At 63.1% G+C, this 57,671-nt stretch carries 45 protein-coding genes (1 of these 45 running past the window's edge); 12 read left to right on the forward strand and 33 right to left on the reverse strand.

Annotation, left to right across the window (positions count from 1 at the left end; translation table 11 throughout):
- Positions 1–118: 118 nt before the first annotated feature.
- The 9 genes from RTP54_RS28175 to RTP54_RS28215 all read right to left on the reverse strand — a co-directional run bounded on the left by RTP54_RS28175 (position 119) and on the right by RTP54_RS28215 (position 10,023).
- On the reverse strand, positions 119–1,510 hold the full coding sequence (locus tag RTP54_RS28175) for an amidase (protein ID WP_112812291.1): 1,392 nt from the start codon (positions 1,508–1,510) through the stop codon (positions 119–121).
- 11 nt (positions 1,511–1,521) lie between these two features.
- Positions 1,522–2,496 carry an oligopeptide/dipeptide ABC transporter ATP-binding protein gene (locus RTP54_RS28180; RefSeq protein WP_312367175.1) on the reverse strand — a complete coding sequence of 325 codons (975 nt, stop codon included), beginning with the start codon at positions 2,494–2,496 and terminating at the stop codon, positions 1,522–1,524.
- The gene (locus tag RTP54_RS28185) at positions 2,493–3,509 is read right to left on the reverse strand and encodes an ABC transporter ATP-binding protein (RefSeq protein WP_312367177.1); all 1,017 of its coding nucleotides are present in this window, start codon (positions 3,507–3,509) and stop codon (positions 2,493–2,495) included. Before RTP54_RS28185 ends, RTP54_RS28180 begins: the two co-directional genes overlap by 4 nt.
- Positions 3,506–4,366 carry an ABC transporter permease gene (locus RTP54_RS28190; RefSeq protein ID WP_112812288.1) on the reverse strand — a complete coding sequence of 287 codons (861 nt, stop codon included), beginning with the start codon at positions 4,364–4,366 and terminating at the stop codon, positions 3,506–3,508. The genes RTP54_RS28185 and RTP54_RS28190 overlap by 4 nt, the downstream gene beginning before the upstream one ends.
- On the reverse strand, positions 4,366–5,316 hold the full coding sequence (locus RTP54_RS28195; RefSeq protein ID WP_312367180.1) for an ABC transporter permease: 951 nt from the start codon (positions 5,314–5,316) through the stop codon (positions 4,366–4,368). Before RTP54_RS28195 ends, RTP54_RS28190 begins: the two co-directional genes overlap by 1 nt.
- A 147-nt stretch (positions 5,317–5,463) precedes the next feature.
- Positions 5,464–6,939, reverse strand: coding sequence for an ABC transporter substrate-binding protein (locus tag RTP54_RS28200; RefSeq protein WP_409517227.1), 1,476 nt, complete (start codon positions 6,937–6,939; stop codon positions 5,464–5,466).
- Between the two features lie 130 nt (positions 6,940–7,069).
- Complete coding sequence (locus tag RTP54_RS28205) at positions 7,070–7,816, reverse strand: glucose 1-dehydrogenase (RefSeq protein WP_112812286.1); 747 nt, start codon at positions 7,814–7,816, stop codon at positions 7,070–7,072.
- 82 nt (positions 7,817–7,898) lie between these two features.
- Positions 7,899–9,350, reverse strand: coding sequence for an aldehyde dehydrogenase family protein (locus RTP54_RS28210; protein WP_312367183.1), 1,452 nt, complete (start codon positions 9,348–9,350; stop codon positions 7,899–7,901).
- A complete protein-coding gene (locus RTP54_RS28215; protein ID WP_312367185.1) occupies positions 9,340–10,023 on the reverse strand; it encodes a GntR family transcriptional regulator in 684 nt (227 codons plus the stop codon). Before RTP54_RS28215 ends, RTP54_RS28210 begins: the two co-directional genes overlap by 11 nt.
- 250 nt (positions 10,024–10,273) lie before the next feature.
- On the opposite strand from RTP54_RS28215, the gene RTP54_RS28220 reads away from it, so the two are divergent.
- Positions 10,274–10,924 carry a glutathione S-transferase family protein gene (locus RTP54_RS28220; RefSeq protein WP_312367187.1) on the forward strand — a complete coding sequence of 217 codons (651 nt, stop codon included), beginning with the start codon at positions 10,274–10,276 and terminating at the stop codon, positions 10,922–10,924.
- Between the two features lie 69 nt (positions 10,925–10,993).
- Here the strand turns inward: RTP54_RS28220 and RTP54_RS28225 are convergent, their stop codons facing one another.
- Entirely contained in the window at positions 10,994–11,905 is a 912-nt protein-coding gene (locus RTP54_RS28225; protein ID WP_312367189.1) for a DMT family transporter, read from the reverse strand.
- Positions 11,906–12,078: 173 nt separating this feature from the next.
- Between RTP54_RS28225 and RTP54_RS28230 the strand changes: the two genes are divergently transcribed.
- Complete coding sequence (locus tag RTP54_RS28230) at positions 12,079–12,540, forward strand: Lrp/AsnC ligand binding domain-containing protein (protein ID WP_112805841.1); 462 nt, start codon at positions 12,079–12,081, stop codon at positions 12,538–12,540.
- Between the two features lie 37 nt (positions 12,541–12,577).
- Here the strand turns inward: RTP54_RS28230 and RTP54_RS28235 are convergent, their stop codons facing one another.
- Complete coding sequence (locus RTP54_RS28235) at positions 12,578–14,062, reverse strand: UdgX family uracil-DNA binding protein (RefSeq protein WP_312367193.1); 1,485 nt, start codon at positions 14,060–14,062, stop codon at positions 12,578–12,580.
- On the reverse strand, positions 14,062–15,294 hold the full coding sequence (locus RTP54_RS28240) for a putative DNA modification/repair radical SAM protein (protein WP_112815755.1): 1,233 nt from the start codon (positions 15,292–15,294) through the stop codon (positions 14,062–14,064). The genes RTP54_RS28235 and RTP54_RS28240 overlap by 1 nt, the downstream gene beginning before the upstream one ends.
- Positions 15,295–15,472: 178 nt before the next feature.
- On the opposite strand from RTP54_RS28240, the gene RTP54_RS28245 reads away from it, so the two are divergent.
- Positions 15,473–16,003, forward strand: a complete 531-nt coding sequence (locus tag RTP54_RS28245) for a dihydrofolate reductase family protein (protein ID WP_312367197.1) — start codon at positions 15,473–15,475, stop codon at positions 16,001–16,003.
- Positions 16,004–16,057: 54 nt separating this feature from the next.
- Here RTP54_RS28245 and RTP54_RS28250 read toward each other — a convergent pair whose 3' ends face one another.
- Both RTP54_RS28250 and RTP54_RS28255 read right to left on the reverse strand, forming a co-directional pair.
- Complete coding sequence (locus tag RTP54_RS28250; RefSeq protein WP_312367199.1) at positions 16,058–18,508, reverse strand: FAD-dependent oxidoreductase; 2,451 nt, start codon at positions 18,506–18,508, stop codon at positions 16,058–16,060.
- A gap of 83 nt (positions 18,509–18,591) precedes the next feature.
- Positions 18,592–19,374 (reverse strand): DeoR/GlpR family DNA-binding transcription regulator, encoded by a 783-nt coding sequence (locus RTP54_RS28255; RefSeq protein ID WP_312367201.1) that lies wholly within the window; start codon positions 19,372–19,374, stop codon positions 18,592–18,594.
- A 210-nt stretch (positions 19,375–19,584) separates the two neighbouring features.
- Here RTP54_RS28255 and RTP54_RS28260 point away from each other — a divergent pair, with 210 nt between their 5' ends.
- Positions 19,585–20,631: a GlxA family transcriptional regulator gene (locus RTP54_RS28260; RefSeq protein ID WP_162703247.1), complete on the forward strand. Its 1,047-nt coding sequence runs from the start codon at positions 19,585–19,587 to the stop codon at positions 20,629–20,631.
- Between the two features lie 100 nt (positions 20,632–20,731).
- Here the strand turns inward: RTP54_RS28260 and RTP54_RS28265 are convergent, their stop codons facing one another.
- The 7 genes from RTP54_RS28265 to RTP54_RS28295 all read right to left on the reverse strand — a co-directional run bounded on the left by RTP54_RS28265 (position 20,732) and on the right by RTP54_RS28295 (position 31,109).
- Positions 20,732–22,738 carry a putative 2-aminoethylphosphonate ABC transporter permease subunit gene (locus RTP54_RS28265; RefSeq protein WP_312367202.1) on the reverse strand — a complete coding sequence of 669 codons (2,007 nt, stop codon included), beginning with the start codon at positions 22,736–22,738 and terminating at the stop codon, positions 20,732–20,734.
- 2 nt (positions 22,739–22,740) lie between these two features.
- Complete coding sequence (locus RTP54_RS28270; RefSeq protein WP_312367203.1) at positions 22,741–23,916, reverse strand: putative 2-aminoethylphosphonate ABC transporter ATP-binding protein; 1,176 nt, start codon at positions 23,914–23,916, stop codon at positions 22,741–22,743.
- Between the two features lie 83 nt (positions 23,917–23,999).
- The gene (locus tag RTP54_RS28275; protein WP_112815759.1) at positions 24,000–25,022 is read right to left on the reverse strand and encodes a putative 2-aminoethylphosphonate ABC transporter substrate-binding protein; all 1,023 of its coding nucleotides are present in this window, start codon (positions 25,020–25,022) and stop codon (positions 24,000–24,002) included.
- Between the two features lie 369 nt (positions 25,023–25,391).
- Positions 25,392–26,846, reverse strand: a complete 1,455-nt coding sequence (gene phnY / locus RTP54_RS28280; RefSeq protein ID WP_112805827.1) for a phosphonoacetaldehyde dehydrogenase — start codon at positions 26,844–26,846, stop codon at positions 25,392–25,394.
- 10 nt (positions 26,847–26,856) lie between these two features.
- Positions 26,857–28,125, reverse strand: a complete 1,269-nt coding sequence (phnA, locus tag RTP54_RS28285; protein ID WP_312367204.1) for a phosphonoacetate hydrolase — start codon at positions 28,123–28,125, stop codon at positions 26,857–26,859.
- Positions 28,126–28,146: 21 nt separating this feature from the next.
- The gene (locus RTP54_RS28290) at positions 28,147–29,349 is read right to left on the reverse strand and encodes a 2-aminoethylphosphonate--pyruvate transaminase (protein ID WP_312367206.1); all 1,203 of its coding nucleotides are present in this window, start codon (positions 29,347–29,349) and stop codon (positions 28,147–28,149) included.
- Positions 29,350–29,450: 101 nt separating this feature from the next.
- A complete protein-coding gene (locus RTP54_RS28295) occupies positions 29,451–31,109 on the reverse strand; it encodes a Na/Pi cotransporter family protein (protein ID WP_312367208.1) in 1,659 nt (552 codons plus the stop codon).
- Positions 31,110–31,221: 112 nt separating this feature from the next.
- Between RTP54_RS28295 and RTP54_RS28300 the strand changes: the two genes are divergently transcribed.
- The 6 genes from RTP54_RS28300 (at position 31,222) to RTP54_RS28325 (ending at position 39,080) form a co-directional block, all read left to right on the forward strand.
- The gene (locus tag RTP54_RS28300; protein WP_112815762.1) at positions 31,222–32,106 is read left to right on the forward strand and encodes a LysR substrate-binding domain-containing protein; all 885 of its coding nucleotides are present in this window, start codon (positions 31,222–31,224) and stop codon (positions 32,104–32,106) included.
- Between the two features lie 288 nt (positions 32,107–32,394).
- Positions 32,395–33,711, forward strand: a complete 1,317-nt coding sequence (locus tag RTP54_RS28305) for a tlde1 domain-containing protein (RefSeq protein WP_312367210.1) — start codon at positions 32,395–32,397, stop codon at positions 33,709–33,711.
- Positions 33,712–34,343: 632 nt separating this feature from the next.
- Entirely contained in the window at positions 34,344–35,831 is a 1,488-nt protein-coding gene (locus tag RTP54_RS28310) for a nucleobase:cation symporter-2 family protein (RefSeq protein WP_409517228.1), read from the forward strand.
- A gap of 84 nt (positions 35,832–35,915) precedes the next feature.
- A complete protein-coding gene (locus RTP54_RS28315) occupies positions 35,916–36,521 on the forward strand; it encodes a deaminase (RefSeq protein WP_162703243.1) in 606 nt (201 codons plus the stop codon).
- 100 nt (positions 36,522–36,621) lie between these two features.
- On the forward strand, positions 36,622–37,047 hold the full coding sequence (locus RTP54_RS28320) for a hypothetical protein (RefSeq protein WP_312367212.1): 426 nt from the start codon (positions 36,622–36,624) through the stop codon (positions 37,045–37,047).
- A gap of 179 nt (positions 37,048–37,226) precedes the next feature.
- The gene (locus RTP54_RS28325; RefSeq protein ID WP_312367214.1) at positions 37,227–39,080 is read left to right on the forward strand and encodes an ABC transporter ATP-binding protein; all 1,854 of its coding nucleotides are present in this window, start codon (positions 37,227–37,229) and stop codon (positions 39,078–39,080) included.
- Positions 39,081–39,136: 56 nt separating this feature from the next.
- Here RTP54_RS28325 and RTP54_RS28330 read toward each other — a convergent pair whose 3' ends face one another.
- The 7 genes from RTP54_RS28330 to RTP54_RS28360 form a co-directional block, all read right to left on the reverse strand.
- Positions 39,137–40,087, reverse strand: a complete 951-nt coding sequence (locus tag RTP54_RS28330; protein WP_409517229.1) for a fatty acid desaturase — start codon at positions 40,085–40,087, stop codon at positions 39,137–39,139.
- 270 nt (positions 40,088–40,357) lie between these two features.
- Positions 40,358–41,164 carry a PhnD/SsuA/transferrin family substrate-binding protein gene (locus RTP54_RS28335; protein ID WP_312367218.1) on the reverse strand — a complete coding sequence of 269 codons (807 nt, stop codon included), beginning with the start codon at positions 41,162–41,164 and terminating at the stop codon, positions 40,358–40,360.
- Between the two features lie 335 nt (positions 41,165–41,499).
- Positions 41,500–44,130 (reverse strand): TonB-dependent receptor, encoded by a 2,631-nt coding sequence (locus tag RTP54_RS28340; RefSeq protein WP_312367220.1) that lies wholly within the window; start codon positions 44,128–44,130, stop codon positions 41,500–41,502.
- 119 nt (positions 44,131–44,249) lie between these two features.
- Complete coding sequence (locus RTP54_RS28345; RefSeq protein ID WP_312367222.1) at positions 44,250–45,230, reverse strand: FecR family protein; 981 nt, start codon at positions 45,228–45,230, stop codon at positions 44,250–44,252.
- 108 nt (positions 45,231–45,338) lie between these two features.
- Positions 45,339–45,848 (reverse strand): RNA polymerase sigma factor, encoded by a 510-nt coding sequence (locus tag RTP54_RS28350; RefSeq protein WP_312367224.1) that lies wholly within the window; start codon positions 45,846–45,848, stop codon positions 45,339–45,341.
- A gap of 210 nt (positions 45,849–46,058) precedes the next feature.
- Positions 46,059–47,234, reverse strand: coding sequence for a YeeE/YedE family protein (locus RTP54_RS28355; RefSeq protein ID WP_312367226.1), 1,176 nt, complete (start codon positions 47,232–47,234; stop codon positions 46,059–46,061).
- 109 nt (positions 47,235–47,343) lie between these two features.
- Complete coding sequence (locus RTP54_RS28360; RefSeq protein ID WP_312367228.1) at positions 47,344–48,273, reverse strand: sulfurtransferase; 930 nt, start codon at positions 48,271–48,273, stop codon at positions 47,344–47,346.
- A gap of 279 nt (positions 48,274–48,552) precedes the next feature.
- On the opposite strand from RTP54_RS28360, the gene RTP54_RS28365 reads away from it, so the two are divergent.
- Both RTP54_RS28365 and RTP54_RS28370 read left to right on the forward strand, forming a co-directional pair.
- The gene (locus RTP54_RS28365; protein ID WP_112833640.1) at positions 48,553–48,978 is read left to right on the forward strand and encodes a hypothetical protein; all 426 of its coding nucleotides are present in this window, start codon (positions 48,553–48,555) and stop codon (positions 48,976–48,978) included.
- Positions 48,979–49,655: 677 nt separating this feature from the next.
- Complete coding sequence (locus RTP54_RS28370) at positions 49,656–51,974, forward strand: TonB-dependent siderophore receptor (protein ID WP_312367229.1); 2,319 nt, start codon at positions 49,656–49,658, stop codon at positions 51,972–51,974.
- Positions 51,975–52,244: 270 nt separating this feature from the next.
- Here RTP54_RS28370 and RTP54_RS28375 read toward each other — a convergent pair whose 3' ends face one another.
- The 5 genes from RTP54_RS28375 to RTP54_RS28395 all read right to left on the reverse strand — a co-directional run.
- Positions 52,245–52,811 carry a protein-tyrosine-phosphatase gene (locus tag RTP54_RS28375; RefSeq protein WP_312367230.1) on the reverse strand — a complete coding sequence of 189 codons (567 nt, stop codon included), beginning with the start codon at positions 52,809–52,811 and terminating at the stop codon, positions 52,245–52,247.
- A gap of 172 nt (positions 52,812–52,983) precedes the next feature.
- Positions 52,984–53,871, reverse strand: a complete 888-nt coding sequence (locus RTP54_RS28380; RefSeq protein WP_312367232.1) for an inositol monophosphatase — start codon at positions 53,869–53,871, stop codon at positions 52,984–52,986.
- 171 nt (positions 53,872–54,042) lie between these two features.
- Positions 54,043–55,170 (reverse strand): ABC transporter ATP-binding protein, encoded by a 1,128-nt coding sequence (locus RTP54_RS28385; RefSeq protein WP_312367234.1) that lies wholly within the window; start codon positions 55,168–55,170, stop codon positions 54,043–54,045.
- Between the two features lie 31 nt (positions 55,171–55,201).
- Complete coding sequence (locus tag RTP54_RS28390; protein ID WP_112815773.1) at positions 55,202–56,431, reverse strand: ABC transporter substrate-binding protein; 1,230 nt, start codon at positions 56,429–56,431, stop codon at positions 55,202–55,204.
- A 45-nt stretch (positions 56,432–56,476) separates the two neighbouring features.
- Positions 56,477–57,671, reverse strand: partial view of an iron ABC transporter permease gene (locus tag RTP54_RS28395; protein ID WP_312367235.1) — the 3' portion only. It continues 641 nt past the right edge of the window; 1,195 of the gene's 1,836 nt are visible here — the last part of the coding sequence; the start codon falls outside the window, past its right edge; its stop codon occupies positions 56,477–56,479.

Genomic DNA, 57,671 nt, shown 5'->3' on the forward strand with positions numbered 1-57,671 from the left:
AGGCGATGATTTTGCGGACTTCCGCCATGGCTTCCGGGCCGATGCCGTCGCCGGGAAGGATGAAAAGCTTACGAACGGCCATATCGGCACTCCTGTCGTTTTGGTCTTGAGAGGTGTTTCAGGCGGCGATCTTCGGCCAGGGCCGCTGTTGCGGGCGCAGGGTCTCGAAGGATCGAGCGAGGCGCAGCACGCCGATATCGTCGAATGGCTGGCCGATGATCTGAAGTCCGATCGGCAGCCCGGCGGCGGTATAGCCGCAATTGAGCGAGATCGCCGGCTGTCCGCCCATGTTGACGGCGACGGTGAAGGCGATGTGCTCGAACGGTTTTTGCGGGTCGTTGACCGGCGAGGCCCATTCGGCGGGATAGGAGGCTGTCGGCGCCGTCGGCGAGAGGATGAAGTCAAAACCGGTCAGCGCCGCATGGATCGCGTTGCGCATGGCGTCGATCTGGGCAAATCCGGTATAGACCTCGCGGCCGGAGAAATGCTCGGCCGTTTTGATCCAATCGAAGATGTAGGGCAGGATCTGCGCCTGCTGCTCCGGCGACAATTTCGACACGTCTTCCCAGCCACGCGCCCGCCAGAAGCGGTCGAGGCCGTCGATCATCTCGCGGGTGAGGAAGGGGCCGACCGGTTCGACAATCGCGCCGGCATCGGCCAGCAGGCGTGCCGCCTGGCTGACCGCCGCTTCGGTTTCCGCGCTGACATCCTGGCCGAAGCCCGCATCGAGCCACAGGCCAATCTTCAGGCCCCTGACATCGCGGTCGAGGTCGAGCCAGGGGATGTCCGCCTGGGGCAAGGACATCGTGTCGCGCGCGTCCGGCTTCGACAGCACCGACATGTAGAGCGCCGTGTCGGCGACCGTCCGGGTCATCGGCCCGGCGACCCGGCCGATAAACGGCGGATTGATGGGGACACGGCCGGCCGACGGCTTCAGCCCGACGACGCCGCACCAGCCGGCCGGCAGGCGGACGGAGCCGCCGATATCCGTGCCGATATGAAGGGGCCCGTAGCCGGCGGCAGCCGCCGCACCGGCACCGGCGCTCGATCCGCCCGGATTGGTCGAGATGTCCCAGGGGTTGCGGGCAAGCTTGTGGAAGCTCGAAAGGCCTGACGAGAGCATGCCGTAATCCGGCATCGTGGTCTTGGCGAGAAGGATGCCGCCTGCCTCGCGGGTGCGCGCGGCCGGCGGCGCATCGGCGGCGGCGGGCGTGAGTTGTACGGCAGCGCAGCCGAGCGGCACGGCCGTTCCCTTGGTCGCAATGTTTTCCTTGATCGTCACGGGCACGCCGTCGATCGCACCCAGAGGCTCGCCCTTGCCCCAGCGCGCCTCGGACGCTCGCGCTGCCGTGCGCGCCGCGTCCGGATCGTAGGCCCACAGCGCATTCAGTTTCGGCTCCGAGACATCGATGCGGGCGATGACGGCATCGGTCACCTCGACGGGAGAGAGCTTTTTCGAGCGATAGGCCTCGACGAGGTCGACGGCGGAGAGATCGGCGAGTTCGGACATAAGGGAAATTCCTAGGCGAAATGACAGCGGGCTGACCAGGCCGGCGTCACCGGCTTGGCCATGGGCGTTTGGGTCAGACAGATCTCCTGCCTCAGCGGACAGACGGCGGCATAGGCGCAGCCGACGGCGGTGGTGGCCGTGTGAACGGGCGTTTGCGGCGGCGCGTCGGAGCGCACGCGCTTGCGGCGACCGGAAAAGGGTTTCGGCACGGCGGCGACAAGCGCCTGGGTGTAGGGATGGCGCGGATTGTCGAAGACCGCGCCGGTCGGGCCTTCCTCGACGATCCGGCCGAGATGCATGACGGCGACCCGATCGGTAATGGCGCGAACGACGCCGAGATCGTGGCTGATGAACAGATAGGAGAGACCAAGTCTTTCCTGCAGGTCCATCATCAGGTTCAAAACCTGCGCCTGGATCGACACGTCGAGCGCCGAAACCGGCTCGTCGGCAACGATCAGCGCCGGCCGGGTGATCAGCGCGCGGGCAATGGCGATGCGCTGGCGCTGGCCACCCGAGAATTCGTGCGGATACTTGTCGGCCGACGCAATCGGCAGGCCGACGGCCTCCAGGACTTCGGCGATGCGGCGGTTGCGCTCGGGCGTGGCGATGCCGCGTTCCAGCGATACGATCGGCTCGGAAATGATCGTCCTGACCGTGTGGCGCGGATCAAGCGAACCATAGGGGTCCTGGAAGATTGCCTGAAAGCCCTTGCGTGCCTCGCGCAATCCCGCCCGGTCGAGCGCATAGATATTGCTTCCGGCAATATTGACCTCGCCCGACTGCGGTCGCTCAAGGCCCATGACGGCGCGCGCCAGCGTCGATTTTCCGGAGCCGCTTTCACCGACGATCCCCAGGCTCCTGCCCGCCGCAAGTTCGATGCTGACACCGTGCAGCACCCGCAGGCTCGTCTGCTTCGAAAAGATCGACGGACGCGGCATCGGGTATTCGCGCACCAGATCGGTGATCTTCAGAATGACCTCGCTCATGGCGCCACCATCCTTTCGCGGGGGTGAAAGCAGGCAGCACGATGCGGCGCATGTCCCTCAGTGTTGATCAGATCGAGCGGTGGTGCCGCCCGCCGGCAATCGGCTTCAGCGAAGGAACAGCGCTCGGCAAACGAACAGTGGGTCGGACGGGAAAAGGGGTCCGGAACGATGCCAGGGATGGCGTTCAGTCGCGGCCTCCCCTCGCCCTCTCGACGCGGCTGAAGGGCGGCACCATGCGGCGACGCGGCAAAGAGCCCCCTCGCATAGGGATGGGCCATGCGGGCGAAGACATCATCCGTGCGCCCGGTCTCGATGATGCGCCCTGCATACATCACAGCGATGCGGTCGGTCATTTCCGAGACGACGCCGAGATCGTGGGTGATCAGCATCAGCGCAGTGCCCGTGTCCTCGATCAGGTCGTCGATGAGATCGAGGATCTGCGCCTGCACCGTGACATCGAGTGCGGTCGTCGGCTCGTCGGCGATCAGGAGATCCGGCTCGCAGGCGATCGCCATGGCGATCATCACGCGCTGCCTCTGGCCGCCGGAGAGCTGGTGCGGGTAGAGATCAAGGTCGAAGCGCGGCGCCGGCAGACCGACGCGATCGAGCAGCGCCCGCGCCTTGTTTTCCGCATCGGTTTTGCTTTCGCCGAGATGAAGGCGCCGGCCCTCGGCGATCTGGGCGCCGATCGACTTGACCGGGTTGAGCGCGGTCATCGGCTCCTGGAAGATCATCGCGGCGCGCCTGCCGCGATAGCCGCAATACTCGGCCTCGGAAAGGCCCGCCAGATTGCGGCCATCGAACAGAAGCTCGCCGCGCACCCGCATGCGCTCGGGCAACAGGCCCATGACGGCAAGCGCGGTCATCGACTTGCCGCTGCCGCTTTCGCCAACAATGCCCAGGCGTTCGCCGCGATTGAGCTCGAGGTCGACATCGCCGATGATATCGACCCGGCTCGGGCCAGCCGACAGTTCGACCGACATGCCGGTCATTTGAAGCAAGGGTCTGGTCATCGTTGCCGCCTCACGCGGGGATCGAGGATGTCGCGCAGGCCATCGCCGAGAAGGTTGAGGCCGAGCACGGCAAAGGTGATCGCCAGCCCCGGGAAGATCGCAAGCCAGGGCGCCTGGTAGATGAAGGTCTGGGCGTCGTTCAGCATCTTGCCCCAGCTCGGCATCGGCGGCTGCGTGCCGAGGCCGACATAGGAGAGCCCGGCTTCCGCGACGATCGCCAGCGCGAACTGGATCGTCACCTGGACCAGCAGCACATGGTTGATGTTGGGCAGGATGTGCAGAAACGTGATGGCGACGTCGCCGCGACCAGCGCAGCGTGCTGCCTGCACGTATTCGCGTTTCCAAAGGCCCATCGACGCGCCGCGGGTCACGCGGGCAAAGACCGGAATGTTGAAGATGCCGATTGCGATCATCGCATTGGTTGCGCCGGGGCCGAAGATGGCGGTGATGATCACCGCCGTCAAAAGCGCCGGAAAGGCGAAGGCAAGATCGCTCATGCGCATGACCAGGCCATCGACCCAGCCGCCGCGAGCGGCTGCCCACGCGCCGAGCGGCACGCCGATGCCGGCGCCGACCAGCACCGCGACGATTGAAACGGAGATCGAGTTGCGGGCGCCGACCATGATCATCGACAGGATGTCACGGCCGAAATTGTCGGTGCCGAACCAATGGGCAAGGCTCGGCCCCTGCAGCTTGTCGCGGAAGTTCATTGCCGTCGGCGAATAGGGCGTCCAGACATAGGACACCAGCGCCATCGCCACGAGAATGACAGTGACGATTGCACCAAGCATCAGGCTTCGGCTGCCGATGAGCTTGGAAAACAGGCCGGGCTGCGAGACGGTTGCGGACTGGGACATCAGTGGCCTCCCCGCGACAGGCGTGGATCCAGATAGCCGTAGACCAGATCGACGAGGAAGTTGATGGTGATGACGGAGGCGGCAAGCAGCGTCACCAGCGTCTGCACTGTGACGAGATCGCGCTGCGCGATCGCCTGAAACACCAGCCGGCCGATGCCCGGCAGGTTGAAGACGTTCTCGATGATGATCGTGCCGGCAAGCAGGAAGGAAAACTGCAGGCCGATGATGGTGACGACCGGGATCAGCGCGTTCGGCACCGCATGCTTCCAGAGCGCACCAGCGCGCGTCAGTCCCTTGGCGCGGGCGGTGCGGATGAAATCCTCGCCCAGCGTCTCGATGACGGCCGAGCGGGTGACGCGCCCGAGAATGGCGGCAAGCGGCAGGCCGAGCGCAAAGGCGGGAAGGATAAGCGAGCGCAGGCCGTTCCAGACGCCGTCCTGCCAGCCGGAAAAGCCCGAAGCCGGGAACCAGGCAAGCTTCAGGGCGAACAGCAGGATGAAGAGAAGCGCCAGCCAGAAATTCGGGACGGCGACGCCGACCTGGGCGATGCCCATGACGACGGTATCGCCTGCTTTGCCGCGGTTGGCCGCGGCATAGACACCGATGCCGATGGCCACGACGACCGAGATCGCCATGGAAAGCAGAGCCAACGGCAATGTCACCAGAATGCGCGGTCCGAGCAGTTCGCGGATCGGCACCGAATAGGTAAGGCTGGTGCCGAAATCACCGACGACGAAGCCGCCGATCCAGTGGAGATAACGGATCCAGATGGGCTGATCGAGGCCGAGCTGACGGTGCAGCGCCGCGATCGCGTCGGCATCCGCATTCATGCCGAGCATCAGCACTGCCGGGTCCCCGGGCAGGACCTGCATCAGCAGAAAGACGATGACTGAGGCGGCGAGCGTCGTCAGAATGAGCGACACAAGGCGACCGCCAACAAAGGAAATCACATCAACCTCCCGGATTGCGCTGACGTCGACCGACACCGGGTGCGGCGGTCGAGGTCTGATCTGCGCCCGCCCATCGGTGATGGGCGGGTGCTTGAGCGGGACGAGGAGAGCAGCTGACGATCTTCAGCCAGTCCTCTCGAGAAACGATCAGTTTTCCCAATAGGTCTGGGTCTGGTCGTCAGCCGGTACCGGCATGTTCTTCCAGAGGCCCTTCACCTTCTTGTTCCAGACGCCGATCTTCGGGAGGGCGTAAAGGAAGACGTTCGGCTCATCGGCTGCCAGCTTGCGCTGGAGCTTTCCGACGAGGTCGAGCTGCTCGGCCTCGGTCGCGGCAAGCGTGAACGACTTGTAGAGCGCCTTGTATTCGGGGTTCTGGTAGTTGAAGTAGTATTTGTCGCGGGCATAGATATCGAGGTCACGGGCCTCGGCATGCGCGATGATCGTCGCGTCGAAATCCGAATTCTTGAACACCTGGTCGAGCCATTGCGCAAACTCGATCGGAACGAGGTTCACCTTGATACCGGCTTCACTGAGCATGGCCGCGATGATCTCGCCACCGCGACGGGCATAGGCCGGCGGCGGCAGCATGATGGTCATTTCCAGGCCTTCGACGCCTGCCTCCTGCAGCAATTGCTGCGCCTTGGCCGGGTCGTAAGGATAGGTATCGTTGAGATCGACATAGCCGGGCTCGACCGGCGAATAGTGCGAACCGATGGTGCTGCCCAAGCCCGAATAGGTCCCCTCGACGAGTGTCTTGCGGTCGATCGCATGGGCAAGCGCCTGGCGCACCCTGACATCGTCGAAGGGTTTGCGGGCATTGTTGAGCGCGAGAACCACCTTGCCCGAGGTGCTGCCGACCTCGACCTTAAGGTTGGGATCGCTCTCGAACTGGCTGACGAGTTCGGCAGCCTGGAACATCGGGAACGCATCGACATTGCCGGCGAGAACGGCAGCAGCGGCCGCCGAGGGATCGCTGATGAACTTGAAGGTGACTTCGCTGAGCTTGGCCGGCTCGCCCCAATAGTCGGCGTTCTTCTCGAGCACGACCTTGTCGCCCTTTGCCCATTCCTTGAACTTGAACGGACCGGTGCCGACCGGTTTGGTCTTGTTGTCGGCGGCCGATGTCGGCGCGATCATCACCGCGTCGCCCCAGGCCATGTTGAACAGGAAGTTGGAGGCCGGACGCTTGAGCGTCACGACCGCCGTCGCCGGATCCGGGCACTCGGTCTTTTCGATCGGCTCGAACAGGCCCTTCTGCGCGTTGGTGGAATCGGCCGAGACCGCGCGCTCATAGGAGAACTTCACGACCGAGCAGTCGAACGGCGTGCCGTCGTGGAACTTCACGCCCTGGCGTAGCTTGAACGTGTAGCTCTTCTGGTCGTCGGATACCGTCCAGCTTTCGGCCAGGAGCGGCTTGACCGTGCCATCCTCGACCACCCGCACCAGCCCCTCGAAAAGGTTGGCGTAGGTGATGTAGCGGATCGGTGCTGCGGCACCCGCTGTCGGATCGAGGCCTGGCGGCTCCAGCACCTGGCCGACCGTAATCGTATCCTTGGCCGTCGCCGGTGTCAGCGATACGGCAATCATGCACGAGGCGAGCGCCCATTTCGTCAAGTTCATCATCGTTCCCCCGCTTTGCGGTTGGTTGTTTATGGTTCCCACTGCATCTTTCCTTTAATCGTATCCGATTGAAGGAAAGATGCAGTCAATCAAAGGCATACAGCGTCGCGCGTCTCGCAGGGCGCTGTAGGTGTCAGATCGAGCGGCCTCCGTCGACATCGAGCGCGACGCCGGTGATCATCGATGCCTGTGGCGAGGCGACGAAGGCGGCGGCTTCGGCCAGATCCTCGGGCTTCAGCAGGCGCCCCAGCGGAATGGAGTCGCGGAACTTCTGGCGGATTTGCTCGCTGTCTTCACCCATGAAGGTCGCCAGCAGCGGTGTTTCGCCGGCGACCGGATTGAGCGCCACGACGCGAATGTTGAAGGGGGCAAGTTCGATCGCCAGTGCCTTGGTGGCGGAGACCACCCAGCCCTTGGTCGCGTTGTACCAGGCAAGGTTCGGGCGCGGCCTGTTGGCGCCGGTGGACGCGATGTTGACGATCACGCCCGACCTGTTCTCCTTCATGTGCGGCAGCAGCGTGCGCGTCATCAGGTAGATGCCTCGGACGTTGACGCCGAGGATCCGGTCGAACTCGTCCGGCTCGACCAGTTCGGCGTTCTGCGGCTTGTGACCGATGCCGGCATTGTTGACGAGAACATCGATGCGCCCGAATTTCTCGAGCCCGGCCGCAACAGCCGCCTCCACGTCCGCCTGAATGGCGATATCGGCGACCACGGCAAACGCATTGCTGCCGAGGTCCTTGGCGACACGCGCAGCACCATCGGCATCTCGGTCGACAACGACCACCTTTGCCCCGCCATCGACGAAACGCTTCGCAATACCCTCGCCGAAGCCGGAGCCTGCGCCGGTGATGAGAGCGACTTTACCTTCTAGTGACACGTGTTCCTCCCGAGGCAAACCTGGATGATGGGCTGAAGCGGGATGCGGGCTGACAGCCGCGCATCGTTTTCACCGTCCCGCTCTAGCCGTGGTAGACAGAAATGGTTTTCATGCTGGCAAAGCCGTAGAGGGCTTCAAACCCCTTCTCGCGGCCATGGCCCGATTTCTTGACGCCACCGAAAGGTAGCTCGACGCCGCCGCCGGCGCCGTAATTGTTGATAAACACCTGGCCGGCTTCAACGGCGCGCGCCAAACGCATCTGCCGGCCGCCGTCATTGGTCCACACACCGCAAACGAGACCGTAAGCCGTACCGTTTGCGAGCCGGATGGCATCGGCCTCGCTGTCGAACGGCATGATCACCTGCACCGGCCCGAAGATTTCTTCCTGCACCGTGCGGTGCTCGTGCGGCACGTCGCGCAGCAGCGTCGGTGCGACATAGGCGCCGTCGGCCGGCGCATCGGCAACGATTTCGCCTTGCGCTGCAACCTTCAATCCGTCCTTCTCCGCATCGGCAAGGAAGCCCTCGATGATCGCCTTCTGCCGCTGCGAAACGACCGGGCCGACGGAGAGATCGTTACTGGCCGGTCCGACCTTGAGCGCCCGGTAACGCTCGCTCATCAGCGCCACGACCTCTTCGTAGATGGTGCGCTCGACCAGGATGCGCGACGAGGCCGAGCAGGTCTGGCCCGCATTCTGGATCCCGGCATTGACCAGGAAGGGAACGGCGCGGTCGAGGTCGGCATCGGCAAAGACGATCTGTGCCGACTTGCCGCCGAGTTCGAGCGTCACGGGCACGGCATTCTTCGCCGCCGCCGCCTGTACCATTTCGCCGGTGCGAACCGAGCCGGTAAACGAGATGTGGTTGATGTCAGGATGCCCGGAAAGGGCAGCTCCCGCTTCCGTGCCGTAACCGGTGACGACGTTGAGTGCGCCCGATGGCAGGCCCTCTTCCTGCGCAATACGGGCAAATTCGAGGATCGTCAGGCATGCCTCTTCGGCCGGCTTCACGACGGCGGCATTGCCCATGGCGAGCGCTGCGCCGAGGCTGCGACCGAGGATCTGCATCGGATAGTTCCAGGGGATGATATGGCCCGTGACCCCGTGCGGCTCGTAAACGGTCAGAACCGTAAAACCGTTCTGGTAGGGGATGGTGTCGCCATGCACCTTGTCGGCGGCGCCGCCGTAGAATTCGAGGTAACGCGCAAGCGCAACGACATCCGCCCGCGCCTGCGTCAAGGGCTTGCCGACATCGCGCGCTTCGAGCTCGGTCAAAAGGTCGATGTTGCGCAGCACCGCGGCCGAGATCCGGTTGAGCACCCGGCCGCGCTCGGTCGCCGTCATCTGCCCCCATTCACCAGATAGCGCCGAACGCGCCGAACGCACGGCCAGATCGATGTCATCAGCGGTTCCCCGGGCGATCCGCGCGAAAATCGCACCGTTCGAGGGATCACGCACGTCGATAAACTCGCCGCCAGTCGCGTCCTGCCATTTGCTTGCGATGAAATTTCCGTAGGTCTTCACATCATGCCTCATTGTCAGTCCCGCCCTCAGGCAGCAGCGTTTTCAATCTCATGGCCGTCGCATGGATATGCGCGCGTGCCAGCTTCTCGGCCTCATCGGGATTTCTTGCTGCGATCGCCTCAACGATCAGGCGATGCTCGGCAACGGCGGCACTGGCGCGTTCGCTGGAGAGCGAAAAGGCCGGAGCAAAGACCTGGGATGTCATGCGCAGAAGCGGCCCGAGCGTCGAAAGCGACGCGTTGCGCGAGGCACTGACGATCGCTTCGTGGAAGACGACGTTGGACTGGGTATAGGCCGCAGGATCCCAGCGTTCGACGATCTTCTTCTGTCGTTCGATCTGCTTCGTCAGCTCCTTGATTTCGGGTGCGGTGGCGCGCTCGGCGGCGTTGCGCGCCGCCACGCCGTCCATCGCCTCGCGCACGGCATAGGCGTCCAGAAGCTTCGGCAGGTCGGCGGTCGCAACCCGGACGCCGCTGCCGGGCTTGTTGACGACGAGCCCGTCGCGCTCGAGCACCCGCAGCGCTTCGCGCAGCGGTGTGCGACTGATGCCGAATTCGGCGGCGATCCGCTCCTGGCGCAGCGTCGCCCCCGGCGCATAGACGCCGGCATAGATGCGCTCGCGAAGCGCCTGGGCAACTTCGTCGAGCAGGCGCGATTGGCTTCGCCATTCGAAGGTCTGGTTCATCGATCCCTCCCAAGATCGAGGCAAATTGTATCCAGGATACAGCCGTTGTCAATCGCGCTCGAAACGCGGCAACAATGTCGGAGGTGGCAAGGCTCCGCTTGCCGAGGACGACCGGCGCGTTCGGTGGCCGCAGACAATGGACAGCCGTTCCTTGCGCTCCATTTGAAAGACCTTGGAGATTTCTCAGGCGCGATTGTCGGAAAGCCGCGTTGCCAGGCGTCTTCAAAACAGACAACCGTGGAGAACAGCGATGACCGTGACCATCACCGCCTTCGAGCGCTCACCCGATCGCGGCAAGGGGCTGGCGCGTGACATGCCCGTGCGCTGGGCGCTCGAAGAAGTGGGGCTGCCCTATCGCGTTCGGCTCGTGTCGTTCGAAGCCCTGAAGCAGCCCGCGCATATGGCCCTTCAGCCCTTCGGGCAGATCCCGACCTTTGAGGAGGGCGACCTGGCGCTGTTTGAGTCCGGGGCGATCGTGTTTCATATCGCGCAGCATCACGGCGGCCTTCTGCCGGACGATGCGGATGCCCGGGCGCGCGCGATCGCCTGGATGTTTGCAGCACAGGCCACGATAGAATCGCCGATCGTCGACCGCGAAGCCGCCAGGTTCCTCGAAAGCGACAAGTCCTGGTACGAAGAGCGTCGGTCGGGCGTTGAGCGACGCATCTCGAGACGGCTCGTCGACCTGTCCGCCCGGCTCGGCGATGCCGATTGGCTCGATGGCGCCTTCAGCGCCGGTGACCTCATGATGATCACGGTGCTGCGCAGGCTGGAAAGTTCGGAGCTGTTGAACCCATACCCCAACCTCTTGGCCTACGTTGCGCGCGGCAAGGCCCGGCCGGCCTTCCAACGTGCATTCGACGCGCAACTGGCCGTCTTCACCGCCGCCGCCTCGGGATGATCTGAACCATGGCTAGTGACGTCCGCGAGATCGCAGACGTCAACGCCCTGCCGGTGGCCCATTCCCGCATCAGGGCCGCGCGACATCGGACGATTTTTGCAGGACGGGCAAGAGCATGCCCATCGTCATGATGACGATCGCAGCAAGCTGGACAGGCGTCGGCATCTCACCGAGCACGGCCATGCCGGTCAGGGCGGTTGCGATCGGGATGCAGGGCATGAACAGGGATGCGATCTGCGGACCGAGCTGTCGTATGGCGTAGGTGTAGAGGAATGTCGCCGCCGCGCCGGCAAGGAAGCCCTGGATCACGATCTGCGCGCCAATCTCGCTTGCCGACGCCACACTCAGGCCGCTTGGCGCCAGACCATGCAGGAGCGGCAGCGGCAGGCACGACAACAGCACGACGGCCGCAGTGGCAGTCACGGGATCGACCGCCCACCGCCGCACAAGGATGGCATAGGTGGAAAACATCACACCCGATGCGACAAACAACAGATCGCCGAATGCCGCGTCGGTCGCCTGCGTTCCTGAACCGAAAATAAAGATCAGGAGCCCGGCAATGATCGCAGCGATACCGATCACCCGTCGCCTGGACACAACATCCTTGAAGACGAGACGAGAGAGCACGAACGAACAGAAGACGATCGAGGCCGGACAAAGGGCGGCGGCGTGGGCGGCGGGCGCATGGGCCAGCCCCCAGTTGATCAGCAGCGGATAGGGCAGCCCCACCAGCGCTGCCAGGATCGATGCGCGCCGCCATCCGAGCGCTCTGAGCTTTGTCAGGCCCGCGGTGCACAGGATCGGCAGGAAGATCAGGCCGGCCCCGGCAAAGCGCAACGCCGAGATGTCAGCGGCAGTCAGCTGCTCACGCAAGCTGAAGCGGGCAGCGACGAACTGGATGGCGGTAATGCCCACCATCAGCAACCCGGCGATGATCGCGAGCTGTGTCTTACGTCTCTCCGCTTCACCCGAACGGCCCATGTAAACCTCCATTGCAACACGCGTGCGGGCTGTTGTGGAGCGGCTTTCCACGTCATCTCCTCGCCCTGTCATCAACGCAGGTTATTGCCGAGTCCACTGTTATGAAATACACAGATATTGCGTTACTTGAGTGATAATCGCTCAAAATGGACGAGCATACTGCGGATAATGAAATGGAAGAACTCGACCTCATAGATCGTCGCCTGCTGCGTTTGCTGCAGGAGGACGGCCGGCGCACGACGCTCGACCTGGCCAATCGGGTCGGACTGTCCCCGACGGGCACCAGCCTGCGCGTCAAACGGCTTTTCCGCGAACGCTTCATCACTGCGGTCAGGGCCGTTCTCGATCCGCAGAAGATCGGACGGGGAACGCTGGTGTTCATTCAGGTTCGGCTCGACCAGACCTCTCCACACGTCTTCGACCGGTTCGCGGAGGCGGTGGCGAAGGCGCCGGAGGTGCTGGAGTGCCATATGGTCGTCGGCGGCTTCGACTATCTGGTCAAGGCGCGGATCGCCGACATGTCGGTGTTTCAGGATTTCCTGCAGCGCGTGATCCTGCCGCTTCCCGGCGTCCGGGAGACGCACACCTATGCGTCGGTGGCGGACGTCAAGCCGGATACGGTGCTTCCGGTGTGAGCCAGTCCGCCAGGCCTCGTGGGGCCGTGTCGGGTACCTATCCCGCCTGCCCGATCGATGGATGGGCTGCCAGTTCGGCGACGCGGGCAAGATCCCGCGCAAATCGGGCAGTCTCCTCCTCCCGCCGCCCCGCATCGGGGATGCGCAGCAGGAAGGACGGATGCACGGTGACGAACACGCCAGGGCCACTTTCCGGGTAAAGGATCTGCCCGCGCACGTCGGCGATCTTCGGACGCGCGCCGGTCAGCGCGAACAGGGCGGTGGCCCCCATCGCCACCACCAGCCGCGGCTTGACCAGCGCAAGCTCAAGGTCGAGCCACCATCGGCAATGTTCTACCTCGCCGGCATCAGGCCTTTGATGCAGGCGCCGCTTGCCGCGCATCTCGTACTTGAAATGCTTGACGGCGTTGGTGACGTAGAGCGATTTCCGGTCGAGCCCGACTTGCTGCGCCACCGTATCGAACAGCTTGCCCGCCGGTCCGACGAAGGGTCTGCCGGCAAGATCCTCCTGATCTCCCGGCTGTTCGCCGACGATCATCACCGGAGCGTCGGGCGGCCCTTCACCGAACACCGTGCGCGTGGCGTTGCAGTGAAGCGGGCAGCGCGTGCAGCCGGCGGCTTCCGCCCGGACGTCCTCCAGGGTCATTCGCGAGGACGGCACCACGTTGCCCTGCCCGTCCGGGGTAGGTCGAACACGCGCATGAAAGGCAGGCGGATCGGTTGCCGCCCGCTCGGCCATCGCCGCGACGCTCGCCTCAGCGCCGGCGATCATCGCGGGAATGAGCGAGGCCTCCGGCAGGTTCTTCCAGTACTTCTTCGGCATTTCCGACTGCATCGCCCTCACCTTCAGTCGCGCCGGATTGAAGATGCTGGAAAAGTAGGTGCGCCAGAGGTCTTCGGTATCGTCCGACATCGGCGACTTTTGCCCTGGTGCCGACGACACCTCCAGCACCTCGCCATCCCAGGCGGCGACGCCGCGCGGTGTCGCGATCATCCAGTCCATGTCGAAGAAGCGACGCTGGAAGAACGGCGCGACACGGGCAACGACGTAATGATCCGGCTCGAACCAGGCGACGAAGCCTCGGCGCTCGCTTCCTGCGCGATGTCCAACCTCCTTGAACCGGACGAAGGCCGTCATCTTGTGGCTGTCGCGCCGCACCGACTTCACCAGGCCATTGAGCATGGCGACGTCTTCATCGGTTGCGAGCGAAAGCAGATTTCTATCCCGCTGCAATCGATAAAGGACGCGGTAGAGAATGGCGAAGCGAGCCGGATCGGCGTGACAGATGGCGGCAGCCGCGGTGTCGAGGAACGACTTCGGCACCGTCAATGTCGATGTCGCGCTCACGGTCGGCGCGGGCACTTGCCGCCCGTCCGGATCCCTATCGAACAGGTCGCCACCCGCATCGGCATTCTCCCGCCAATCGACAGCCTCGGGCGGCACGCCCGAGATCAGCAACCTGCGCGCCGCCTCGCGCCATTCAGTGAAATCTCCCCGCCCTTCAAGGGTCACGACCGGCATCAGAACAGATCCAGCTGTTCCGGCTTGGGATCGAACATCGTGCGCAGGTCGGATCGGTCGATCAGCCTGTGCGGCGTCCACCCTTCGGCCACGAGAAACGAACGCACTTTTTTGACGGAGACGTGCAGACGCGCGAGATCCTCCAATCTCAGGCGACGCAGACGACGCGCCGACAGGATCGCCTTGACGCTCTTGGTGCCGAGGCCGGGCACACGCCAGAGCGCCTCACGCGTCGCGGAATTGACATCAAGTGGAAAGAACTGCCGGTTGGCCAGAGCCCAGGCGAGTTTCGGGTCGAGCTTGAGATCCAGCATGCCGTCCGGCTGGTCGGCTGTGATCTCGTCGATCTCGAAGCCGTAGAAGCGATAGAGCCAGTCGGCCTGATAGAGCCTGTGCTCGCGCATCATCGGCGGCTTGATCAGCGGCAGCTTGCGCGACGCATCGGGAATGGGACTGAAGGCGGAGTAATAGACCCGGCGCAAACCATAGCTGCCGTAGAGCCTGGCGCTGGTGGCAAGAACGACGCGATCGTTAGCCTGGTCGGCGCCGACGATCATCTGGGTGCTTTGCCCGGCCGGCACGAAGCGTTGCCTTCTCTTGGTCTGCAGCGTCGGATCATTGGCCGCGTCGATCTTCAGCCTCAGCTCCCCCATCGAGCGGCGGATGTTGCCCGGCCGCTTTTCCGGCGCGTAGCGGGCAAGGCCGGCATCGGTCGGCAGTTCGATGTTGATGGACAAGCGATCGGCATAAAGACCGGCCTGCTCCACCAGCAGCGGCGATGCCTCGGGAATGGATTTCAGATGGATATAGCCCGAGAAATTGTGGTCGACGCGCAAGGCGCGGGCAATGCGAACCATTTCCTCCATCGTGTAGTCGGACGAACGGATAATCCCCGACGACAGAAACAGTCCTTCGATATAGTTGCGCCGATAGAACTCCATCGTCAGCCAGACGACCTCTTCCACCGTAAACCTGGCCCGCTCGACATTGCTTGAGGAGCGATTGATGCAATAGGCGCAATCGTAGATGCAGAAATTCGTCATCAGGATCTTGAGGAGCGAAATGCACCGGCCGTCCGGGGCATAGGCGTGGCAGATGCCGGATCCTTCAGTCGAGCCAAGCCCGCCGGTATCCGCAGAGCTTCGCTTCACGGTTCCACTCGAAGCGCACGAGGCGTCGTACTTTGCCGCATCCGAAAGGATGGCGAGCCGTTCTTTGAGGGACTTTTTCATTTATGTTCACTATATGTTCCGAAGCACTCCAAGTCAATGTCGATCGCGCGATCGCATGCCGGAGAAACGCAAAGCCGACGAAGGGTCAGACACACCCGAACGCGCGCCGCTGCCCGCCTCCCTGTTGCGCAACGTCGCCCCGCGCTATTGTGAGGACCGCGCGGTGGAGGTTTTCGGCATGGCAAAGCTCGTCTTTGGAATGAACCAGTCGCTCGACGGCTACGTCGACCACACGAAAATGGCGACGGGCCCCGAGCTTTTCCGGCATTGGACGGAACATGTGGGCGGTCTTGCGGGCAGCGTATACGGTCGCCGCATGTACGAGACCATGCGCTATTGGGACGAAGACCGTCCGGAATGGAGCGCAGAACATCGTAAATTCGCGCTGGCCTGGCGGCGCCAGCCGAAATGGGTCGTGTCGCGATCCTCGGCGTCGGTCGGCCCCAATGCCACCCATGTCGAGGGGGACATCGAGACGACGATCCGCGACCTCAAGGTTCGGCTCGCTGGCGAGATTGCCATTTCCGGCCCGGACCTGGCCGGAAGCCTGAGCGACCTCGGCCTGATCGACGAATATCGCCTCTATCTCCACCCGGTCGTGCTTGGTGGCGGCAAGCCATTTTTCGCCGGCCCCAGACCGCCGCTCCGCCTTGTGGCAATCGACCGCGTCGGCGAGGACGTGATCCGGTTGACCTATGTTCCCGTGTGATTGCGCCTTCTCCTGAGGGGGTCGGCGCCGCGTTTCCACGCGGCGCCGGTATCGCTACGCTTTGACGCGCAGCCCCTTCGGATCGTAAGCCGGCGAAAGATGGACGGTTGCCGGGAAGCGGACGCCTGCGAGCTCGACTTCGAAGCGACCGCTTTCCAGAAACGCCCTGTCAACGCCCGAACCTTGCTCGATCAGGCAAAGGGCGACGGAGCGGCCAAGCGTGTGCCCATAGGCCGCCGAACGGACCTCGCCGGCTGGCTTGCCGTCGCAAAGGACCAGTTCGCCGCCCCACAACATCGGTGACGGATCATCGACGGTCAGCTGCACGATGCGTCGCGTCTGAACGCTCTTCTCTCTCGCAGCGATCACCGCGTCGCGACCGATGAAACCGCCCGATTTGTCGAGAGACAGCGCAAAGGACAGGCCGGCCTCGTAAGGCGTGATATCCGGCGTCAGCTCTCGGCTCCAGGCACGATAGCCCTTCTCCAGACGGAGCGCTTCCAGCGCATAGTAGCCGCAATCGCGCAGCTCGAAATCTCGCCCGACCTCATGCAGTGCCTCGTAGACGCCGACGGCGAACTCCGTCGGCACGATCAGTTCCCAGCCGAGTTCGCCGACATAGGTCATGCGGTTGGCGTAGGCCGTGGCGTAGCCGATATCGATCTCCCTGACCGTCGCGAAGGGAAAGGCGGCATTGGAGAGGTCGGCCGACGTCAGCCGCGACAGGATCTCCCGCGCATGCGGGCCCATCAGCGCGAGGACCGCATAGGCGGAGGTGACGTCGGTCAGCGTCACATGCGCGTCTGCGGGCAGGTTCTTGCGAATCCAGTCGGCATCGTGCACCGGTTGCGCCGAACCGGTGATCAGCAGGAAGCGGTCCGCCGAAAGCCGCAACACGGTCAGGTCGCTTTCATAGCCGCCCCGCGCATTGAGGAGACCGGTATAGATCGAGCGGCCGACGGCAACGTCGATATCGGCAGCGCAGATGCGATTGAGAGCAGAGGCCGCGTCGCGCCCCTGGACGAGCAGTTTTGCAAAGGAGGTTTGGTCGAAAATACCGGCCGCCTCGCGCGTCGCCTTCATCTCGCGCTTGACCGCCTCGTGCCAGTTCTGCCGGCCGAAGGCGTAGGCCGTCACCGGCTCTTCTCCTTCTGAGGCAAACCAGTTGGCCCGCTCCCAACCCATCTTGGAGCCGAAGCAGGCGCCCTTGGCCGCCAGCCGGTCGTAGAGCGGCGAGCGGCGGAAGGGTCGGGCCGTGTCCAGCTCGCGGTTCGGCCAGGGCATGGCATAGTGCAGCCCGAGCGTCTCCTTGACGCGGTCGTGCAGCCAGCGCGGGTTGTTGTTGAAATTGGCGAAGCGTCGGATGTCGACCGGCCAGAGATCCATGGTCGGCGCGCCGTTGACGATCCACTCGGCAAGCGCCCGCCCGGCGCCGCCGGCGCTGGCGATGCCCATCGAGTTGAAGCCGGCGCCGACGTAGAAATTCTTCAGTTCCGGTGCCTCGCCGAGAATGAAATTGTTGTCGGGAGTAAAGCTCTCGGGCCCGTTGTAGAATTTCTTCACCTGCGATGTCGCCAGTTGCGGCACCCGCTGCAAGGCACTCTGCATCAGGATTTCAAACTGGTCCCAGTCGTCGGGCAGCAAGGCGAACTCGAAATCGTCGGGAATGCCGGCCATGCCCCATGGCTTCGCCTCCGGCTCGAAGCCGCCCATGACCAGGCCGCCGACCTCCTCCTTGAAGTAGATGTAACCGTCGGGATCGCGCATGACCGGCAGGTCCGGGTGCACGCCTTCGATCCTGTCGGTGACGATGTACATGTGCTCGGCCGAATGCAGCGGCACCGACACGCCACACATCTGACCGACCTTGCGCGCCCATTGCCCGGCGCAATTGACGACGATCTCGGCCGAGATCGTGCCCTGATCGGTTTCGACACCGGTCACCACGCCATCGGCAACGGAAATTCCCGTCACGCGCACGCGCTCGATGATGCGCGCGCCGCGGTTGCGCGCGCCCTTGGCCAGCGACTGCGTCAGGTCGGTCGGATTGGCCTTGCCGTCACCGGGCAGCCAGACGGCACCCGCCAGGTCTTCGATCGCCATCACCGGCCAGAGGTCCTGGGCCTCCTTCGGCGAAATCACCTCGATGGCAACGCCCTGGGCACGGGCGGAGGCTGCGGTGCGCTTCAACACGGTCATGCGGTCGGCGGTTCGCGCCACCGAGACCGAGCCGCAATTCTTCCAGCCGGTGGCAAGCCCGGTTTCGGCCTCCAGCTCGCTATAGAGCTGGGTCGAATATTTGATCAGGCTCGTCATGTTGGCGTGGCTGCGCAGCTGGCCGACAAGGCCGGCCGCGTGCCAGGTGGTGCCGCCGCTCAACTGCCCCTGCTCCAGGAGCACGACGTCGGTCCAGCCGAGCCGGGTGAGATGATAGGCCACCGAACAACCGATAATGCCGCCGCCGACAATGACGACCTGTGCCTGCGTTGGAAAATTCTGCGCCATGAAACAGCCTCCCGAAGCCATGGAAAGCCAAACCATAACAACGAAAACGCAAATAACAAGACAAAAAGTTACAAAAGATTACATCATGTCGCAACGATCAGGCCTGGGCCGCGCCTTGCCAGCGCCTCGCAGATCGCCGGCGCAGGCCTCGTATCGACGATGACGCCGGTTGCCCCCTCGAAACGCGGGATGCGCAGCGGCGTCAGCCGACCGAACTTCGAGCTGTCGAGAATGAAATAGGCCTTGGCCGCCATCGCGATCATCCGCGAGCGCTGCTCGGCGCCGTTGCGGGTAAAGTCCGTCACCTCGCCGTCGGGCGACAATCCGCCGCCACCGAGAAAGGCGACGTCCACGCGGAAGTGGCTGATGGCCTCCAGCGCGTCGATGCCGACGGCCGCTTCTTCCGCCGGATCGATCTCGCCGCCGAGCATATGGACCCGCACCAGCGGCTGGCGGCACATCTGCAGCGCAATTGACAGGGAAGTGGTACAAATCGTTAGGTTTTTCCCCTCCGCCAGCGCATGCGCGACCGCAAGCGTCGTCGTACCGGAATCAAGAAACACCACCATGCCGTCGCGCACGAGCGCCGCTGCCGCCCGGCCGATCTTCGCCTTGGCCGCCGCATTTTCCCCGCGCCGTTCGGTAAAGGCAGCCTCCGTCGGCTCGAACAGCGTTGCGCCACCGTGGACGAGCTCAAGCTGGCCGCGCTCGGCCAGATGCTTCAGGTCGCGCCGGATCGTCTGTCGCGAGACATCGAAGTGGTCTGCAAGCTCCGTGATACTGACGGTGCCGTCGGCAGCCAGCCGGCGCAGGATCTCACCATGACGACGGGGCGCAAGGGCGCGGCTATTCTGTGGATCTGACATGCTTCCATCTGCGATCATTTTTGGCGTTTTGACAAGACACCCCGCGAAGCTCGGCACAGCAATCCGGATTTGCATTCAACTTCTGTGCCCATCGGGCATTTTGCCGATCGACAAGCTGCCTTGCGAGTAATTTTATGTCCGCTATTGTTGCATAATGTAATTTTATCTGCATCATGCAGCCATGTGCTGGGACGCGGATGGAGATGGACAGTGCAACACGCAAAGACCCAAGGCCGCCGGATCATCTTCTACCTGCTCGACGGCTACGCCCAGCACGGTTTTGCCGCAGCACTCGAACCGCTCCGCCTCGCGAACGATATTCTGCGCCGGCCGTACTACAGCTGGCGCATCCTCACCCGCGACGGCGAGCCGGCACGAACGAGCTGCGGGCTGCGCATGGTCGCCGAGGGTGGGTTGACCTCGGAACTGCACGGGCTCCACCAACCGGACCCACCCGATATGATCGTGGTCTGCGGTGGCAGCGCCATTCCTGCCGCCGATGCGAAGGCCGAGGGCTGGTTGAGGTTGTCGCGGCGGGCCCGCGTGCCCGTGGCAGCGCTTGCGGGTGGCCTCTACAGCCTTGCGCGTGCCGGCTTGCTCGAGGGGCGTCAATGCGCCGTGCACTGGGAGCATTTTCCCGATTTCTCGGAACGTTTCCTGACCGTCAATGCCCGCCAGACGGCGTTCGAGATCGACCGCGATGTGTATACCTGTGCTGGCGGCAGTGCGCCGTTCGACATGGTCCTTCGCATTGTCGAAGACGATCTCGGCCCCGACGTCTCAAACCGCATCTGCGAGCTGGCGCTGTCGGAACGGGTTCGCACCGCCGGCGATCGCCAGCGGCTGCCGCTGCAGACCCGGGTCGGCATCGACAACCGCCAGCTGATCGACATCATCGAACGGATGGAGGAAAACCTGGACGAACCGCTGAAACTCGCCGACCTCACGCCATCGACAGGGCTGTCGCGCCGCCAGGTCGAGCGCCTGTTCAAGCGGGAACTCGGGCGTTCGCCCAAGCGCTACTATCTGCAGATGCGACTTGAGCGCGCGCACCTGCTTCTCGTCAACGCGTCACTTCCGATCTTCGAGATTGCCGTCGCCTGCGGATTTTCCTCGGCGTCGCACTTCTCGCGCACCTATCGGGAGAGCTATGGCTGTACCCCGCAGCACACCCGCCTTCAGGCCCGCGAGCAAAGCCGGTCCGCGCGACCGTCCCAAGCACCTGATCGTCAGTTTCCCGATACGAAGGTCGCGTAGGCGTTCGGCCGAATTTCCTCACGAAAAGGGAAGCACTGCAGGCGGAGGCGTGTCGCGCCCCCGCCCATCAGATACCGATCCCCAAAGGAAAACCGCAGGCCTAGCGCCAGGCCTGCGTGCGCGTGAGCAGCCCGCGGGACACCGCAGCGTGGAGAAGCTTCGCCACGACGTTGGTGTAGAAAATCATCATGCCCATGGCTGCCGCCGGCGCGATGTCGCCGGCATCATCCATGTTGAGCACGGCGACCGAGGCAAGCTTGGTGTCCGTCGAATAGAGGAAGACCACGGCGGAAACGGTCGTCATGGCGTTGACGAACAGATAGATGCCGATGTTGAGGATCGCCGGCAGGCAGACCGGCAGGGTCACGCGGAAGAACAGCCGGTGGAAGGGTTGCTTAAGCGATGCACCGACGGATTCGAATTCCGGATCCATCTGCTTCAGCGCCGTCAGCGCCGTCAGATGCGCGACCGTGTAGAAATGCGTCACCGTGCAGACGACGAGGATCGTCATCGTGCCGTAGATCGAACTCAGCGGATTGGCCGGGTTGTTGAAGAAGAAGATATAGGCGAGGCCCAGCACCATGCCGGGCACCGCCATCGGCATCATCGCCAGGAAATGAAAGACGCTCCGGCCAAGGCGGAAACCGTCGGCCTTCTCCACCATATAGGCGCCGGCAAAGACGATCACCGAGCCGAAGATTGCCGTCAGCAAGGCGAGCTTGATCGAATTGGCATACGCCGCCCAGCCGCCGCCATCCATCAGGTCGAAGGCGAAATTCTTCGTCGTCAGCGTCAGGTCGTAGGGCCAGAACTTCACCAGCGCCGCGATCTGGCACATGACGATCATGCCGAGAACGAACAGGCTGACGAGACACGAAAACGCAAAACAAAGGCTGTCCCTGCGCCCACTGGGCTTGGGCGCATAGGGCACCGCGCGCGCCGAGAGCAGCGCCACCTGGCGCTTCTGCATACGGCGATCGACGACGAAGGCAAGCACCGCCGGCACCAGAAGAATGACGGACACGACCGCACCCATCTCGAAATTCTGCTGGCCGATCACCTGCTTGTAGATATCGACGGCGAGCATGCCGTACTGGCCGCCGATCACCTTGGGCAGCCCGAAGTCGGTAATGACAAGCGTGAAGACGACGAAGGCGGCCGAGACCAGGCCGTAGCGTGCGCCCGGCACGGTGACGGTCGTGAACGTGCGCCACTTGTTGGCTTTCAGCGACGCTGCCGCCTCGTAGTGGCGCGCATCGGCAACCGACAGCGCCGTCAGGATGATGAGAAAGGCATGCGGCAGCGTGAAGAACACCGAGCCGATGACGATGCCGATCGGGCCATAGATCGAGTAGCCGAGCAACCAATCCTTGAAGACACCCTGGTTGCCGAAAAGATAGACGAGCGCGATGCCGGGCAAGAGCGACGGCACGAGGATCGGTATGGTGAGAATGCCACGGAAAAGGCCCTTGAGCGGCATACAGCTGCGCGTCAGAGCATAGGCAAGCGCAAAGGCGATCGACACGGTCACCACCGTGCTGATCGACGCCATCAGCACCGAATTGTAGATCGAGCGGGCGAGTGCCGGCGTCGAAAAGTAGGTCTTGAAGTTTTCGATGCCGAAGGTGCTTGCCGGGCGTAAGACGACACGCCGGAAGGTGGCGGAATCATATTCGCGCCATTCTGTGCCCTTCTCGAGCGTCGAGCCGACGAGAAATGCCGCGCCGTCCGCCGTACCGCGAATGCGGTAGTGCACGGGGCTGCGGAAGTTGAACTCGGGGAAGAACTTGGTTGCGGCGAGCCGTCCATCGGAGTTGGTGGCGAGATCCTTCTCGGTGACAACGCCGAGGTCCCGGTTGAGCGCCTCCGCGGTGACGGCATCTGCCCAGGTCTTGCCCGTCTCGTCGCTCACCTGAAACTCGAAAGCCGCGAGATCGAAGCGGTAGGTCGACAGCGACTTCGACAGCATGACGAAAAGCGGCGCACCCAGTGCGACGATCAGATAGAGCCCGATGACGGCCATGAAGCCGAGCTTGACGCGGTCGTCGCGCGAGGTCTGCTGGCGCAGCCGCTTGCCCGGCGGTGCGTAGTCGATCGCGAGGCTCATCGTTACGCGCCCCTCGGATAGAGCAACAGGCGTTCCCTTGGGATTTCGACCTGGATGACGCCGCCCGTCTCGATGCGCAGCCGGCGAACCGCGTTCACCGAGAAGTCGGCAACGAGGGCCTGGTCACCGAGCCTTGGCGCACTCAGGCGCGTTCTCCAGAACATGCCGAGGAACTCCATCTCGTGCACTTGCGCGTCGATCAGGTTCTGCGGTGTCGCCGGCCGATCAAGCGAATGGACCGCATGGGCGTCGGCACCGTGCGGAATGATATCGACGGGCCGGACTACGGCCGTCGCCGCATCGCCAGCAGCCAGGCCATCGGTCGGACAACTGAAGGCCGAGTGGCCGATCTCGACCTGGCCATCGGGCAGCACCCTTGCCGGAAACTTGTTGGTTTCGCCGATGAAATCCGCAACGAACAGCGTCGTCGGGTGGCGATAGATTTCCGTCGGCGATCCGACCTGCTCGATGACGCCGTGGTTCATCACCACGATCCGATCCGCCATGGCGAGCGCTTCCTCCTGGTCGTGCGTGACCATGATCGTCGTCACGCCGAGCTTGCGTTGCAACGCCTTGATTTCGTGGCGCAGGTGCACGCGCACCTTGGCGTCCAGCGCCGACAGCGGCTCGTCGAGCAACAGCAGGCCGGGAGAAATCGCGATGGCGCGCGCAAGGGCGATGCGCTGCTGCTGTCCGCCGGAAAGCTGGGCGGGGTACTTTTTCGCCTGGGCGGGAAGCCCGACCGTTTCCAGCAACTCGGCGACGCGCCCGGCCACTTCCGCCTTCGGGCGGCCGGTGTTTTCGAGACCAAAGGCGATGTTCTGTTCGATGGTGAGATTGGGAAAGAGCGCATAGGATTGGAAGACGATACCATAGTCGCGCTTCGATGCCGGCAGGATCGAGATATCGCGCCCACCTTGCCGGATCATGCCATGGCTCTGCAGGTCAAGTCCGGCGATCGCTCGCAGCAGCGTGGTCTTGCCGCAACCGGAGGGCCCGAGAAAGCAGACGAATTCGCCCTTGCCGATGTCGAGGGAAATGTCGCGCAGGGCGGTGAAATCGCCATAGCTCTTCCAGAGATCGCGGATCTCGAGATAGGGGGGCGAAGAGATGTTCGCCTGGTCAGCGGCGCGGGGAATGCTCGTGGGCGTCGGTTCGATCGACAGGGCATGTCTCATCTGCAAGCTCCGCTGGCTGTCTGCGATTTCTGGAGAATGCGAAGGGCGGAACGCTGATGCGCTCCGCCCAGGATCGATCAGGGTCAGCTCTTCGGCTCGGACTTCGCGTCGTAGCGCTTCTGCCATTCCTTCAGGATGGTGGCGCGATTGTTCGCGGCCCATTCGAAATCGTTGTCGATCATCTTTGCAGCGATGTCGGAGGGCAGATGCTCGACCGCCTTGGCGACACCGGGATAGGCGACCACGGCATAGCCAGCATTGTACATTTCGTTGGCTTCCTTGGTGACCGACCAGTCGACCAGGGTCTTGGCAGCCTCCAGGTTCGCCGTCCCTGCAATGATCGCCGTCGCCTCCGCTTCCCAGCCTGATCCTTCCGTCGGAAAGATGATGTCGATCGGTGCACCGGCGCTCTTGGCCTTGGCGCCCGGGAATTCGAAGGAAACGCCGATCACGGCCTCGCCGGCACCCGCCATCTTGCAGGGCTTCGAACCGGAATGGGTATAGGCGGAAATGTTCTCGTGCAGCTTGTCCATGAAGGACCAGGCCTTCTCCTCGCCCCACATCTGCATCCAGCCGGAGACGTCGAGGAAGCCGGTGCCGGACGAGCTCGGGTTCGGCATGACGACATGGCCCTTGTATTCAGGCTTCGTCAGGTCTTCCCAGGTCTTAGGCGGCGTCAGCCCGAGCTTTGCGGCCTCCACCGTGTTGTAGCAGAGGGCGGCCACATAGGCGTCCATGCCGACCCAGCTCGGCGGCGTGTCGCGATCGACGAACTTCTTGTCGAGCGCCTCGACGCCCTTCGGCGCGTAGGCCTCCAGCATGCCCTCGGTTTTCAGGAGCAGCAGCGACGTGGCGGCCAGCCCCCAGACGACATCCGCCTGCGGATTGTCCTTTTCGGCGAGCAGCTTGGCCGTCATGACGCCGGTCGAATCGCGGACCCAGTTGATCGTGATGTCAGGATGCGCCTTCTCGAAGGTCGCCTTGTAGCGATCGAGGTCGACAGCCTCGACGGCGGTGTAGACGGTGAGTTCGGTCTGGGCTGAAGCAATGGTGGGCAGTGCCACGGACATGGCACCGGCAAGCATAAAAAACATATGTCTGTTCATGCTGAAAATCTCCTCTGGAAGCCTGGAAAAAATTCCGGGAAGCATGGCCGGCAATCTGTCGCTGCCCTTGTCCTGCACGCTTCAGGAGGCATTCTGCGTGGGTCATTTCAATTAGTAAAATTTATTATTCTTATCGTTGGCAAAGTAAAAACGATGGATCTTCTGCCGTCTTCTTCGGCATCTTCTGCACAATCGACGCCAAAACGATCAGCATCTGCATGAGCGCGTTGCAATTGCCGGCAGCAGGCCAAGGAAAAAGGGAGCTGCCGGTCGGCAGCTCCCAAAAAAGGTGGCCAGGCAGGGGACACCCGGATCACCGGAGGTTGATCACCAGACCAATATCACCAGGCCCATAGCACCGGGCCCAGATCACCAGGGAAGAGAAAACGTCTTGACGTTGGTGAAGCTTTTCATCGCCTCGATCACGCCTTCCTTGTAGCCGTTGCCGGAATCCTTGATACCGCCGAAGGGAGACATCTCGATCCGGTAGCCGGGCACTTCCCAGATGTTGACCGTGCCGACCCTGAGGCCGGCGATGTACTTCTGCATCCGGCGGAAATCGTTGGTGCAGACCCCCGACGACAGGCCGAAGGCGGTCGAGTTGGAAAGGGCGATCAGCGCATCGTCGTCGTCGGGTGCCCGCACGATCGGAATGATCGGCGCGAAGGTTTCCTCCATCACCAGCTCGCTCGCATGCGATACGCGATCGACCACGATCGGTGGCAGCAGGGCACCGCGACGGCCGGGATCGTACAGGATCTCCGCGCCCTGCTCGGCGGCCTTGTGCACCCGGCGCTCGAAGGTTTCCGCGGCACGGGCATGCACGACCGTGCCCAGTTCCGTCGTCCGGTCCATCGGGTCGCCGAAGCGCAGTTTTTTCGCCCGTTCCAGTACGAGGGGCACGAAGCGGTCGGCGACGCGCTCCTGGCAGAGGATGCGCTTGACGGCCGTGCAGCGCTGGCCGGAGTTCTTCGTGGCACCTGCAACGGCCAGATCCGCAGCCTTTGCCAGGTCGTCGTCGGAGAGGTCGTTCAGAATGATCAGCGGGTCGTTGCCGCCGAGTTCGAGGATCTGCCGCTTGTAGTGGGCGTTGGCCGCGATCAACTTGCCGACAGGTACGCTGCCGGTAAAGGTGATGAGGTCGAAGTTCGGATTGGTCATCATCTCCATGCCGATATCCGTCGGCCAGCCGGTGACCACCGACAGCATTTCCGGCGGCAAACCGGCCTCGTAGAGAATATCGGCGAAGACGAGCGCCGTCATCGGCGTCAGCTCCGTCGGCTTCAGCACCACGCAGTTGTTGGTGGCGATCGCCGGCGCGACCTTGTGCGCCACCATGTTAAGCGGATGGTTGAAGGGCGTGATCGCCGAAATGGCGGTCAGAGGCTCTCGCATGGTGAAGATCTTGCGCGCCTTGCCGTGCGGGGTGAGATCGCAGGAAAAGATCTCGCCGTCATCGCGAATGCACATCTGGCCCGACAGCGTCAGCACGTCAAAGGCCCGGCCGACCTCGTAGAGCGAATCCTGCTTGGAGATGCCGAGCTCCAGCGTGATGATGTCGGAGATTTCCTCCTTGCGGGCGACCAGCATCTCCGCCGCCTTCAACAGGATGCGCTGGCGCTCGTAGCGCGTCAGCTTCGGCTGATAGGCAGCCGCGATCTCGAAGGCCTTGCGGGCATGCTCGGCATTGCCGGCTGGAACGGTGCCGATGACGGCGTCGTTCCAGGGATAGTGCACCTCGATCACCCCGTCCGCATCGACCTTTTTACCGGCAATGCGCATGGGCTCGTGGCGCAGCGCAAACGTCGTTTCCACCTTGGTCATCGGCCGTCCCTCACTTTGCCGGCTGCGCTGCGGCAACCAGCGCATAATAGAAGGCGTCGAAGTTGCGCAGGGTGTCAGCCGAGGTCAACTCGGGCAGCTTGCGGTTGGCGATGAAGGGCACCTGCTGTTCGGTGAGGCCGCCATGCGAGCGCAGCGGCTCGTCGAGCGCGGCAAGATCGTGGCGATGTTCGCTGGTGCCGAGCGTCTTGTTCTCCGAGGAGATCAGCACGATATCGCCGATGCGATCGTCCGGCAGTTCGAACCGGATGCAGGCTTCGGGGCGCGAAAGAACGACGTCGATGCCGTCGATCGCCTGCAGCCGCTCGATGATCTCTTCCTTGTCCGCACGCTCCGGAAGGTAAGCGGTGGCGAACGAACCGAGCGCGCCGTGATGCACGACATAGGGGTCGGTGATCGGCAGGATGACACGGGCGGCATCCTTGCCGAGCCATCCGTCGAGCACGTCCTGCACGTAGATGACATCCGGCGAACCGTCGGCCTTGTGCTTCGGCTTCATGCCGTGGTCGGCCGTGACGATGATCGCTGCACCCAGCGCATCGAGTTCAGTCAGATACTTGTCGAACATCTCGTAGAAGGCATTCGCCTGGGGAACGCCAGGCGCATATTTGTGCTGCACGTAGTCCGTCGTCGTCAGATACATGACGTCGGGAGAAAACTCCTTCAGAAGCTTCACGCCGGCGGCAAAGACGAACTCCGACAGCTCTGCCGAATAGACCTCCGGCACCGGGCGGCCAAGCCAGGCCGAGGCATTGTCGATGCCGTGTTCCGCCTTGGTCGACGTATCTGACTTTTCCGAGGAGAAGCAGATTGCCCTGCCCTCGTCGAATTTCAGGCCATCGCCGAGCAGTGCGCGCAGCTTGTCCTTGGCGGTGACGACCGCGACCTTCGCGCCCGCATCGTAGAAGGCCTTGAAGATGGTCGGCGCGCGCAGGAAACGCGGATCGTTCATCATCACTTCTTTGCCGGTCTGCGGCTCGTAGAGATAGTTGCCGCAGATGCCGTGAATGGCCGGCGGACGGCCGGTGGCGATCGACAGGTTGTTGGGATTGGTGAAGCTCGGGATGACGCTGAGCGCCGTGCGTTCCGTGCCGGTCTTGCGAATGCGGGCAAGTGTCGGCATCAGCCCGGCCTTGATTGCCTCGTCGAGATAGGCGGGCTCGCAGCCGTCGAGGCAGATGGCGATGGCCGGGACGTTCGGCCAGGGATAGCTGCGCCGATTGGCGGTAACGGCAACGTTGATCTTGGACATCTGGTTCATCGGAAAAATCCTATCGTTCATTCAGGCGGCGAGACGGCTGCGTTCGGCAAGCGCGACCGCCGGAGGGGCGGCACTGGCAACCCCCATTTCGGTGAGAGATGTGCGTGCGGCCTCGACCACACGGCGCATGACATGCTCGTCCATTCGGCCGATGCAGCCGACGCGGAAGCTGTCGACGACCGTCAGCTTGCCGGGGTAGATGATGAAACCCTTTTCCTTCATCAGTTCGTAGAAGCGGTCGAAGGCGAAGGCCGGGTCGGCCGGGCTGAAGAAGGTAACGATGATCGGCGACAGCCAGCGGTCGGCAAGCAGCGTTTCGAAGCCCGCCTCGCGCATGCCGGCAACCATCACGTCGCGGTTCCTGGCATAGCGGGCGCCGCGGGCGGCAACGCCCCCCTCCTCGCGGTGCATCCGCAGCGCCTCGAGGAACGCGGCGACCACATGGGTTGGCGGCGTAAACCGCCACTGGCCGGTCTTGTTCATCGTCTCCCACTGCGCGTGCACATCGAGGCTGAGCGAATGGCTGCGCCCCTTGGCGGCCTCCAGCTCGCTCTTGCGAGCAATGACGAAGCCGAAGCCCGGCACGCCTTCGATGCACTTGTTGGCCGACGAGACGATCGCCTCATAGCGCAGATCGGCGATCCCAGCCGGAACAGCGCCAAACGCGCTCATGCTGTCGACCAGAAGCTTGCGGCCGCTGGCGTAAACGACGTCGGAGATTTCCTTCAGCGGATTGAGAATGCCCGAGCTGGTCTCGCAATGAACGACGATGACGTGGGTGATATCAGGATCGGCGTTGAGGGCTGCGGCGACCTCGGGACCGCGCGGCGGCATGTAATCGCCCTTGTCGATCGTCGCATGATCACGGCCGAGATAGCCAAGCGTCTGAACGATGCGCTTGCCGTAGGCGCCGTTGATCAGCACCAGCACCTTGCCGTCGCGCGGAACGAAGCTGCCGAGCATCGCCTCGACCGAGAACGAGCCGCTGCCCTGGATCGGAACGCAGTCGAATTCGCCCTTGGTATCGCCGGCGATGTCGAGAAGCTGGCGGCGCAGTTCCGCCGTCATCGCGCGGAAATCCCCATCCCACGAGCCCCAGTCCCGGAGCATCGCCTCCTTGACTTCATAGGCCGTGGTCAACGGTCCCGGCGTCAAGAGGTAGGGCTCGCCCAGCCTCGGCGTCTCCAAGGGTGAAATGGTTTTGTCAGAAGCGGTGTTCGGCATTGTCCGTCCTCACGTTGGCGTCTCCGGGGATGACAATGCTGTGGGCGGATATATATGTAAAATCGTTCTTTTGTATGAATCTATCGATTTTATCGATGTATCTATGCGGCGGGAACGAGGCGGCTTTCGAGCAGGTCGCCGGTCTCGCGAAGACGCGGATAGGCCATCGTCGTGACCAGTGAATTGAGCTCCTTCAGTGCTCGCACGATCTCCAGATGCATGTCGCTCGACTGGATGCTGGCGGCAATGCCCTGTCGCAGGCGCTCCAGATGGCTCTGGCTGCTCTCCTGCACCAGCCGGCGCACGTGTTCTTTCTGACGCACCATCTCGCGGGCGATGATCGGTTCGGGTGAAACCAGCAGATTCGCCGCAAGCTTGACGTTCGAAAGCACCGCGGCATGCAGCGACGTCAGTTCGCTCCAGCCAGCCGGCGAGAAGGCGCCGGCGCCGTCGAGCCGCTCCTGCGCCATGCGCAGCAAGCTCTTCGATACCACGTCGCCGGCATATTCCAGATGGATCGCCGCCTCGGTGAGCTCGATGCCGCGCCGGGACTGTTGCTCGCTCAAGACGCCGCGATTGACGGCGGCGATGAACAGCTTGATCTCGCTATGGGCGCGATGGATGTCGCTGTCGATGCGCCGCAACGCGTCGACGGTCTCGGGTGTCGGCGACGCGATCACGCTCATGACCGGGTCGAGCATGCGGGTTATCAGGCTGCCCATGTGCAGCACCTCGCGGGCGGCCGCAGCGAGCGCCTGCGCCGGCTTGTCGATCAGAGATCGATCGAGCGCGCTGACATGCGTCGCGAGGCTCGCATCCGTGCCCGTGGCGGACTCTGGCGTCAGAAGCCGAAGGACGTGCGCCATCACACCACAGGACACAAGACCCAGAAGCACCAGCGCGGCATTGAAGAGCACGTGCAGATTGACGAGTTGGGCTGCGACCGTTGCGCCAGGCAGCCACGCGAAGGACACCTGCAGGGAAAACAGCGCGAAGACGACGGCACTGAAGAGTGCGCGAAAGATCAGATTGCCGAGCGGCAGGCGCCTGCCCGCGACCGGCAGGCCACGCGTCAGCCACAGCGCGATCAATCCTCCGCCGAGATTGACGCCCAGAACGAGCGGAATGCCGACATCGAGCGGCAGCAGGCCCTTGGCAGCAAAGGTCAGGATCAGAAGGATCGCGGCAACGCTCGAATGCAGACCCCAGGTGAAGAGCGCGGCCACGATCATCACCGTCAACGGATCCTTGCTCAGCATTTCGATCGCCGTTGGCAGCAGCGGGCTCTGGCCGAGCGGCAACGTCGCATGGCCGATCATCTGCAGCGACAGGAGCAGCAGCCCGATGCCGAGCACCGCGCGCCCCGCCTCGATTGGCTTTCGAGCACGCGCCTTCAGATGCAAGAGGCCGCCACCGGCAATCAGGAGCGGCGCCAGCCAGTGAAGGTCGAAACTCAGGATCTTGACGACGAGGGCCGAGCCGAGGTCGGCGCCGAGAAGCACGGCCAGGCCGGCATCAAGCGCAAGCGCACCACTCACGGCAAAGCCGGCGGCAAGCATGGCAACCGCCGTCGAACTCTGCAACGCGATCGCGATCACGCAACCATACGCCGCCGCCCGCGGCCTGCCGCCCGCGCCGCCGACGGCGCGCGTGACGACATCGCCGCACGCGGCCTCCACCCCCTTCTTCACGAGGCTGACGGCATAAAGCAGCAGCACTGTTGCCGCGGCAAGCTCGAGGGCGACAGCCGAAAGGTTCATGGGCGCGCTCCGGAAGGGGTTGCATCAGGAAACTATCATTTGCCCCTTTACATAAATCAAATCGTTCGTTCTGATGGTTCCATTGGCAGAACTTATCTTTGGAGATGTTTCCGTGCGCTATGTCCAGCTCCGTGCCTTCCACAATGTGGCGATCCATGGCGGCTTCTCGCGGGCAGCAGAGGCACTGTTCCTGACGCAGCCCGCCGTCTCCGACCAGGTTCGCAAGCTGGAGGAGGAGTATGACGTCCTGCTCTTCAACCGGAACAAGAAGCAGGTGACACTGACTCAGTCCGGCCAGCAGCTTCTGGAAGTTACCCGCCGCATGTTCGACGTCGAACAACAGGCGCTCGATCTTCTTTCGGAATCGCGGGCGCTGCGGGCGGGAAAGCTTCGGATCGTCGCGGACGCTGCACACCATCTGCTCCACATCCTGGCCGCCTTCCGCCGGGCCTATCCAACCGTCCAGGTGTCGATCGATGCCGGCAACACCGAGACGGTGATCACCAGCCTTCACGCCTACGAGGCCGATATCGGGGTTCTCGGCGAAATCCCGCTGGTTGGCGATTTCGACGTGCTCAAGCTCAACTCAACCCCGATCGTCGCCTTCGCCAGCCGCGACTATCCGCTGGCTGGCCGCCAGACCGTCACGTTCGAGGAACTGTCGAGGCATCCCCTCGTCATGCGCGAACGCGGTTCAAAAACCCGACAGAAGCTCGAGGCGATGGCGGAACAATGCGGGGTGGTGCTGACACCGCTGATCGAGGCGGAGGGCCGCGAGGCCGTTCGCGAAATCGTCGCCGCCGGGGGCGGCGTCGGTTTCGTCTCGTCCGCCGAGTTCGGCCAGGACAACCGCCTCGTCCCGATCCGGATCGATGCCCCGGAGATGCTGATGGACGAAGCGCTCATCTGTCTGCGCGAACGCAGCAACGGCAAGCTTGTCCACGCTTTCTATGAGATCGCGCGCAAGCTGACGAAGGGGCCGTCCGGCGACGATTAAGGTCAGCCCTCCCCGAACCGTGGCGCGGCTTCCTGCGCCCTCTAGACCCGGCCGAAGGCCGACCAAAGTGCCCGATCGGCGCAAGAATGGCGATTCAGATCATTTTCCGGAGATCGAAAGCAAAATTTAACCATAGTTGTTCATCTTTTGTCGATCGGTCGTCAAGAAGGGGACAATCCAGAAATCGCGCAGCGGCTGCCGCTCGGCGGCCTGGATACCTTTGTGGGATTTACTGGCTTGGTTTGCGTTGTGAATAAGATTGTTCGTCCAAGATCTTTGCACCGTCTGTTGCGCCCGCTGCTGGTGACCTGCTGCGGCGTCGTCATTGTCGGCACGGCCGCTGGCTCGATCGCCGGCGTCGCCTCGATGGGCAGCGTGTTTGCCCATGGCTCGGGCCACCTGCTTCCAAAGCCGCAACTGCATCTGGCGGAGCGAGCAACGGAGCGCCCGTGGGTCAAGCAGACCCGGGTCAAACCGACGCCGACGCTCATGGCGGCAGAACCTGTCGTGGCGAGCCTGGGCAACAGCCTTCAGAAGTCCGGCCGACTTGTCGCGACCACTGGCGATGCGGAGGCCCGGGGCAAATCGGTGCTGCGCGACGCCATGGTGAAGCAGGCTGTCCTTGCCGCCCTTGCCACCCGGCCGCCTGCTGGTAACACCGGTGATGCGATGAGGTCGAGCAATGCCATAGCGACGCTCGACACACCTTCGGCCGAGCGTTTCGCCCGGCTGCCTGTCGCTTCGACCGAAAAGCCCCCCACGCAACTTGCCTATGCAGCACCCTCCCAGAGCGCGGCGGCCGGAACGGCCTTCTCGGCGCTGATGGCAACATCGATCGAAGATGATCCCTCCGAGCCTCAGGATGACGATACCGACACCGTCGATGTCTCCGCCGACATGCCGGATTATGCGGACACACCGGTCTCGGGTCCGCTGCCCCAGCTTCGCCCTCGCGACATGCAAGCCCAAAAGCCTGCAGCCGAGCCGGCGAAATCCGCAATCCGACAATTGCAGGACGGAGCAGAGGCCGAAATCGAAAACACCGCGAAGGCCGATATCCGCGAGACGCCAAAGCAGCAGAAGGTTGCTTTCGTCCGGCCAGACAATCCGGCGACTGACCGCTCCGGCGGCGGTCTCGGACAAACCTTGCGCAACATGTTCGGTGGCGGAGCGAAAGCCGGAAACGGCGTCGCCGTCTACGACATCAGTGCCGCCCGGGTATACATGCCCGATGGCAGCGTGCTCGAAGCCCATTCCGGCATCGGCAAGATGGCCGACAATCCGCGCTACGTGAACGTCAAGATGACCGGCCCGACACCACCGCACACCTACAACCTCCGGATGCGCGAAACGCGATTCCACGGCGTCGAAGCGATCCGCATGCTGCCGATCGACGGAAAGAACAAGCACGGCCGCGATGGCTTCCTGACCCATAGCTATCTCTTGCGCGGAAAGCGGGCGGAATCGCACGGCTGCGTTGCCTTTGCGGACTATCCGCGCTTCCTTGCTGCCTTCAAGCAGGGCAAGGTCCAGCAGATCGTCGTGGTCCCGAGCGGCGGACGTGCAGCCGGCATGTACCTGGCATCGAACGGGAAAAACAGCTGAACATCCATCGACGCGATGGTGACGGCGCCCGCGCATAAGCACAATCGGAAATTGTGAAAATCCGGAGGGCGAAACGCTGTCGCCATCGGCCGAGGCGCGCACCGGAAACGCCTTCGAGCTTCGTGGCTGAGAGGCACGCCTTCGCCTCCGCCGGAACAATCGCCCGCGCACCGGCTTGACAGGTTCAGCTAAAAGATTGCAAGCTTATTGAAAGCGAAGGCTTACGCCCTCGCAATATTCGCCCCGTTCAACGCATGTTGATGACGATCCGGAGTTCGCACCTCCTGGAACAGGGTCCTAGCGAAACTGGCCAATCGCCGGTTCAACTATGGAGCTGTTGGGCATGAAGGAAGACCTTCCCTCTCGAGACTTTGGCCGTGATCGCCGGACCACATCCGGGCAAATCACCGGCTCCGGCTGTCGTTGCATTGCCTGCGACAACCAACGCGATGCCGACGCCGCGCGAAGCTCGCCGGTGGGCAGATCTCGCTCCGGCAACGGCCACCACAATCGGCAAGGCTCTCAGCTTCAGGCATGAGCACAGGCTCCGGCATGTGCCCGCGCCCCGATGGCCATGCCCAAATGCCCGATCGAAATCGGGGCGCAATCCGCAGCGAAACGCAAGCAAAGGTATGGAGGAGTTTACCTTGGCATATGCAGAAGCAGAAAGTGCATCCGACACGCGCCCGGAAGACGAAAAACTCGGCATCGGCGCCAACATCGCCTATGGACTTCAACACGTTCTGACCATGTACGGCGGCATCGTCGCCGTGCCCTTGATCGTCGGCCAGGCGGCGGGGCTGAGCCCCGCCGAGGTTGGCCTGCTGATCACGGCTTCGCTCTTTGCGGGCGGGCTTGCCACCATTCTGCAGACCCTGGGACTGCCGTTCTTCGGCAGCCGCCTGCCTCTCGTCCAGGGCGTATCATTCTCCGGCGTGGCGACGATGGTCGCCATTTCCGGCAATGGCGGAATTCCCTCCATTCTGGGCGCCGTGATCGCGGCGTCCGTGATCGGGCTACTGATTACGCCGGTTTTCTCGCGCATTACCCGCTTCTTCCCGCCGCTTGTCACCGGGATCGTCATCACCACCATCGGGCTGACGTTGATGCCGGTCGCCGCGTTCTGGGCCATGGGCGGCAACAGCAGTGCGCCCGGTTTCGGCAGCACCGCCAACATCCAGCTGGCGGCCGCGACGCTCGCCATCGTTCTGCTCTTGAGCAAGCTTGGCAGCGCCGCGATCTCGCGGCTCTCGATCCTGCTGGCGCTGGTGATCGGAACGGGCATTGCCTATGTCGCCGGCATGACCGACTTCTCGCAGGTTCCGAACGGCCCGGTCTTCGCCCTGCCGACAGTATTCCATTTCGGCTATCCCACCTTCGAGATCGCCGCCATCGTCTCGATGCTGATCGTCATCATCGTCACGCTGGTGGAGACGTCGGCCGACATTCTTGCCGTCGGCGAGATCGTTGAAACCAAGGTCGATTCCCGCCGTCTGGGGGATGGCCTGCGCGCCGACATGCTGTCGAGCATTCTCGCCCCGATCTTCGGTTCGTTTACGCAAAGCGCCTTCGCGCAGAACGTCGGGCTTGTCGCCGTCACCGGCGTCAAGAGCCGCTATGTGGTGGCGACTGGCGGGGTTTTTCTGGTCCTGCTCGGCCTTCTTCCGGTGATGGGACGGATTGTTGCGGCCGTGCCCAGTTCCGTTCTTGGCGGTGCCGGCATCGTGCTGTTCGGGACGGTCGCAGCGAGCGGCATTCGCACCCTCTCCAAGGTCGACTACCACAACAACATGAACCTGGTCATCGTCGCGACCTCGATCGGCTTCGGCATGATCCCGATCGCTTCGCCGGGGTTCTACGAACAATTTCCGGCCTGGGTCGCCACCATCTTTCATTCCGGCATCAGCTCCGCCGCGCTGATGGCGATCGTCCTCAACCTGCTGTTCAACCACGTCAAGACCGGAAATGCCGACCAGCAATCCGTCTTCGTGGCCGGCACGGAACGGACGATCCGGTACAAGGACATCGCGCCTCTTCGCGACGGCGACTACTTCCTCAACGGCAGGCTCTATGACGCAAAGGGCATCGAGATACCGATGCTGCCCGAGGGCGCGCATTGAGGACCGTTTGACGACACGTTCCGGACCGAAAGGCGACCCTCGGTCCGGGCCAGATTTGCTTTCGACATATCAAGGAGATGAAGAATGTCAGAAGAAAACGAAACCGCGCGCCTGATCGACGCCCTGTTCAACACTATGGAGGCCGGCATCATCCCGGCGACAGAGATCGGCGTTGCCGCGGGCAACAAGGTCTTCGGCGCAGCACTGCTGCGCAAATCCGACCTCTCCACCGTCCTGGTCGAAACCAACAACGAGACGGAGAACCCACTGTGGCACGGCGAGGTGCATACCCTGAAGCGTTTCTACGAAATGGCCGGTTCCGAGCGGCCGGATTCGAAGGATCTCATCTTCCTGTCGACCCATGAACCGTGCTCGATGTGCCTTTCTGCGATCACGTGGGCCGGGTTCGACAACTTCTTCTACTTCTTCAGCCACGAGGATTCCCGTGACGCGTTTTCCATCCCGCACGATCTGAAGATCCTGAAGGAGGTGTTCACGCTGGAGCCCGGCGGCTACAACAGGTCGAACGCCTTCTGGAAGGGCCAGTCGATGGCCGGGCTCATCGAGAAGATGCCCGAACCGCAGCGTTCGGATCTCAAGGACAGAGCCGCCGCGATCAGCCGCAAGTACGACGATCTGTCCGCCGTCTACCAGGCGAGCAAGGACGGCAACGCCATCCCCCTCAACTAGGCACGACGCCAGTGTCCTGAAGCGGGCGGCAGGGATGCTCCGGGACTGGCAGTCCAGAGCATCCTTTCCGCCTTCAGCGGGTCGGAAGACACCCGCACGGATGTATCCACCGCCCGGCGACACCCGGGCGGTAATGCCCACGCCTGCCCTGTCGGCCAGCGCCCGCCGGCTGATAATCCGGTTCGTCGCCGTGGAACCTTTCCGGCCTTGCGAGGTTAGACGCAAGAGCTTGCGCGCCCGCAGCGGTAGGGAGTGGCAGATGAGCAAGGAGAAGATTGGCAGAGCGAGGCTGAAACTGCGTTTGCCGGCCTATAGGCATGTGCTTTCAGACTTGAAGAGCCCTTCGCTGAGCGAAATTTTCGTGGCCTATGCCGAGGCCTCGATGCACCTTGATGCCTTGCGCGCGGCCGAGCATCCGGATCCGCAGATGATCGAGGAATACGAGCGGGTCTGCCGCCAGATCGAAAACAGCATCGAACCGTATCTGCGGATGTTTCGACCGCCACGCGCGTCGGATGCCCGCTGACGGCGGCTCCGCAAAGCGTGGCGGAAAGGCGCCTCCTGCGCGCGAGTTCACTGCACGGCGGAAACCAACAACCCTGGCCTCACGAGAATATTTCTAATTGAGATTGCAGCACGAAGGTGATCCTATCTTCTGGTGTAGCCGAATCCTCGCCTCCCTTCCGTCCCGAACCCGAGCGAGCCATGTCGATTTCAGATGCAATCTACCGTCCCTTCGAGACGTTGATCAGGCCGTTGGACATTCCCTATCAACCGCTGCCGTCCAAGGGGCCGGTGGCCGTTCTTTTGCACTTCATATCGATGTTTCGCGGCGTGCTGATTGCGCTGGCCCTCTCCTCGATGGCGATCGAGGCCATCAATCTCACCATCGTCTGGGGGCTCTCGGTCATCGTCGACGGGGTGACGCAGATGGGGGCCTCCGCCTTCCTGGAGAGCGAATGGCGCTTCCTCGCCTTTCTCGGCTTTCTGATCTTCCCGGTCATGCCGATCGCCTCTTTCCTCCTGAACACGCTCAACTCGCACACGCTCGGTGTCGGCATGCCGGCGGCGATCCAGTGGCAGGGTCACAAGGCTGTCGAACGGCAGGATCTTGCCTTCTTCCACGACCTGTTTGCCGGACAGGTCGCCTCGCGGCTGTCGCAGGTCTCATCAGCCGTTCAGCAGCAGATCATCGCCGCCTTCCAGTCGATCCCACGCTTCCTGTTGCAGATGGTCGGCTCCGTCGTCCTCTTGGGCAGCCTGTCCTGGCAGCTTGCCCTGCCCGTCGTCGTCTGGATCGCGCTCAACGTGGCGCTTGCGGCCAAGATGGCGCCTATCTTCGTTGCGCGCTCGCGCAAGACCGCCAAGCAGCGCAGCCTGCTGGCCGGCGCAATCACCGATCTCTACACCAACATGCAGATGATCAAGCAGTTCGCGGCGGAAGACAGCGAGGCCGGAGCGATCCGCCGCATCATCACCAGAACGATGCAGACACAGCATAGCGAACAGCGCATCTACCGCACGTCGGAACTGACGGTCGTGGCGATGAACATGGCCCTCTGGCTGGCCATGCTTTCGATCGGTTTCTCCGGCCTGGTCGACGGTTATCTCACCGTCGGCGAGTTCGTCGGGGCCGTCTATATCCTGCAGCGGCTGTCGGCGCACACCTTCACCTTCCTGCAGATGGGCCAGCAAATCTTTCAGGCGATCGGTACGATCAAGGATGCGATGCCCGTCATGACGACGCCGCCGACCATCATCGATCGGCCTGGAGCAACGAGCCTTGCGGTCCACGGCGGCGAGATCCGCTTCCAGGACGTGTCTTTTGCCTACAAGTCCGGAAAGTCCGTGATCGACGGTCTGTCGCTGACGGTCCGGCCGGGGGAAAAGGTCGGCCTGGTCGGCCTCTCCGGGGCCGGCAAGACAACGATCGTCAACCTTTTGCTGCGCTTCTACGACATCGAACAGGGCGCGATCACCATCGACGGCCAGGATATCCGCGATGTGAGCCAGGCGAGCCTTCGTCGCAACATCGGGGTCATCGCCCAGGACGTGGCCCTGCTGCATCGTTCGGTCGGCGACAACATCCGCTACGGCCGTCCCGAGGCGACGCAGGACGAGGTCGAAGAGGTGGCAAGGACGGCCAGGGCCGACCTGTTCATTGCCGATCTGGCCGATGGCGAAGGACGCAAGGGCTATGGCGCCTTCGTCGGCGACCGCGGCATCAAGCTTTCCGGTGGCCAGCGACAGCGCGTCGCGATCGCCCGCGTCCTGTTGAAGGACGCACCGATCCTCGTGCTCGACGAGGCCACATCCGCCCTCGACAGCGAATCGGAAGCCGCCATTCAGGAAAAGCTCGACCTGGTGATGGAAGGCAAGACGGTGATCGCCATCGCGCATCGGCTCTCGACCATCGCGATGATGGACCGCATCGTCGTGGTCGATGAAGGGCGCATCGTCGAAGAAGGCAGGCCGGACGAGCTGATCGAGCGGGACGGTCTGTTTGCCCGCCTGTGGAAACGCCAGACGGGCGGCTTCATGCCGGAAGAGTTGACCTGACGCGCCTTTCGATCGGTAGCCACCCAAGTGTCCCCGCGACACGTCCCTGGCCGAAGCTATGCGGTGATTTCGACCGGTTCGGCCGAGCGGCTTTCCGTCGGCTCCGGAGCGTGCCTGTGCAACGGATGACGCGGATCGTCGTGGGGGCTCAACAGGTAACGCCGGGCGACCTCGAGATAGCCGTCGTAGACAAGGCCACCATTGGCGGCGATCAGCGTCTGGCGATGCCGGCGATAGAGCAAGGGGATCCGGTACCAGGGCACGCCGGGCCGCTGGTGATGCAGCACATGGAGATTGTTGTAGAGAAACAGAAGCCCGAACAGCCGGCTGTTCTCGACGATCGCCGTGCGCTCGTCATGATGGTCGGCGTAACGATGTTCGGCATAGGAGCGCAGCCGGCTCAGCGCCGCGCCGACATAGACGAAGCCGACCAGATAGAGCCAGAGCGGCATGCCGCACACCGCGACGACCCAGGTAAGAACGACGGCCACGCCGATCGCGTGCCTGAGCCAGAGTGCTGCGCGCTGCCGGTCGTCATCACGCACGAGCGCGGCTTCCTGCGCAAGAAAGCTGACGATCATCACCATCGGCCCGAGCGTCAGTCGGCCGAGCAAGGTGGTGTTCCAGGCCGCGAGCAGCCGGCCGGCGGCCCCCATGCGTTCCCAAGCGCTCTGGGTGAAATAGGAGGATTCCGGATCCTCGATCGGATCGGTCAGGTGCTCGTCGCGATGGTGCGTCAAGTGCCCCTCGCGATAGATGGCATAGGGCAGCCAGAGAGACAGCGGCGGCCAGGCGATCGCGTCGTTGATCACGCGGCTGCGGGTGGGATGCCCGTGAATGAGCTCGTGCTGCAGGGATCCATGCCAGGCCACCAGCCAGCCGCCAAGCGCAATCACGGCGACGACGGGCAGTGATTGCCAGAACCATGTCACCGCGAGAAAGCCGCCATAGATGACCAGCGCGAGCGCGACGGTTTGCCATTCGACGCGAGCAAGGGTGCTCAGCATCGAAAATGGAGGAAGGGGTGCTTCCGACTGGGAATTGTGCATGAGGCGGTTTCCGGCGGGCATGAACGATGGCATTCGGGCGGCAATATAAATGCCCGACCGCTTCCGCCGCGCCGTATCGCTTTGCAATCAAACGGCAAACCGGGGAAAGCCATTGCGTTTGAACGGCAGCGGCTGAAATATTTATCTATATAATCTATAGACTAATGCGAGTGCCCGCGAAGCGCCTTGATGCGGTCATCCGCTGGCCGGCAAATTGCCGGCCGCACTTCAGGCGAGCGTGGGATAGCCCCGGCCCGCGGCATCCCGGTCGAATGCGGCGAGTGTCTCGTAATCGGCATCGCCGAGCAGGCTGATGCCTTGAAGCGAGAGGGTGTCGCAAACCTCGGCAAGGGCCGGGTCGGCGATCGTTTCCGCCAACGCGCGACGCAGGATCACCAGGTCTCTGGCCGGAGTCGATGCGGCCGTGATGAAAGGCAGGCCGGGTCCCTTGGCCGTTTCTGCCAGGATACGGAGACCGGCGACACGATCGGGCTCGAAGCGCTGCGTGTTGCCGAAGGTCACGCAATCGATCGCCGCGACATCCGCAGCCCCGCTCGACACCGCCTCCATGCTGGCGCGATGCCCGCCCGTCTGCAGGACGCTGGCGAAGAACCGGCCATCCACCGCATGAGGCGCCACGAAAGCCCGAAACAGGTTGTAGCCGGAATTGCTGCCCGACGCGTTGATCGCCGCGCGACCGCCTCTCAAATCCGCGATCGATGTCGCCGACGAACCGGTATTGACGACGATGAAACTGCCATTGAGCGGGCCGTCGCAGCCGGGAAAGCCATAAACGGGGGTCGCGACCAGTTGCACCTTCCCGCGCAATTGCCGGACATAGGGATAGCCGCAGGTCTGGCCGAACAGCAGATCCGGGCGGAGCCAGGCCTCGTCGTAGTGAAGATCCTCGTCGAGTGCTTCGGGCGCCTCCAGGCCATGGCCGCGAATGCGCTGTGCGAGCGCGCGCCAGAACAGCCGCGTCGCCTCGTAGAGCGGCGGCGGGCTGACATACATGGCAAGGCTGGCAACGGGCATGACCGCACTCCGGAATGATACGCCGGAAACCTATGCATTACATAGAATTAAACTTCAACACGCAGCCGTTGTCGCCGCCCGGATATCCAGAGCGTCCTGCCTGGCCAAACGACCGCCCGCGTGCACCAAAGCTCGGCCATCGGACGGGCGGCGCGGATACGGGCACTGACGCTCCCGCCCCAGCGCGCCGCCAGGTGCCGCAGAGAATGCCATTCCAGCGCACGCAGTTCTGTCTGATCGACGATCGACCGAGACAGACAGGCGCGCCAGCGCCGCGAAGGGTAAGGGCGCGTCGCTTGATCGCGCCACACCCCCATTTGCGTCGTTGCCAGGTTTCAGAACCGATTGGTAAGGCTGATCCGGAATGTCCGGCCGGGCGCCGGTACTGCGTTGGCGACACCGGTCGCTGCGTCCAGATAGAAGCGGTCGGTTAGGTTCTCGACGCTCACGGCCAGTTGCACCCAGTCGTTGATCTTGTGCTTGGCATAGAGGTCCACCGTGGTGAAGGGCGGCGCGAAGTTCTCGACGCTGGTGCTGCCCAGGACCTTGAGATTGAAGGCCGTGTCGGTCGCATGGGTCACGCGCATGCCGACATCCAGCGCCTCATCGAAGAAGCGGCCGCCGACAGTCAGGTTGTGCAGGTTCTTCGGCACCGCATGAATGCCGATGATATCGCCGAGCGCGCCATAGCCTCCGTCGCAGCCGACCATATCGTTGAGTTCCGGCGCGTGCGGCGAGCCGCAGATCTCGGCCTTGAGATAATGGGTCAGCCCGTATTCGGCATAAAACTGGTTCGCGTCATAGCGCAGCGATAGCTCAAGCCCGCGATGCGTCAGGCTCGGCATGTTGGCATAGCCGGGGATGAAGCCGTTGCCGGTGATATAGTCGGTATAGCGGTTGTCGAAGTAGCCGAGCTTGCCGCCCAGGAAATCGCCGTCGCGAAAGACGTCGTTGCCGGAATAGCTCGCTCCGAATTCGATGCCGCGCTTGCGTTCCGGGCGGATGGCGGAACCGTCGGGGTTGGCACCGAACAACCCGATCTCGCGCATCGACGGCGCACGCCAGCCTTCGCTGTAACCCACGTAGCCGGCGGCGCCCTCAAAGGGCAGATCGAACGCGGCGCGCACATGTCCGGTGGTGGCCGAGTAGCGGGCATCATCGACACCGCTGTCGTTGGCAGGCAGCGGATCCGGCAGGTTGCGGCTGAAATGCGCGCGATCGTTGCGCACGCCACCCTCGAGCCGCAGCCAGGACGTCACGTCCACAGCAAGGGTCGAGAACGTGGAAAGCCTGTCCATCCGCCCCTCGGCGAATTGCCAGTCGCCGCCGAACGCGCTGTCAGGCAGGCCGCGCTCTCCCTTCAGATCCTCTCTTGCGCCGTAGATGCCGATATCGAGCTGGGCCTCGTGGTCCGCGATGCTGAACAGGCTGGTGTTTGCAACCGATATGCCGGTGTTTGACGTTTCGCGTGACAGGCCGGTCAAGAACCGGTGCTCTTCGAGCTTGCCGCGCCAGAGCTTGGTGCGCAGGTCGATCAGGCCGCCTTCCTGCGGGTTCCAGCGATGCTCCAGGCCGACATTGTTCTGCTCCGTCGTTGCCGGGTGGTAATAGGGATCGAATCCGCCGGCCATGTTGCCGGCGCTGCGGATATTGCCGTTCCAGATGTCCATCCGGCTGAACACCAGTGACAATTCGTGACCGTCCTCCAGTTCAGCCCTGGTCTTGAAGAGGGTGTTGTCGCTTTTGTTGTAGGTGCCAAAAATCTCCGCGCCGGGCTCGTAGGCGGTGATCGGCACCGCCGGCATCTCGGGGAAACCCGGCGGCATCAGGTACTTGCGCATCAGGGTGCCATTGCTGCCGGCACTATAATTTCCGGATTCGCGGTGCGAATAGCCGAAGACAAAGGACAAGATGTCGTTTGCGCGCCAACCGGCGGCAACGCTGGTGGAATAGTCATGATCCGGGATGCCCTTGCGCACAGCCGGATCGAAGGGAAACAACGCGGGCCTGGGGCAATGCGCCGGCTGCAGCGATGGCGCCTGCGTGCAGCTGTCGTAGCGGCTTCCGTCGTCGGCGTTGCTGCCGACGCCGACCTGCGTGCGCACACCCCAGTTCTTGTCGCCGAAGATCAGTTCGTCGGCCTCGACCGTGCGCATCTCGATGGTGCCGCTGATGGCATCGCCGCCCTTGCGCGAGGTGGCCTTGTCCACCGTGTAGCCACTGATGAAGTCGGGATCGATGTAGAAGTTCTGCGCGTTGCCCGAGTAGCCCTTGTAGGTATGCGAGGAATTCTCGACGCCATCGACGATCAGGGCGATGCGGCCTGATCCCTGCGTGCCGCGGATCATCGGCTCGATGGCCGGTGATGACCGGTTGTTGCTGGCGAGAACCCCCGGCACGCCTTTCAGGATGTCTCCGGGGCTGGTGACCGGCACGCGCTCGAGCATCTCGGCGTCAACGACATAGTACTCGGCAGGCGTCGTGTACGTCTGTTCGCCGGAGATGCCCCTGCCCGTGACGACAATGGGATCGAGTACCGTCGAGCCATCGTCTATGCCTGAGCTGGTGTGCCCCGGCAGCGTTGCATCGATCACCGCGACGTCGGCGCTGACGAACCGAAAGCTGATGCCGGTGCCGCTCAGGAAACGCCGGAGCGCTTCGGCAGCCGTCATGCGGCCGGCAACGGCACGCGCCGTGACATCGCCCGCAACCGCACCGGAGACCTGCGAGACCTGGACGCCCGATTGGCGGTTGAAGGCGAGAAGCGCGCGGCTCAACGGTTGTTCGGGAATGTCGAAGGTCTTGATCTGGCCCTGCTGTGCGGCCGCCGATGGCGCCGGCTCAGCTTGCGCTGCGGCGCGCGGGACGGCCAACGCCAGGACCATGGCGGTCGAGGCCAGGAAGAGCGCAACGCGCGCTCTTTCGTGCCTGGTTGCGATCTTGCGATGAACTGTCTTGAACGCCATTGTGTCCGTCGTCTCCCCATTTCTGGCGCCTCAGCCCGGCACCTTCAAATGTGGAACACTTGGCACGTCGATTTTTTTCGCGACGAACGCGAAAAGTTGAATTTTTACAGAAAGATTTTTCAGAACCCGGTCACGACCCGCATGTAGGGCGATATCTTCCTGACCTTTCCGCCATGCGGCGCTACCAGCGCCAGCAATGCCTTGTCGGGATCCGCGAGCGTGAAAATGCCGGTCACGCGCCTGTCTGCGAAGCCTTGATCCGGGGCAACGATCCAGGATGGGTGGTAACGGCCAATCTGCTCGATGACCGACCCGATCGTCGCGTCCGAAACGATCAGGCGCTGACTGCGCCACGCCCCGATGGCATCCGGTGCGATCGCTTCCCTGCGGGTTTCGCCGGTCCGCCTGTCGACGGAGACCAGGTCACCGGGTGCAAGCGTTTCGTCGATCGCATGGCCGGCCACAGCGCCCCTGGCTTCGATCTCCCCACGCTCCACGCCAACTTGCGTCCCCTCCTCGCTCACCCTGACATTGAAGGCCGTGCCGAGCACGCGAACGTCGAGATCGCGAGATACCACGTGGAATGGCCGGGATGCGTCATGGACAATGTCCAGGTAGATTTCGCCAGCCAGCAATCGCACGGTTCGCGATCCGGCCGTAAACTCCGACGCGAAGGCACTCTCAGGCCCAAGTTCGATCCGGCTGCCATCCTCAAGGATGACCTCCCGGGTCTCGGCGGTCCGCGTTCGGTAGTCCGCACTCCATTGCAGCAGCAGCGCGGGCCCGGCGATATAGGCAAGACAGACGGCAGCAGCGATCCCGGCGACAGCGCCGCTGATCCAACGCCGTTGCGGGCGCGCATGCGGGACGGTGGGCACGGAAACGTTTTGTGATTGAAGGTGACCTTGGGCCTCCCCCATGGCCGCCCACATCGCGCAGGCTCTGTCCCAGACTTCGGCATGCGCCGGCGAGCGCGCGAGCCAGCGCTCGAACTCGTCGCGCAAGCCGGGAGCGTCCGGCGTATCGTTCAACCGGATCAACCACTCGAACGCTTCGTCCTTGAGGTGGGCAGCGCCGTCCTCTGCTGTGCTTGCTGTCATAGGCCGATGGTTCCAGACCTCAATTTTCGGGCGATGGCCGCCTGCTTTTCGCTGAACTCCCGAACCAGGCGGTTTGGCGAGGCCTCCGTGTCCGGCATCATGGGCACTCTATCCGTCGAAATCCAGCCGATCCCACAGGCACTCCATCGCTTCCTTCAGCAGCCGATGGGCCGTTGCGACGGAAATGCCGAGCTGCGAGGCCGTCTGCTGGAGCGTGAGCCCTTCGAAACGATAGAGCTCGACCACGGCGCGCGTTCTCGGCGGTAGTTCCTCGATGGCGCGCGCCGCAAGCCGGGCGCGCTCGAGGATCAGCACTTGGGCTTCCGGCGTGCCCGTCCGCTGGTATCGCGCCCACCACGGATAATCTTCCGGGTGCCCGGCCCGCCGCACGCCAAGATGCCGATGACGATTGCGCACCAGGTTCTTGACGACCGTATAGAGAAAGACCTTGGTGATCTTGTAGTCGCGGTCATTGCGCGCCAGGCAGATGGTGAACGCTTCCTGCACCATGTCCTCGGCAACGTCACGCAGGCCCGTCAGCTTGGTCGCATAGTCGACAAGGGATCGTCGCTGGTCCGCATACAGAGTAAGCCAGTCGTCATAGTGTTCATGGTTCATTTTCGGTCAGTCGATGCGACGAGACGGCGGCGCAGGATGGAATTGCGGTCAACTGCGATGCGCCGGGAACCGACATCGGCATGGAAGCGCTTCGCCCCGCATCGCGCCACGCTTGATAGTTTCAATACATGAGAATTGCAATCATATTTTTGTGGGCGGCCGAGGCAAATTGCTAAGCGCTATGAAGGTGTTACGAGACCCCTTGGCCCGTCAGCGCCCGCGCCACGCCGCAAACCGGCGCATGCCGGCAAGGCCGATGACGGCGCCAATCGTGCAGAAGGCGAGGAAAACCCAACCGGATAGCGCCCCGGCATGAATGCCCGACAAAAGCACGCCGACAGTGCAGCCAAGGCCGGTCATCGCGCCCCATCCCATCAGGAGGCCACCGAGAAAACGTGCCAGCAGACCCGCAGGGGCCGGCCATGAGGGACGGAAGCGCCCGGCCGCCAGCGCGGCGGCGAAACTCGAGCACACCAGTGCGAGAACGAACACGCCGTTGGGCGACAGGATGGCCGTCTTCACCAGGCTGATGCAGCCCCGAACCGTATCGAGGCCGACGAGGCTCTGCGGCGCGAGCCCAAAGGGTGCGGCCGCGGTGCGAACGAGGCTGCCGAGTTCGGCAGTGACGCCGAGCGGCGCAACGCGCAGATAGGCAAAGGCGCTGATCGCAGCGACAATCAGGCCGGTAACGACCGGCGGCCAGCGCCGCACCAGCAGGGCGTCGATGGGCGAGACGACCAGCACATCGGCTTTGGCCGGCGGCGCTCCATGGCGCAGGACCGCCACCGCGATCACAGCGAGGGCCGCAAGCGCGAGCACACTCGCAGCCGCGTAGCCGAACTCGCCCGGCAGCCAGATCGCCGGATCGTCGAAGACGGTCAGGACGTAGAGCTTTTCCCAGGTGGAAAATGCGATCAGGAAACCGAGGCCTGCGCCCGCGAGAGCGGCGAGCGAACCGAAGGCGCCTTCGCCGAGCCGATAGAAATGCGCCGAAAGGCAAGATCCGGAGAGCGCCATGCCCACCCCGAACACCAGGGCTGCAATGGCAAGCACAATGCCGACGGGCCCCACATGCGCTGACGGCGGCAACCGGCCGGGCTGCGGCACCGGCACCCAGGCACCCAGCACGGCCTGATAGAGGACGATGCCGGCGGCAAGCGCGACCAGAATGGCGATCACACCCGACGCGTCGCGCCTGTCGACGAAATCGCGCAGGTTGCACAGGAAGCAGAACCGCCCGCGTTGCAGGACGATGCCGAATGCAGTGCCTGCCAGAAGCGAAAATGACAGCGTCCTTCCTGCGGCATCCGTCGCCAGCCAGACACTCCAGAAAACCAGGACAAGGAGGATGATGGCGGCAACGAGACGCGGCACGAAGAGGGACATGGCGATCCTGCGACTGAAAACGACGATGCGGGCGGACCTTGGTGGCGGCCGCCCGGCCGTGCCTGTCGCCGACGCGGACAACAACAACCGCGTCGGCTGAAGGCTGCGACTACTTGCCGGTCCAGACCGTTCCGGCAATGTTGTTGACGGGAACGCCGACCGCGTTTCCGTATTCGGTCCAGGAACCGTCATAGTTGCGCACGTCGTAGCCAAGGATCTTCTTCAGCGCGAACCAGGTGTGGCTCGACCGCTCACCGATGCGGCAATAGGTGATGACCGGCTTCGAGCCGTCGACGCCCTTTTCCGCATAGATCGCCTTGATGTCGTCGGCCGATTTGAAGGTGCCATCCTCGTTGACGATCTTGCCCCACGGTACGTTCACCGCGCCGGGGATATGGCCGGCCCGGACAGAAAGTTCCTTGACGCCCTCGGGGGCAAAGATCTTGCCGGCATATTCGTCGGCGGAGCGGATATCGACGAGCTTGATGTCATGCTTTCCCTCTGCAACCGCAACGACGTCGACGAACCGCGCCCGCACCGAGTTGTCGCGGTCGGCAAGGGCAAGGGTCGAATCGGCATGATCCGGCAAGGTCGTGTCGAGCGGCAGCCCCTTGGCTTCCCAAAGCTTGCGTCCGCCGTCGAGAAGCTTCACCTGGTTGCCGAGACCATAGACCTCGAACACCCACGCGCCCCAGGCGGCAAACCAATTGTTGTTGTCGCCGTAAAGAACAATCGTCGTGTCCTTGTCGACACCGGCATCGCGAAGCAGTTTTTCGAAAGCCTCGCGGCTGGCAACGTCGCGCTTCTGCGGATCGACGAGATCCGTATGCCAATTGAGATGCGCAGCGCCCGGAATGTGACCGCGCTCGTAGACGCCGGTGTCGACGCTAACCTCGAAGACCCGAACTTTCGGGTTTGCCAGATTTTCCTGCAGCCATGTCGCGTCGACGAGTGCGTCAGACGCCTGGACCGAGCCGGCAAACAGCGTTGTAGAAACGACAATGGCCGAAAGGGCCTTGATGCCCGAAATAGCAGTCATGAAATTCTCCCCTGGATGCTCTGATCACGGATCAGAACATCGCCTGTGGTGGTCGGAGATTGAAGAAAATAAATTCCATAAATTTAATGTACATTAAATCAACATTCTAGGTTGTGCTCAGTGCGGCGACACACGGGAAGACACTCCTATACGAATGGGCTTACTCGAAAGCCGAAGCGACCGATGTGTTCTTCGACCGCAGGCCCGAGCGAGCCCTGTCCCGTCTATGTCAACTGGACGATACGCGATCCAAGCAGGGCACCGGCGGGAAAACACATCTTGTCACTCGACACCGTGGTGCCGTCGAAGCTGCGATCAGGCCAAAAATGGGATGACGTGAAGGAAGCCTTCGGCGAGACGATGTTGAGCGAAGTGCGCAAGCACGTCACCAACCTCGACGACGGCAACATAATCAACTCCGTCGTCCACACGCCGGAAGATCTGTTTCGCGACAACCGCTCCTTTGTGAATGGCAGCCCGACCGGCGGCGAGCGCACCCTGGCGCGATGGGGCGCCTTTCGGCCCTTCCCGGGTTACTCGCAGTACAAATCCCCGATCCGCGGGCTCTATATGACAGGCCCCCATTGCCACCCCGGCAACGGCATTTCCGCCATGGGTACGATCACCGCCGACGTCATACTGAGGGACCCCGGCGTTTTACATCGGGCTTTCGGCAGGTCGGTCGGGCCAGCGGCGACAGCCTGATGCCCATGAGCGTCGACCCCTGGTTCCATGGGCGCCCGGGCGGCCGGCTTGCACCCGCAGCCGGTCTATAAACACAGTTGCCCAGCCCGCATTTCGACGGCTCGGAGTTGATTTCCGGGTGTTCTGCCGCGCGATCCGTCCGCCACCCCCGTCGGTTGTGGACAAGGGATCGGTTTACCGTAAAGCGGCAATGTTTCTGCAGGAAGTCTATGGACGTCAAATCGAATTCGGCTATAGGTGCGAAGAGTTTACTAAAAAAATCAAGTTTTATGTCATTGGTATCGTTATAGTTTCGAGGCGGCGATTTTCATGTCAACCAGATGCGCGATTGTTTCGGCAGACCGAGCGACCCGTCATCGCCGCCCCCGTTCCACGCAACGCAAGCGGCGAACAGAGACAGCACTTGCAGCGTTTTCGGGACACATCGCATTGCCGCTCAGCCGAAGCGAGCTGCTGCGAACCAGGCCGGTCTGTCGGTAGACATGACTGCGCATGAAGGCGACGTCCGCCGCTCCATTGCGAAGCGGACCATGGCGAAATCGAACCCATAGCCTTCGACGAGACACGTCAATTCGACTGGCAAACAACCGTCGGCTTGCAACGCAAGCGAGGGCATCGGCCCTGCACGCGCGGCCGCAGAAGAGTTTTACGTTAACAGGGAATTTAGGGGTTAGAGTATGTCGAGGGGTAAGTTCAACTTCGTTTCGCGCGGACGGCGCAACGCCGCTCTTGCCGGTGTTTCGCTGCTGGCAATATCTGCGGTGCCGGCGCTTGCTCAGGAAGCACGCCGGACGGATCGGGTAAAGGCCGCGGTCCAGAGCGAGACTGCGTCCAGTGCGAACGGGACGACGAAGCTGGACGCCATCGTGGTCGTCGGCAAGACTGGCGGCCAGCCGCCCGAAACCGGCACGATCGGTCAGCCTTCGGCTCCCTATGCCGGTGGCCAGGTGGCGACCGGCGCGCAGCTCGGAGCGCTCGGCAACCGCCCGGTCAAGGAAACGCCATTCAGCATCACGGGCTACACCGAGAAGCTGATCCGCGATCAGCAGGCCCGGTCCATTGCCGATATCACCATCAACGACCCCTCCGTGCGCCAGGACGCGCCGACCTTCAGCGAACGCGATTCCTTCTTCATCCGCGGCTTCTCGGTGACCAATCTGGACACCGCCTATGACGGGCTTTTCTACATCGTCAATCCGCGGCGCAGCCCGCTTGAAGGAATCGAGCGGGTCGAAATCCTCAAAGGTCCGACCGCCCTGGTGAATGGTGGCCTCGGCCGTGTCGGGGGCACCATCAATCTTGTGCCCAAGCGCGCGACCGACGAGCCGCTGACGCGGCTCACGACCACGTATCTCTCGGATTCACAGCTGTGGTCCCATCTCGATGTCGGCCGCCGCTTCGGGCCGGAAGGCGAATGGGGCGTGCGTTTTAACGGCTCCTATCGCGGCGGCGACACGGCGCTTGATCACAACGAGAACGAGATTGGTGTGCTTTCGCTCGGCCTCGACTATCGTGGCGACCGGGTTCGCGCATCGCTCGACCTCAACCATTCCAAGCAGAACCTCAACGCGCCAACCTCGTTGTTCAATGCGGCGGCAACGGGGATCGAGATTCCGAAGGCACCTGACGGCCGGATCAACACCTCCAATCCGTTCGAATACCACGACAGCGAGCACAATATGGCCGCCGGCCGTATCGAGTTCGACGTACTTGACAACACCACGATCTACGCTGCCGGCGGCGTCAGCCAGTACCGCGAAGACTTCCTGAGCTCGTCCTATACATTTGGCGATATAAGGCTTGTGAGCCCGAAGCCCGGTGATGCGCAGGTAGATTTCGGCTACAATCCGCAGGAAATCCAGGGTTTTTCGGGTGAGGTCGGCATCCGTTCGGCCTTCGAAACGGGGGCAATCGGTCACCAGCTCAACGTGTCCGTGAGCAGGACGCACAACGCGAACAACCGCGGTCGCTTCAATCCACGGGCCTTGAGTTTCCCGAGCTACCCGACCAACATCTACAACCCGACCTACCTGCCTGATGGTTCCGTGAGCACGGCCGGACTCCCGCGCTCGAACGACCTGCACCCATTTGCAGATCTGCTGACCACCAGCCTTGCGATCTCCGACACGCTTTCGTTCGCCGAAGACCGCTTCCAGCTGACGGTTGGCGGGCGCTACCAGCATATACGCTCGCAAGCCTTCAACACGCGCCCGGGATTTCCATTGGCGCCGGTTGGCGAACGGAACTATTTCTTTAAGGATTCCCGGTTCAGCCCTGCCGTTGCAGCCGTCGTAAACGTGACCGACAGTCTGTCGGTCTATGCCAACTACGTGGAGGCCCTGACAGAGGGCCTGACAGCCCCGTCTGTCGCTGAAAACAGCGGCCAGATCTTCCCCGCCGTCGTCAACAAGCAGAAGGAAATCGGCGTCAAGTACGATCTTGGAGACGTGATGCTGAGCGCAGCGCTGTTCGAGATCCGGCAGCCAAGCGGTTTTACGAGTGTTGTACCGGGCGTTGCGAAACCCGTCTTCGCGGTGGACGGCCTCCAGGTGAACCGTGGTCTCGAGCTGTCTGCCTACGGTGAACCGGTCGACGGCGTTCGGCTGCTCGGCGGCATTACCTTCATGGACGCGGAACTGGCGAAGACGCAAGGCGGCTTGCTCGACGGCAATAGCGTCCCCGGCGTTCCGAAGACGGCGATCAGCCTTTACGGCGAATACGATACGCCCTGGGTCGAGGACCTCACCCTCACGGGTCGCATCGTCTACACCGGCAGCACCTACTACGACCAGAAGAACACGCAGAAGGTGCAGGACTGGACGCGGGTCGATCTCGGCGCGCGCTATTCCTTCGCACGCGAAAACGGCAAGCCAGTGGAAATCCGGGCGACCGTTCAGAACGTGTTCAACGAGAACTACTGGGCTTCGTCTGCCCGCGGCTTCCTTGCCGCCGGTGCACCACGCACCTTCATGATCTCCAGCTCGTTCGATTTCTGAGCGGCCTGATCAACACTTTCGACATTGCGCAAATCGGGAACGATTTGCGCAATGTCCCAGGCAGAAACGGTCATCACCCGCGTATCAGATCCGATGCGCGGGTGATGTGTTATCCGGATGTCGGGGCCGCTTTTCGCGGGCGTCGGGGCGAACACTCGGCCGGACGATGCGCGCGATGTTCGAGTGCTAGCCGTTTCCCGATGCGCCACGAGCACGCAAGGCGCCTTATGCGGCGATCCTGGGCGCGGCCGCTCGGCAGAAACCTTGCCGTCAGCGCGCCGCCTCTGCCATCTCCACCTCAGCGCGCCGGCCGATGCCGGTCATGAAGTCGACATAGTGCGGTCTCTCGGCGATCTGCCGGCCGTAGTGGCGGCGGAGCGCTGCGACGAGACTGCCACGCCGGTCAAGCTGTTCGTCGGCAAGCCGGACCATCAGCGAACTCGGCCACGCCTGCGGGCGGATTTCCGACAGCCTAGCGAACAGGTCGTCAGCCGCCTGCTCAGGGCTGGCGGCCGCCATCAGGGTCAGCATGGCGGCTGTCGATCGCGAGATCCCCTTGTGGCAGTGCACCAGGAGATGTTCGCCGCCTGCATCTGCCAAACCGGCGCCGAACCGGATGATCGCTTCGATATGCTCGGGCTGCGGCATGAGCTTGCCCGGCTCGGGGTCGATGATGTCGTGAAAGTGCAGGGTGGTTCTGCTGTGGGCGGGATAGCTGTCGAACGCGCCGACGCCGGGATGCTGCGGGTCAAGGATGGACAGCACGTGCGTGACGTCTCGATCCTTCTGTGCGGGAAGTTCTTCAATTCCACAAATGGTCAAAGCAGAAAGTGTCATCGTTGCCACAATTGTCCTTTGGTATCTGGAGCTGCGATAGGGCGATCACGCCCGGGTGAAATCCTGCCGGACGAAGCGTCTGCATGCAGGTGTCGGTTTGGCGCAGGGCGCGCGACGCACAGACCGCCAACCGGGCAGGCAAGCAGCCGACATCGGTATGGCCGGGGGCGTCTCATCGCCGCCTGCTTTTCAGCCCGCCGAGTTCGGTCGGCGACACGGGGCGGTTGTCTGCCGACGCATCGAAGAGTGCGCTCTGCAACAGATGCCAGCTGTCTTCGTCCGGCGCGCACAGAATGCCGCCGCTATGGGTCGCGGCGTTGTAGGGCGAGCCGTCCAGCCGCGCGGCAAAGCCGCCGGCCTCGCGGTGGATCAGCCAGCCGGCGGCATGGTCCCACGGCATGATCTTGCCCTGGAGCAGGAAATGATAGTGCCCGGCTGCGATCATCCGGTACTCATGCGCCCCGCAGCGATAGCTCGGGGCCGCCCGGACCTTGGCAAGGTTGCTCAAGAGCGTCGTCTTCGTCGTGCCGATCAGCTGGTGCCAGGCGACACAACCGACCATATCGTGCAGGGGTGCGGCTTGCGCCACATGCAGGTCGTTGCGCCGGCCATCGGGCATTTCGATCCAGGCCCCCTCGCCGCGCAGGGCGATGGCGACGTCGTCGCCGACCGGGTCGAGAATGAAACCGGCGACCACCTCGCCCTTGACGGCGATCGCGACGATGACGCCGAAGAGCGGCAGCCCGGCCGAGAAATTCTTGGTGCCGTCGATCGGGTCGACGATGAAGGCGAACTCGGCTTCGCAAATGCGCTCAAGCAGCGCCGGATTGGCAGCACTTGCCTCCTCGCCGATGACGGTCGCGCCCGGAAAACGCGCCCGCAGCTTCTCGCTGATGGCCCTTTCGGCGGCCTCGTCGGCATCCGTGACGATATCGTGGATCGACGATTTGAACCGGACAGCGCCTGGTGACAGATTGCGCCAGCTCGGCAGGATCTCCGTTCGCGCAACCTCGCGCATGATGTGCACGACGGAAAGAGCGTCGCCGGTGGAAAAAATCATAGCCATGTTCCCGTTGTTGGGCAGAGGTCGCAGGAGTGCCTGCGGCCTGAATGGACTGCCCAGCGGCAGAACCGTTGTGTTAGGGCCAGTGGAAGCCTGGCCTTCAGCGTGCGACGGACATGACGGAGATCATGTCCCTTGACGCCTGATTTGGACTTCGTCCGCCGCCGGCTAGGGAATGACGCCGTAGCTGCGCAGCGCCACCGTCTTGCGCCTTGCGCACAGGCGCTGATCCCTGTCGAAGACCAGGATGTGCTCCGGATTGAAGGAGATCCAGACCTCCCTTTGCCCGAGATCCTGCGCGAATTTCGGGATCAGGGCGGTGATGGGGTGGCCATGCACCATCAAGGAAATGATCGTCTGCGAGCCCATCGGCTGCACGATGTCGACGACAGCCGCAACGGCCCCCGCAGCCGGCCTTGTGTGGATTTCGACATGCTCAGGTCTGATGGCAAAGGTCACCGGACCATCGACGTCGACGCCCTCGTCGAGCGGCATGCTGAAGTCGGCAAACATCGCCCGCGGCCCGCGCGCGTCGCCACCGACGTGACCGGGAAGGATGTTGATCTTCGGGTCGCCGATAAACTCGGCGACGAACAGGTTGGCCGGTTCGTGATACAATTGGTGCGGCGTGCCCTGCTGCGCGATCTTGCCGTCCTTCATCACCACGATCACGTCCGACATGGTCAACGCTTCGACCTGATCGTGGGTGACATAGATCGTCGTCGCATCCAGCTCCGCATGCAGCCTCTTCAGCTCCTTGCGCATTTCGGTGCGCAGCTTGGCGTCGAGGTTCGACAGCGGCTCGTCCATCAACAGGATCGAATTGCGGGCGGCAATCAATCGTGCGACCGCCACGCGCTGCTGCTGCCCGCCCGAGAGTTCGGACGGATAGCGATCTTCCAGGCCCTTCAGCTGCACTTTCGAGAGCGCATCCTCGAGCCTGCTGTTGACCTCGGTTGCGGGCATGCGCGCCTCGGTGAGCGCCAGGGTGATGTTGCGCGCCACCTTCATGTTGGGCCACAGGGCATAGCTCTGAAAGATGAAGCCCAGGCCGCGCTTTTCCGGCGGCACGAAGATGCCGTCTTCACTGGAATAGACGCACCGCCCGCCGAGCGACAGTCGGCCGGCAGAAGCCTGCTCCAGCCCGGCGATAATGCGCAACGTTGTGGTCTTGCCGCAACCCGAGGGACCCAGCAATGTCACGAAACTGCCTTTCGCGACGTCCAGGTCGAGCCCTGGGATCGCCAGGTGACCTCCGTAGGTCTTGGTAACAGACCTCAGCTCAATCTCGTTCATCGAGGATCCCCCAGGGTTGGGCCGCTTCATCTTAGTTTGCGCGCGAAAGCCAGAAGTCGTTCAGCTTGGCGACATTGTCGCGAACGAACTCCGGGGATGCCTGCCATTTCGTAGCCGTCGGCCAGCGCTCGCCATTCGGCGGCATCGGCACGTCGTTGCGCGGCGAGAAGGTTCCGATCCGGAAGAACGGACCCATGCCCTGGAGCAGCTTGCCGGCGTCCCCTTCGCGGAACGGCGCCTTCAACTGCGCGTCCTTGTTGAGATCCTTCGATCCCATCATGAAGGCGATGAAGAGCTTGGCGGCGTTCGGATGCGGCGCCTGGCCGCCCACGGCGACGAAGTTGGGGTAGGTGACGATGCCGGACGGGACGAGGTCGTAGGCCGGGACGTTGACGTAGCCGTCGGTGTCGTTGCGGGTCAGATAGGCCATCGGCGCGAGCGTGATCGGCGGTGTCTTCTGACCGGCCTTGCCCGAAGCCTCGGCGAGCTTGCCGCTGTTCGACTGGATCACGACATCGTTGGCGAGCACCCGGTGCAGAAACTCGTAGCCCGCATTCTCGACGCCTTCGGACAGCTCGATCTTCTTGCCGGCATAGGCCTCATAGGCCTTGTCCAGCTCGTCGGAGCGCTCGATGAAGGCGGCCAGCGCCGTCGTCGTCGTGGCCGAGCCGATCGGCGCCTTCATGATGAAGCGCCCCTTCCACTTCGGCTCCGTCAGCTCCCAGATGTTCTTTATAGGCGGGGTGGCGTTCACCTCGCCGTTGTAGGTGATGGCGAAGGCCTCGATGTTCTGCGTCAGAAGCGGCTCGCGAAACTTCTCGTCGATGCGATCCTTCAGGTAACCCGGCACGTAATTGACGATGTTGTTGTTCGGCAGCAGGTCGTACACCATCTGCTGGGTGCCGCCGGAATAGACCACGTCGACGGCAAAGATGCCGGCCTGATGCTCGCTCAGCACCTTCTCGATGGTCTTTTCGGAGCCGAGCGGAAACACCTGCACCTTGATCTCGGGATAGGCCTTGGCGAAATCCTCGCCGGCGGCCGTCATCGTCGTCGCGGAGGAATAGACGGTCAGCGCGCCCTCCTTCTTCGCAGCGGCAACGATCTCGTCCCAGTTTTCCTCGCCCTGGTGAGCACCGAGCTTCGATGCTTTCAGCCAGGCCTCGAACTCCGGCGAACTCTGGGCCAGGGCACTGGTGGCCGTGGCCGAAGCCAGGCCGATGCCCAGCAAGAGTGTCAGGTGTTTTGCTTTCAAACGCATGCCAAGTCTCCCAATTTGGCGTTCAGTCTCTGTAATCGCTTGAGCTCAGATCACGTCGATCTTGGCTTTTCGTGCGATGGCACGGGCGATGAAGTTGATCGAGATGACGAGGACGACGAGCAAGGTCGAGGCGACGCCGACCAGCTGTTCCAGCCCTCCGATCTGATAGTTGTAGATTGCACCCGCCAAAACGTTCGTCGACGGCGTGACCAGTAGGATGATCAGCGACAGTTCCCGCATGACGCTGACGAAGGCGAGCAGCATGCCGGAGAGCAATCCGCTGGCGATGATCGGAACGACGATGCGGGTCATGCGCTTGACCCAGCCGATGCCCTGCACCTGCGCCGCCTCCTCCAGCGATTTGTCGAGCTGGAGCAGGGTCGAGATGCTGGTCCGGGTAATGATCGGCAGCATCTTCACCGTGCAGATCAGAACCAGCAGGGTGAACGTGCCATAGAGCGCCGGCAGCGGGCCGATGGGCCGTGCGAACAGGCCGATATAGATCGCACCGAAGGCGAGTGCCGGAAAGATGTAGGGCATGAAGGCGATCGTCTCGAGCGCTCGCGAGCCGAACGATCCCCGGGTGCGAACGACGACGTAGCTGATCAGTGCCCCGAAGAACCCTGCGCCAAGTGCTGCGAAGAACGACAGACGCAGGCTGTTCCAGGTCGACGCGATGATATCGGCGTTGTCGACGAGCGAGGGCTGGTTGATGGCCATGCCTTCGGAGTTGCCGCCGATCCAGTAGTAGAGCGTCAGGTTGGTGAGGTCATAGTTGCCGACCTGCTTGATCAGCGACTGCAGGACGAGCAGCCCGAGCGGGAAGACGACGGAAACCAGGAGCAGAAGACCGATCAGGGTGAGCGCCGGCCAACGCCACAGGCCAAGCGGCGTGGTGCGCGTGCGGAACCCCTTGCCGGTCAGGGTCACGAAGCTTTTGCGCACCCCGATCAGCCGCTGGTTGACGTAGATGAACAGACCCGCGAGCAGCACGAGAACGAGGGCGAGCAGGAAGCCGTCGCCGATATTGCGCATGCCGATGGCCGCATAGATCTGCGTCGGCAGGACGTAAAAGCGCACGGGCATGCCGAGCACCGCCGGCGTGCCGAATGAACCAACGACGCGAATGAAGGTCATCACCACGGCCGAGCCGATCGCCGGCAGCAGCAACGGCACGGTGATCATCAGCAATTGCTTGCGCCGCGACAGGCCGGCCATGGCGCCAGCCTCCTCAAGCTGG

Origin of the sequence: Ensifer sp. (genome assembly GCF_031989085.1) — a bacterium.
Taxonomy (GTDB): Bacteria; Pseudomonadota; Alphaproteobacteria; order Rhizobiales; family Rhizobiaceae; genus Ensifer.

Coding starts and splice junctions, on each gene's coding strand:
- RTP54_RS28230 (WP_112805841.1), top strand. CDS start 12,079: ATGGAAGAACTCGACCTCATAGATCGTCGCCTGCTGCGTTTGCTGCAG.
- RTP54_RS28310 (WP_409517228.1), top strand. CDS start 34,344: ATGGAGGAGTTTACCTTGGCATATGCAGAAGCAGAAAGTGCATCCGAC.
- RTP54_RS28265 (WP_312367202.1), bottom strand. CDS start 22,738: ATGAGCCTCGCGATCGACTACGCACCGCCGGGCAAGCGGCTGCGCCAG.
- RTP54_RS28225 (WP_312367189.1), bottom strand. CDS start 11,905: ATGGGCCGTTCGGGTGAAGCGGAGAGACGTAAGACACAGCTCGCGATC.
- RTP54_RS28290 (WP_312367206.1), bottom strand. CDS start 29,349: ATGCCGAACACCGCTTCTGACAAAACCATTTCACCCTTGGAGACGCCG.
- RTP54_RS28175 (WP_112812291.1), bottom strand. CDS start 1,510: ATGTCCGAACTCGCCGATCTCTCCGCCGTCGACCTCGTCGAGGCCTAT.
- RTP54_RS28275 (WP_112815759.1), bottom strand. CDS start 25,022: ATGAACAGACATATGTTTTTTATGCTTGCCGGTGCCATGTCCGTGGCA.
- RTP54_RS28210 (WP_312367183.1), bottom strand. CDS start 9,350: ATGAGGCATGATGTGAAGACCTACGGAAATTTCATCGCAAGCAAATGG.
- RTP54_RS28335 (WP_312367218.1), bottom strand. CDS start 41,164: ATGCCCGTTGCCAGCCTTGCCATGTATGTCAGCCCGCCGCCGCTCTAC.
- RTP54_RS28340 (WP_312367220.1), bottom strand. CDS start 44,130: ATGGCGTTCAAGACAGTTCATCGCAAGATCGCAACCAGGCACGAAAGA.
- RTP54_RS28220 (WP_312367187.1), top strand. CDS start 10,274: ATGACCGTGACCATCACCGCCTTCGAGCGCTCACCCGATCGCGGCAAG.
- RTP54_RS28350 (WP_312367224.1), bottom strand. CDS start 45,848: ATGAACCATGAACACTATGACGACTGGCTTACTCTGTATGCGGACCAG.
- RTP54_RS28320 (WP_312367212.1), top strand. CDS start 36,622: ATGTATCCACCGCCCGGCGACACCCGGGCGGTAATGCCCACGCCTGCC.
- RTP54_RS28370 (WP_312367229.1), top strand. CDS start 49,656: ATGTCGAGGGGTAAGTTCAACTTCGTTTCGCGCGGACGGCGCAACGCC.
- RTP54_RS28235 (WP_312367193.1), bottom strand. CDS start 14,062: ATGCCGGTCGTGACCCTTGAAGGGCGGGGAGATTTCACTGAATGGCGC.
- RTP54_RS28250 (WP_312367199.1), bottom strand. CDS start 18,508: ATGGCGCAGAATTTTCCAACGCAGGCACAGGTCGTCATTGTCGGCGGC.
- RTP54_RS28315 (WP_162703243.1), top strand. CDS start 35,916: ATGTCAGAAGAAAACGAAACCGCGCGCCTGATCGACGCCCTGTTCAAC.
- RTP54_RS28295 (WP_312367208.1), bottom strand. CDS start 31,109: ATGAACCTTTCGGCTGTCGCCCTCGAGCTTGCCGCGGCAACAGTGCTG.
- RTP54_RS28385 (WP_312367234.1), bottom strand. CDS start 55,170: ATGAACGAGATTGAGCTGAGGTCTGTTACCAAGACCTACGGAGGTCAC.
- RTP54_RS28180 (WP_312367175.1), bottom strand. CDS start 2,496: ATGAGCGAGGTCATTCTGAAGATCACCGATCTGGTGCGCGAATACCCG.
- RTP54_RS28380 (WP_312367232.1), bottom strand. CDS start 53,871: ATGATTTTTTCCACCGGCGACGCTCTTTCCGTCGTGCACATCATGCGC.
- RTP54_RS28200 (WP_409517227.1), bottom strand. CDS start 6,939: ATGATGAACTTGACGAAATGGGCGCTCGCCTCGTGCATGATTGCCGTA.
- RTP54_RS28330 (WP_409517229.1), bottom strand. CDS start 40,087: ATGCTGAGCACCCTTGCTCGCGTCGAATGGCAAACCGTCGCGCTCGCG.
- RTP54_RS28190 (WP_112812288.1), bottom strand. CDS start 4,366: ATGTCCCAGTCCGCAACCGTCTCGCAGCCCGGCCTGTTTTCCAAGCTC.
- RTP54_RS28360 (WP_312367228.1), bottom strand. CDS start 48,273: ATGACTGCTATTTCGGGCATCAAGGCCCTTTCGGCCATTGTCGTTTCT.
- RTP54_RS28270 (WP_312367203.1), bottom strand. CDS start 23,916: ATGAGACATGCCCTGTCGATCGAACCGACGCCCACGAGCATTCCCCGC.
- RTP54_RS28325 (WP_312367214.1), top strand. CDS start 37,227: ATGTCGATTTCAGATGCAATCTACCGTCCCTTCGAGACGTTGATCAGG.
- RTP54_RS28345 (WP_312367222.1), bottom strand. CDS start 45,230: ATGACAGCAAGCACAGCAGAGGACGGCGCTGCCCACCTCAAGGACGAA.
- RTP54_RS28390 (WP_112815773.1), bottom strand. CDS start 56,431: ATGCGTTTGAAAGCAAAACACCTGACACTCTTGCTGGGCATCGGCCTG.
- phnA (WP_312367204.1), bottom strand. CDS start 28,125: ATGAACCAGATGTCCAAGATCAACGTTGCCGTTACCGCCAATCGGCGC.
- RTP54_RS28185 (WP_312367177.1), bottom strand. CDS start 3,509: ATGACCAGACCCTTGCTTCAAATGACCGGCATGTCGGTCGAACTGTCG.
- phnY (WP_112805827.1), bottom strand. CDS start 26,846: ATGACCAAGGTGGAAACGACGTTTGCGCTGCGCCACGAGCCCATGCGC.
- RTP54_RS28245 (WP_312367197.1), top strand. CDS start 15,473: ATGGCAAAGCTCGTCTTTGGAATGAACCAGTCGCTCGACGGCTACGTC.
- RTP54_RS28215 (WP_312367185.1), bottom strand. CDS start 10,023: ATGAACCAGACCTTCGAATGGCGAAGCCAATCGCGCCTGCTCGACGAA.
- RTP54_RS28240 (WP_112815755.1), bottom strand. CDS start 15,294: ATGAAAAAGTCCCTCAAAGAACGGCTCGCCATCCTTTCGGATGCGGCA.
- RTP54_RS28255 (WP_312367201.1), bottom strand. CDS start 19,374: ATGTCAGATCCACAGAATAGCCGCGCCCTTGCGCCCCGTCGTCATGGT.
- RTP54_RS28375 (WP_312367230.1), bottom strand. CDS start 52,811: ATGACACTTTCTGCTTTGACCATTTGTGGAATTGAAGAACTTCCCGCA.
- RTP54_RS28355 (WP_312367226.1), bottom strand. CDS start 47,234: ATGTCCCTCTTCGTGCCGCGTCTCGTTGCCGCCATCATCCTCCTTGTC.